A 57671-nucleotide genomic window follows, 5' to 3' on the forward strand; every position below is an offset into this window, starting at 1 on the left:
AAGCCTATGAGTTAGCCAAAGAAAGGTACCAAGAACTGGGAGTCGACACCGAGGAAGTATTAGCTAAGTTAGCTCAACTGTCCCTTTCCATCCATTGTTGGCAAGGTGATGACGTCCACGGCTTTATCAACCCCGAAACTGATCTAAAGGACGGGTTAACGGTTTCCGGCTCTTATCCTGGCCGGGCTAAAACGCCAGCTCAGTTAACCGCCGATTTAAAGCAAGCGCTAGCCCTAATTCCTGGGTCAAAGAAAAAAGTAGCCCTGCATACCATTTACGCCGTAACTGACCGCAAAAAGGACCTGGATGAAATTGGCCCCGAAGACTTCAAGTATTGGGTCGATTGGGCTAAAGAACAAGGGGTTGGTCTCGACATGAACGGGACCTTTTTCTCCCACCCAATGGTTAAGGATAACTTCACCTTAGCCTCGCCAGATAAAGCTGTGCGCGACTTTTGGATTAAGGTTGGTAAACAGTCGCGTCAGATTGCTAATTACTTTGGGAAGGAGTTAGGAGTTCAAGCCGTCAACAACTTCTGGATTCCCGATGGCTTTAAGGATAACCCTATTGACAAGCTCAGCCCAAGAAGAAGGTTAATGGAATCCTTGGATGAAATCTTAGCTGAAGAATTACCGGAAGCAAACACGATTGAAGCATACGAAGGCAAATTATTTGGGACGGGAATCGAGTCATATACCGTCGGCTCCCATGAATTTTATGCTAACTACGCCTTAACTAGAAACAAGCTATGGACGATTGACGCCGGGCACTTCCACCCAACGGAAGATGTCTCAGATAAGTTCTCCAGCTTCTTATTATTTGGCAAGGGCTTGCAGTTGCACGTATCCCGGCCGGTTCGCTGGGACTCAGACCACGTGGTGATTTTAGACGACGCCTTAGTCCGGATTGCCCGTTCCCTAGTAAGGGATGACTTGCTAGCTAAAACCAACGTTGGCTTAGACTTCTTTGATGCCACCATCAACCGGATAGCTGCGTGGGTGATTGGGGCCCGAGCAACGCAAAAAGCCTTCTTGCAAGCAATGCTAGCCCCAATTGCCGATTTAAAGCAAGCGGAACTAGCCTTTGACTTTACCAAGCGCCTGGCCTTAACCGAAGAATTGAAGACCTATCCAGTTGGCGCCGTTTGGGATGAATTCTGCCTTCGCAATGACGTTCCAGTTGGAAGCACCTGGTTAAAAGTTATCAAAAATTATGAAGATACTGTGTTAGCTAAAAGAAATTAGGAAAGAAGAGATTGATAATGACTAAATTTGCCGATTCAAAGTATGTAAAAGATTTATGTGACATCACCTTTAGGTCCTATGATCACGGGTGGGATGAAAGAAACGGTGGCAACGTCAGTTTACGCTTAACTGCCGCAGAGTTAGCCAAATTTGATGACTTAACTGAAGTTAAGCGGACTTATGACTTAGGGTTTGACGCTAGCGAATTAGCCGGCCAGTACTTCTTAGTAACAGGTTCCGGCCGCTACTTTAGAAATGTGATTAAGCGCCCTGAACTCGACAGTGGCTTAGTTAAGATTACGGCAGACGGGCTACATGCAGAATTATACTGGGGCTTTGAAGACGGGGCCAAACCAACCTCGGAATTTCCAACCCACTTGATGTCACACATTGCCCGCCTAAAAGTTGATTCTAACCAACGGGTGGTCATGCACTGCCATCCAACTAACTTCATTGCCTTATCCTTTACCCAAGCTTTAGACGAACGTAAGCTTAGCCGGCTCTTATGGCAAATGCAGGCCGAATCCTTAGTGGTCTTTCCAGAAGGGGTCGGCATTATCCCCTACATGACCCCTGGTACCAACGAGATTGGCGCAAAGACTGCGGCTAAAATGGCCGACTACCGGGTGGTAATGTGGCCCCACCACGGCATCTTTGCAGTCGGAGCTGACCTAGACGAAACCTTTGGTTTAATCGAAACCGTTGAAAAGGCCGCCTTAATCTACAGCCAAATTATGGCGCAAGGCGGGCAAATCAAGCAAAAAATTACGGATGACCAGCTAAAAGAATTGGCCCAGGCCTTCGGCGTTGAAGCTAACCCTAAATTCTTAGCCTAAAAAAATCAAATTAACACCATCCCCCTGCTTATTAATAAGGTGCGGGGGGATGGTGTTTGTATTCAAGCATGACTACAGTAGTTACTAACTTTACTAAGTTTTGGAGTCATTTCTAGCTACACAGGTTAGTAAGGTTAGGAAATCGTGTGCACACTGGTAGATACATTTTTCCTAAAGTGTTTAATTACATACTTTAGAGACTTTTATGGCATAATCTAAGTGGAGGTGCGAGTTTATGGTAACTAAAAAGCAAGATGAAACCGTAACTGATACACAGTCCGTTCAAGTAGATGATCAAGCCCAGCTACAAGCAAACTTTTTAAAAGCAGTCGCAAAACTACCTACCGTAGTAGTTGACACTGAGGAAAAAGCCCGGGCTTTCTTCGAAGATGACGGTGGCTACTGATAGAATGGAAAAAACGGCTCTGATTAAAACTTTGGGTGCATCATTTTCAAAGGATTCTAAGAAAGCAACGTGCCTTTTCTTAGAGTTCTTTTTTAGCTTTGCTTCAGAAGTCTGTTACCCCCATTTATTTTTTAGAAAATCTCTCATAAAAAATGAAAAGACTCCGGATGCAAAACCGTTCACACCCAGCGTTTTGCTATTAATTTTTGGGGATGGTTAACCTAAATAGCAGCGGGAAAATCAGTCCAACTAAGATTAAACTGAATAAGAAGACTGGCTCATAACTGTGGGTGGCGTCTAAAATTTTACCTCAGATAAAGCCTTAAAAATTTTCGCCCGTTCTTGGTCTGCTGGTAATAGTTTAATAGTCATAGAACTGTGATATTTAGGGTGGGATGATTTGTTAAATGGTGGGGAGGTTATTAGGTAATAGATACCCTGATAGGGATTTGCGTAATATAGAAAGTATAGAGTAAAATTATCTGTGTAAAGTTGATGATGAAAACCAAGCCAATTTTGAGTACTTAAAATTCTAAAATGCTTTTATTATAGGCGCTTTTTAGTCTATTCACTACAAGTTAGGATAATCTTGGGTTTTCAATTAGAATAAAAGATTAAACGCTATTCACCACATAGGTGGGGGTGTATTTAATTTCAGATAGTTCTTCGATTAGTAACATTGTTTCATATAAGGTGGAAAAGGAGGGTTATGATGAATTTATCTAATGCTGCAAAGGTCTTATGGGGTAAGAAAAAAACATATAATGGTCAACAGCTTTGGTTGCCGCTTGTAGCACATCTGATTGACACTAAAAATGTCATTAACTGGCTGTTTAACCATTGGATTTCCGACGGACAAAGAGGAATTATTTACGAAAATTTATCGGAAGAAAAAGCACAACAATTAGTAAACTTTCTCGGCTATAGCCATGACATTGGTAAGGCAACGCCAGCTTTTCAAACAAAGAAATCATACAATCAAGATGAATCGTTAGACAAAGAAGTAGTTGAAAAACTAATAAGAAATGGTTTTGACGGATTAGATTCACTTATTTTATCCAATGCTAAAGAATCACCACATAATAGGGCGGGAGAGGCATTATTAGAAGAGTTCGGTCTAAATAAGAATGTTGGGGCAATTATTGGAGGTCACCATGGTAAACCGGAAAACAAAGCGCCAAGAAATCAACTAGATGAGTATAAATCTAATTACTGGCAAACGTTTAATGAATTTGAAGCACAGAAACATTGGCAAAATGTTCAAAAAGAGTTATTGGACTATGGACTAGAGTTAGTAGGATTTACTGATGTAGAAGAGGTTCCAGAAATTAATCAGCAACAAGCGGTTTTATTAACCGGTTTATTGATTATGGCCGACTGGATAGCATCTAGTGAGTATTTAAATGATGATATGAGTAAGCCGATGTTTCCAACAATTGACATCAACCAGTCGTTTGATGATTTAGACATGAACGCTAGGTATCGGCGAGCAATTAAAACTTGGAAAGCCCACGAAGACACTTGGGAACCTGAACGGGTTACAGATATACCAGGTCACTATCAGAAGAGGTGGGGATTTTATCCAAGGCCTGTTCAAGAAAAAATATCAGAAGTTATTGGAGAAGCGACTGATCCAGGAATAGTTATTATCGAGGCGCCGATGGGAATTGGAAAAACAGAGATTGCTTTAACAGCTGCTGAACAATTGGCATTTTATAGCGGTCGAACAGGTCTTTATATGGGCTTACCAACACAGGCAACAAGCAACGCCATGTTTACACGTATCAAGAATTGGCTTGAAAGTGTAGGAAATGAAGAAGGTAAAAAATTATCCATCAAGTTAATGCATGGTAAAGCTCAGTTTAATAAAGAGTATACAAATCTGATTAAGGCAGAAAACATAGATTCAGATGGGGATGGTTCTGAATCAGTCGTTATAAATTCTTGGTTTTCGGGGAAAAAGTCTGTGTTAGATGAGTTTACAATTGGTACCGTTGATAACCTCTTATTAATGGGCTTGAAGCAAAAACACTTGTTTTTAAAACATCTTGGCTTTAGTAATAAAGTTGTTGTAATCGACGAAGTACACGCATATGATGCTTATATGTCTTCGTATTTGGATAAGGTATTAGAGTGGTTGGGAGCATATCACGTTCCAGTTGTGATTCTGTCAGCAACTTTGCCTAAAGACCGACGCAATAAGCTATTACAGGCATATTCGCAAGGTAAATTTGAAACAGAGAATTTTGAAGCTGCAAGTAATTGGCAGGAAAATCAAGCATATCCATTGATGAGTATGCTTGATAACAAGAATTTGGTGCAAGTTTCGGATTTTGAAAAACAGGAAGTCAAAGATATTGATGTTTTTAGGATGACTGACGACGAACAAGCAGTAATTAATTTTGCCGTGTCTAAAATTGAAGATGGTGGTATAGCAGGGATAATCGTTAATACAGTTAAAAGGGCCCAGGCTTTGGTGGAGCTTGTACCGGATGATATTCCAACGATGCTTTTACATTCTGCCTTCTTGGCACCTGATAGAGCTGCATTGGAAGATGAGTTGCAAGGAAAAATCGGTAAAAGGGGCAGCCGTCCAGAAAAGCTGATAGTCATAGGGACGCAGGTGTTAGAGCAATCATTGGACATTGACTTTGATGTAATGTTCACTGATATTGCACCTATGGATTTGATTTTACAAAGGGTTGGTCGTTTACATCGCCATAATATTGAGCGGCCTAAAAAGCTTGAAGTTCCGCAGCTTTATGTTATGGGAGCGACAGAGTATGGTTCGTACAGCAGTGCCAACGAAGCTATTTACGAAAGATACCTTTTGTTAAAAACTGACCATTTTCTAAGTGATAAAATCACACTGCCAGATGACATTTCACCGCTTGTTCAAAGTGTGTATGATACAAATACTGATTATCAAGATGATAAGCTTGCAGAAGCTAAAAACGTTTTTGATGCTGACGATAACAAAGCAAAAAAGAAAGCCAAAAGTTTTCAAATCAAGACCCCAAAACCTAAGAAAACTATCCACGGTTGGCTTGATAAGGCTCAACTTGGTATAGATAAAGATGAAGTAAGGGCTCAAGCAACAGTTCGTGATATTAAAGAAACCATTGAGGTGATTTTACTTCAGGAAAGAAAAGATGGGTACTATTTGTTAGATGGGCGCAAAGTAGCTGACTTGGGAAGTAATAAGGATAAGATTATCGCTCAACAAGTGATTAGACTGCCAGTAGCGGTCACCCAAAATATAGATGATGCTATTAATGATCTAGAAACCAGAACGATCGGTCGGTTTAGAGCTTGGCAGCAAAGTATTTGGCTAAAAGGTGCACTAGCCTTAGTATTAGATGAACAACAAAAGACAGATTTTAACGGTTGGAATCTGTCTTACTCACCTAAGTTAGGTTTGCGTTATGAAAAGCAAGATAATGGCTGCTAATTTTGTTAATTGTGTATGGGGCTGAAAGTGATTGCGTGATTTTGTCTGAAGGCTTATATATGTAGTTATACTAGCCATTTCTCCACACTGATGGGGGTAATCCTTCTTTAAATTGCTGTTGCAACGGATAAGTTCCCATTTCCCCACACTGGTGGGGGTAATCCAATTTATAGTGGCAATCAAGATTGGGATAAAAATTTTCCCCACATCGGTGGGGGACAAAAATATTTGCACGATTTAATTCAAAGAGTTAATATGTATTTGTGACCGTTTACAAAAAATATTTAAAGTGGAAATAACTTAACACAGACATAGTTAAGTTCTAACTTTCTCACATACTGAAGAAAGGGGATGAAAGTTGTGGTCAAACTAGACTTTAACCTGGTCACTAATCCTTGGATAAAAGTCGTGGATAGTCGAAGTAACAAAGAAAAGCTAGTATCTATGGCAGATTTGTTTAAAAATGCACAGAATTATCGAGATTCAGCTGGTGAAATGCATGTGCAAGACCTTGCTATTCTAAGAGCACCTTTACTGGCGATTTTAACCACCGTGTTTAGTCGTTTTGATGCAGAAGGTGAAGCTTATGATTGGTTAAACGTTGATGAAGAGACGTGGACGGCATCTTTAGCGGATGATGAAGTTGATATCGATGATGTACAAGAAGTCTTGCTAGAAACCTGGGAAAATATCTATCAAGATGGTAAATTTCCAGATAAAGTAGTTGAGTATCTTGATAAGTATAAAGACGGCTTTAATCTGTTTGGTGAAAATGCTTTTTATCAAGTCTCAAGTGATGTTTATGATCGGATGGTTCCAGCCAAAAACAAACTATCAACCGGAACGGGTAAGGTGGCTGTTAGACAGATTAATCGCTTGATTTCAGAAAGCGGTAATTCACCTGCTATTTTCTCACCCAAATCATCTTTAGGTAAGGATGAAATAACATTGCCCGAATTTGTTCGCTGGCTGATAACCTACCAAAACTTTGCAGAAGTTGGTGGTAACGTTCCTAAGATTAAAAAGGCCGGCTCCGGGGACAGCGGCTGGCTATATAACATTGATCCCGTGATAGTTAAAGGGAAAAACCTTTTTGAAACGTTGATGTTTAATCTGGTTCTAAGCCCTGAAGATAAGAAGGAAATTTTGCAGCACCCTTATTGGGAAGCAGATAAAATAACTTACTTTTCTAATAGAGCTAATAACACTCCACCAAATAATATCGCAGAATTATATACCAATGTGGCTAAGATGATGCATATTGATTGGAAAGATGGTAAGCCAACGATTTATGTCGCCAAACTAACCAAACCAGATACAACTAATGCCTTCATTGAACCAATGACCACCTGGGACTATAACTCCAAAAAGGCTAGTTATTATCCAAAGGTTAAGCAAAAAAAGCACTTAAGCGAGAGAATGTGGCGTAACTTCGGCTTTTATATAAAGAGTTCAAACGACGGTGACCATGAACCTGGAATAGTCAGATGGATAGATAAACTGAAAGAAGAAGACATCTTGCCAGAAGACATGTTGGTAAACTTAGAAACCATTAACTTTGTAAAGGCGGATACTAAAAATCAAGCTCCATACTTTGAAGTTTACGATAATATGAGCATCAATGCAGGCGTGCTGTTTGATAGAAATCAAGCAACGTTTTGGCCTAAAAGGATTGAAGATACAGTGACAATGACTAAAGATGTTGGCGATGCTTTTGAGGACTTTGCTAGTAAGTTGGGTAATTTAAGAGGATTGAGGGATGCACGAGAGTTTGAGAAAAAACTAAGCGCAGAATTTTATGATCAGCTCAATAAACCCTTTAATGATTGGTTAGCAAGTCTGCGTGCCGGACAGGAACCAGATAATGAGATTACAAGGTGGAAGAACACTCTAAAAAAAGAAGTTACAAAAGCCGGCAATCGTGTCTTGCAATCAGCGTCACCTAGGGATATTATCGGTCGGAAAGAAAGCAAAGAAGTAACAAACATTTTCACTCTATATAATCAAATGCAAAACAATGTTAGAAAACATCTTGAATAATGTAAGGAAGTGAATTAGGTGGAAAATGAAATCGCTGCAACAACAGCTCGAATTATTAACAAATTGTATGGCAATGGTGAACCGGACAAAGCAGTGTTGGCTAGTTTACGCGCCGCTGATACGATTGACAGCAAGCGTGCGCAAGCTGTTTGGCAGGTGCTATTTTCAGAAATGTCTGAAAAAGATATAAGCAATGACCCAACAGGCAGGCCGACTTACGCTGAAACAGCAATTTATACGGCACTACGGTGCTATGCAATTCATCAACAAGCGGTGGAAGATAGTGTCTATGCTCAATCATTTAGTAAAGATAAAACTAAAAATCCTGAAGGAGTAACATTCTTTAATGCATTAGCTGGATTAAGAACTAACGATGAAACTAGAGTGGCACTTGATAGAAGAATGCAAGCTCTTTTAGCAAGTAGAAATCTCGCCAACACAGTCAAGTCAATTACTCAGTTAACACGTATTTTAAAAGCGAATAATCGTACATTAAAAGTTGACTATGCTCAGTTAGCACAAGATTTATTCTTTTTTGAGACCAGTTTTAAAATGTCTAACAGGATATGTCTAAAGTGGGGCCAACAGTATTATAGGCAACCTTCTAAAAAAGTAAACAATAATGAAGATAAGGATTAGCGAGGTAGAAAAATGATTAATGATAATTTATATGTAGAAGCTCATGTTCTTCAACCTGTACCGTCGTCAAATATTAATCGGGATGACAGTGGCTCACCCAAGACAGCTATTTACGGTGGGGTACTTCGTTCACGTGTTTCATCTCAAAGTTGGAAACATGCTATGCGGATGGATTTCAGAGCAAACAGTGAAGGCGCTGATTGGCTTGAAAGCCACAGAACCAAGAGGATCGCCCATGTTTTGGCTACCAAGCTATCAGAAAAGGATCCTTCCTTAGATGAAGATATGGCATTATCCAAAGCTGTTGATGTTTTAAAAACAGCAGGGATTAAAGCTACTTCCAAGGACAAAAAGTCAGGTGAATACTTGACAGACGCTTTGTTTTTAATCAGTAATGGTGAATTGGAAAAATTAGCAGAATACGCTACTAATAATGAAAAGGATGATTGGGACAAGAAGGAACTTAAGGAAGTTATTAGTAGAAACCAATCATTGGATTTGGCTTTATTTGGTCGGATGATGGCAGGAAATTCAGAACTTAATGTAGATGCTTCGGCTCAAGTTGCACATGCTATTTCAACTCATGAAATTGTACCTGAATTTGATTTTTTCACAGGCCTTGATGATGACAAGCCAGAAAATCAAACAGGTTCATCTTTCTTGGAAGCTTTAGGATACAATTCATCAACGCTTTACCGCTACGCGAATGTTAATGTTAATGAGCTAGCTCACAATTTGGGCAGTGAATTAGCTGTTACGGGGGTTAAACAATTTATCAAAAGCTTTATCACTTCAATGCCTACGGGTAAACAAAACTCGTTTGCAAACAAGACCTTACCTCAATACGTTATGGTAACTGTTAGAAAGGATACACCTGTTAACTTAGTGTCTGCCTTCGAAGAACCGGTTAAGTCACGTAATGGATATGTAGAACCATCTATCGAGCATTTAGAAAATGAATTCAATGACTCGTTACAATTTGTTGAAGAACCATTGCTGACAGCAATTGTAACTAAGAAGCAAAATAAAATTGATAAAAAAGTCGCCAACTTAAACGAACTTCTTGAAAAGGTATCTGAGGTATTGAGAAAAGAGGTTGCGGATGAAAGTAATAACGATTAGATTAACCGCCCCATTTCAATCTTATGGTAATCAAGCGTCTTTTAATGTGCGTTCAACTAACTTGTTTCCAACTAAAAGTGCAATTGTGGGGATGGTTGCCGCTGCACTTGGTTATCGTAGGGAAGATACTAGGATTTCTAGTTTAAATGATTTGGCTTTTGCGGTGAGAATTGACCAAGTAGGGTCAACAACAACCGATTTTCAAATTGCGAAATACGATGCCAAGAAACCTGGAAAGCTTACTTACCGAGATAATTTACAGGATTATGTTTACGTAGTCGCCTTAGGCAGTGAAGATATAGATTTAATTGACAAAATCAATTTCACATTACATCATCCCAAATTCCAATTGTTTTTAGGCCGTCGTTCTAATCCGCCGGCAGGTGTTCTTAGGACTGAAACTTTTGAAGCAACCACACCAATAGAGGTTTTAAAAGACAAATTGCCTTGGCAAGCTTCCAAGTGGTATCAGAAGAAATATACTGAACCAAATTTTGAAGCGGAATTGTATGCAGATGCTAATCTTTTACCTGGAAATCCGAATTTTATGATGCAGGATATTGCGGAATCTTTTAATCCACGTAATCGACGCTTTAGCTATCGCAGTGTCGCAAAAGCTAGGGTGACTTTAGTTAATCCGCAATCACATGAGCATGATGTCTGGGAAGCTATGTAGAGGAGTGATAACATGTATTTATCTAGAGTAGAGATTGATACTCTTAATCGGCGAAAGATTAAAGATTTATATCATTTAGGTGCATATCATAATTGGGTTGAAACGAGCTTTCCCAGTGAGATTGAAAATGGTGAGAGATTACGGCACTTGTGGCGGATTGACCATTTGCGTGGCAAGGATTACCTGCTTGTTGTAAGTCCAGAAAAGCCAGATTTAGATATGCTAGGCAGATATGGGGTTGACGGTACGGCTCAAACCAAAGATTATAGCCCCTTCCTAGAAAAACTAAGAGAGGGACAGAAGTTAAGGTTTAGGTTGGTAGTAAATCCTGTATACCGGATGTTTATTTCTGAAAAAAATACGGTAGGTAAACTCCGTACAGTAGCACCAAGCAATCAAAAAGAATGGCTGTCAGAAAAGGCTAAGAAATTAGGATTTTTGCTTGAGAATAATAGTTTTGATGTTACAGGTCGCGAGTCATTAGCTTTGTACAAGAAAAATAATCGTCGTGTTAATTTAAGCAAGGCAACCTTTGAAGGTGTACTTACTGTTACAGATTTAGAAGAGTTCAAAAGGACGCTTACCCGAGGCATTGGTCGCGAAAAGGCATACGGTATGGGAATGTTAACGGTAATTCCTTTTGGTTAAAGATTAGTTTTCGTACGAAGGCGGTGATAAGATGCTGAAAAAAGCGGAACTACAAGAATTAGGGCGAGTAGGAGATAGAATCAGTTTCTTATACCTTGAACATGCAGTTATAAATCGGCAGGATAGCGCGATTAAAGTTATGGATAGTCGAGGAACTGTATTTATTCCTGCGGCCCTGGTAAACGTATTGTTACTGGGACCAGGAGTAGATGTGACACACAGAGCTATGGAGCTAATGGGTGATTGTGGATTATCGGTTGTATGGGTAGGAGAACACGGCGTTCGGCAATACGCTCATGGTAGAGCTTTGAATCACTCTTCATTACTGTTAGAGAAACAAGCAAAGCTAGTATCAAATAAGCGTTCACGGTTGGCGGTTGCTCGTAAGATGTATCAAATGAGATTTCCGGATGAGGATGTATCTAAGTTAACCATGGAATCTTTACGTGGCAAGGAAGGATCCAGGGTGCGCAAAGCGTATAGAGAGGAATCTAAAAGAACTGGCGTTGCCTGGAGTCACCGTGAATATAGAATTGATAATTTTGAGTCAGGAACTCCTATTAATAAAGCTTTAACTGCTGGTCACCAAGCTTTATATGGACTATGTTATAGTGTAATCTCTGCTTTGGGTGTTTCCCCAGGGTTAGGCTTTATTCATACAGGTAATGATTTATCATTTGTTTACGATTTTGCGGACCTTTATAAAGCACAATATTCAATTCCCATTGCCTTTGATATAGTTGCTAAATATGGCAATGATAAAGACATCTCAACATATACAAGACTCGCAATGAGAGACGTATTCAAGAAGAATAGGCTAGTTGTTAAGATGGTAGCTGATTTAAAGTATTTGTTAGACGCCGAAGATGATGTAGCGGATGGAAAGGTGATGAGCCTTTGGGATGATAAAGAAGGGCTAGTGGACTTTGGTGTACAGTATCATGAGTATAAAGATAAGGATGATGAAGAATGATTGTTATTACCTTATCTAAGGTGCCAAAAGCACTGCGTGGAGATTTAACTAAATGGTGTCAAGAAATCCAAACAGGTGTCTATGTTGGACGATTTAGCGCGCGTATTAGAGAACAACTGTGGATGCGTATTGAAAAAAATATAGGCAACGGTGAAGCTACCATGGTTTATAGCACTAATAATGAGTTGGGATATAATTTTAGGACAACTGTTTCTACCAAAAAAGTCGTTGACTTTGATGGGATTCCTTTATTAATGCAGGTGACACCTGAGAATGAAGAGATTAAGCATGGATTTAGCAACGCAGCTAAAATCCACCGTGCTAAGAAGGCACAAGAGAAATTGATTGTTAAAAAATCAGTAACAAGGGCGGTATATCCAGACATTGTAGCAATAGATATAGAAACAACTGGTTTAGATTGTACGCAGAATAGCATTATTTCAATCAGTGCCGTACGTAAAGTTAGTAAAGAGTATAAAACTTTTAATCGGTACATAAAAATCAGTACATCTATACCTGAAAATATTGTAAAATTAACGGGTATTACAGATACATTATTAGTCAACGAAGGTGTTGAACTGATAGATGGACTTAAGGATTTAATAAGTTTTTTAGGAAAATCAATTGTTGTGGGCTACAATGTTAGATTTGATTTTGATTTTTTACATGCTGCGTGCAAGCAAGCAGGCTTAGACTCACCCGCTAATCGAGTGGTTGACTTGGCAATGCTCGTAAAAAAGGATAATGAATTTTTAGATAATTATCGCTTTGCAACAGTTTTAAAAGAATATGAGATTGATAATGCTCATCCTCATAATTCTCTGTCCGATTCTATAGCGACTTACGAACTTGCAATCAAACTGATTGAAAATGGTTGCTTACGGATTTAAAAATACCGGTTTATCAACGTTTTTTTAGTCTTCTCCCCACACTGGTGGGGGTAATCCTATGTTTTTTCTTTTACGTCAGCCATATATAGACTTCTCCCCACACTGGTGGGGGTAATCCCTTTCTTAAAGCGAGAATCGGAGTCATCTTCCACTTCTCCCCACACTGGTGGGGGTAATCCTTGTTCTTCGATAGAGTCTACGATTTCGGGATATCTTCTCCCCACACTGGTGGGGGTAATCCCAAGCAAGCCCCCTTTTCTATATCCTTTTTATTCTTCTCCCCACACTGGTGGGGGTAATCCTTACCGATTGCAAGAGGGCAGTAACAATCACCACTTCTCCCCACACTGGTGGGGGTAATCCTAAGTTCCACAGACTCACCGCGCAAATATTTAACTTCTCCCCACACTGGTGGGGGTAATCCTGTCAGCTTCTAGCTTGGGACCAAACTTAGAGCCTTCTCCCCACACTGGTGGGGGTAATCCTTTGATTTCTTTGAAATGCTATTGCAATACCAACTTCTCCCCACACTGGTGGGGATAATCCCAACGTGCGGAATTGGGTCGGTGAAGCAGTCTTACTTCTCCCCACACTGGTGGGGGTAATCCTCAATTAGTTTGTTCATCTTGTTCACTCACTTTCTTCTCCCCACACTGGTGGGGGTAATTGTTGTCAATTCTTGGAAACGAACTTGGGGTGAAGCTTCTCACCACACTAGTGGGTAAGCACTCCATAATGAGACGTATGTAAATATTTTCCTAATCCCCCTATACTACTAACATGGACATAGTATAGGAGGATTTTTTATGGAGTGCTTACGTAGTATGTATGTTAATTTTTTAGATGTTTTCAGTAAGTATATACAAGTAAGAAGGAAATAAAGTAAAATAATAACGTAATAGGATGGTGAAAAATAATTTGTGATATATAGAATATTTTGAGGAGGAGTTCCATGGCGGAAAAGGCAACAAGAGGAACGTTAACACATGTTGTTCACTGGGAAGCAAAGTTAGGTTGGCAGCATATAGATGTAGAGGAAGCAGAAAAAATATATGATGGAAAAACAGTTAGAAGTAGTGAACAGGTTTTGATGTGTTCGCTTTGTCATGACTACGTAACTCTAACTAAGTCTAGTACTAAGCGTCCTGCATATTTTAAACACAAAAGAGCAGATCAAAAGTCCGTAGAAGAATGTCCAGATAGAAGAAATAAAGGGGCCAGTGGTCATACTAAGATTAGTCTTAGGGAGGCTAAATTACCATTACGTTTGGAAGAACACAATTCAAAGTACAGTCTAAAATTAGGGATTCTTCCTGAATATAGTAATATTGGTTTATCTGATGAAAGAATTATTATTACGACAGATAAGAGTTCAATTAAGCAGAAAATATCCTTAGAGAGTCTAGATTATGACAAGGTAACATATTTTGAATTAAGAGATGTGGCAGCTAAAGAGTATCATCTAAAATTTGAGAATGAAGACATTAATGATTATGGACTTCCACATAGTGCTTTAGGAGTAATTGATGGTGCCTTTTTTGATGAACAAACAAAAAGACGAATTCCGTTTAATGGCCAGGTTCAATTAGGAAAAGAATACTATTTTGCAATCTCAAAGAGTTCAAGCAAATACCAAGATTGGAAAAGGCTAAGGGGCGCAAAACATACCACTACTAAAGAGTTAGGAAATTTAAATAGAAATATACTTGTTTTTTCAATAAAAGCAAATAAATTAAATTTTGAAGTTGCAAGTTTCTTTTTCATCCTAGGTGTTAATCTGGTTAATAAATTAGACAAAGTTTATCCGATTTGGCCTGAGACTATTCGAAGTCAAGATAGATATTTTCCGAATTCAAATGAGTTAATCTTATATAATCCTAAAAAATATGGAATTGCACTTCAAGCAAGTCGCTCTGCAAATGCTGATATCGATGAAAATGTATTTGTGCCTGAACCATTGATTAGTAATGATAGAAGAAGAGCGCTAATTACGAGTAAAAATAGTTATATTACTGACTATGTTTTCTTATGGCAAGATGATACTAAGCTGACTAAAAGAAAGTCGGTTAAAAATGAAGTTACAGTTTATGATAGTGATCGTAACAGTGACAAGTATCAATTTGAAATCTATACATACAATGAGTTACCCAAAAAGAAATTAGTAATCGAATCAAAAAAACAGGAAATTTTAACTGTAATACTTTATGAGGCTAGTATACCTGTCGATATTAGAGAAGGTAGCAAGGTACGACTGCGGGATGATGAGATAAACCCGGGACAAGAAATTAGAATTTATGATGGTCTGGTATTATTAAAACGCTTGAAATTTGCAGATAATGACTCTGATCTAGACAATAAATTATATAAACAGCTACTAAGTGTACAAAATTCAGAAAAGATTAAGTTTAAAAGCAACATGGCTATTTGGGGGATAAAGCTTGTTGACTATCCCAAGTGTAGAAGGTGGTTACAGGAATGTAAAATAAAGAGAGAAATTCCTAGAGTAGCAGTTAAAATATTACAAAAAGAATTTAGGAGATAAATGTCCAATGATGATTTTAGGAAAAATAGTTCACCAAGATGGTGATGAAAGTCGTAAAAAAATAGAGTTTTTAGCTAAAGTATCAGAGGGAAGGTTAAAACCTACTTCAGGTTATCGAAACTTGAAAATGGGCTTTAAGAGCGAAGTTGGAGAAATACGGTTTGTGAGATTAAAAGGTGATGTATATTCTGCTAAGGATATACAAATTCCTACAATAATTATCGACACTAGGAATGATATTAAAAGAGTTTTAGCCGATTTGAGATATGAAAATACATTTTCATTGAAAAATGTAAGGTGGCTAATTGGTAGGTATCAAAATAGCATATTTAGCGGAGTCTTGCTTACCAATCAAGATATAAAGAAAACGCAAGCAGGTTTTACGCTTAATGAAGGGGTCGTTTCATTAGAGTCATATAGTATAACTCATGATGAAACGATAAGAATTTTAGTTGATGAAGATATGATGACTTTTGTTAGTCGGTTAGAATTACCGCCTAGCGAAGGTGTATACATGCCGTTTTCCTGGGAGGAAACTTTTACTAAGGCCCTAGCTAAGATTTTTTCTCGAAAAGAACTTATGAAGATTGGAGCAAAGACTAAAGAAAGTAGAAGAGTGATTCAAACTTTCATAAATAATTTAGATAGAACCTTGGTAGTTGACTATTTGGCAAATAAGCTTGAGGTAAGCACTTCTGAAATAATGCAAAAATTTGAGGAGTTTTTAAGAAATAAGCAAGATGAACTAGATTATAAAGATGCGGATAGTCAATTAATTATTGAGATTGCTAAGAATAGTGACTTACTAAGGAAAAGGATAACTTCAGAAATAGAAAAAGAGTGGGAACAAGAAAACAAAGAAAAAGTAGCTAAAAATTCAGAAGAGTTAGAAGCGCTGAGAAAAAAGAGGGATAATATTGAAAGTATAACTAAAATAAAACAAGAGCAGCTAGCAGAGATCAGAAAAGAAGTAGCGATAAAAACAAAGTTAAGTGAATCTTTAGAGCAAAGATTACAGACAGCCAAAGAAGACATAAGCGATTTTCGCGCACAGTATTTACTATTAAATGGAGATAGTAATAATCAGCCAACAAATTCAGAAGAAAAGTCCCTAGTAGGATATAGTGCTGGTGAAGAAATAAGTCTTAATAAGAAATCCGTGAAAGTAGCGAATGGTACTAAGTTAATTGAAAAACTTGCGGATGAATTTGTGGCTAATGGGATAGCGGATGATGATAATGCGTTAATATTAGCGGGGGCGTTATATGCAAGTTTACAGAGTAAAAAGCCGCTACTTTTAATTGGACCAATGGGGATAGAAGCTATAAATATATTATCTGCTTGTTTGTATAAACAAGTGGCAGATGAGCTTGACTGCAGCATTGATTACAACTCTACATTACTTGAATCCATTAAAAAAAGTAAGAACAAGATGCTAGTAGTAAAAGGATTCTTTGGAAGTGATTGGACTAGCAAAATAGGTGAAATATTAACTACGGATAAGGCGGCATTTTTTGTTCATCCCTATAAAGAAGAATTAATAATGGAAGCAAGGAGTATTTATTATTATTTAACTCCATTGTTGATGGACTTAGTTGTAGAAAATATAGTTAGTGTAAACTATGCGCAATTAACCAATTTGAAGCGTTCATCCACATATAAAGATATAAAAGTTGCAAGTAGTTTTATTGAAGATAACCTTGAACTCAGCTTACATCCGATTATGAAGAAAAATTTACAGCTACTAACAGAGATAGAATTTAGTGAAAATGAGGAGCTTTTACAAAAATTAGAGTTATCGTTGGCTTATTTAACAGAAAATAATGAATTCTTAGACGCTGTCGATGGCATGGATTTACTAAAAGGAATTTGGTATGAATGAAGTAGTAATTAGGAGAAAGATAAGATCTGATATCAGCAATAGACTGAAAATCGAAGAATTAGAAGATGAAAGTTTTGAACAATATGAATTTAGGTTAGTATATTCCTTTTTAGGAAAACTTCTTCTAGCTAATCTATGGAACCAAAGTGAAGAGGATTCAGAAGAGGGAATTTCGAAGGCTAGTTTAACAAGCATTTTGAGCGACACAATGGTAGGATATAGGGCATTATTTCCTACTATGAGTTCGGAGGGCTTTTTGCTAGATGAGAATGACCTTATAGATAAGATGCTAAATGATTATCTAGAAACTGGGTTTATAAAGAAAAAAAGCGGGAAATTTTGTCCGGTTCCATTTGAGCAAGCTACTAGTGAGAAGGTTACCTTTGTAAGAGGGGCTAGCGTAAAAGAGAAGGTAAACTTTTCGGGGTTAGGTACTTATTATGACGCTAACGAGAATGACAGCTCTATTTTTCCTAAAAGCGCGGAACAGCTTTTTATGTTACCTGAATATACATTAAAGCAACTTTATGATTACTTTAATAAACAGAATTTTTCGGAAAGCATTCCTAAAGAGATGTTGTTAAGTAACTCTGAATTTTTAGTAACGTGGCCTACTAAGGCTAACAAATGGTGGGATCATAATTTTTTAGGGAAAGATAAAAAATTAAATTTGATGAGAGTTGGTTCAGCTAAAGGAAAGCAATTATATTATTTGTTTAGAGGTACAAATTATGCGAAAGGTTTTCAACTTAGCTCTAAACTAAATCTAACAAATGAAAAAGGTTACTATATGATACGGCTAGCTTTATTGAATGAACGAGGGATGGTTCCAACAATAGAGTATGTAGATAAGGATAATTATGTAGAAATCAAATCAATATTTGAATTACCTAAGAGGGAGGCTGCTTTTCTTAGGGTTTATTCGTGGCCAATTTTGAATAGTGAAAGTTTGTTAATGGATAAAGGCGTTTTTAATGCTTGTAGAGTAATATTGGAAAGAATTGGATATATTATGAAGGAGGTATCTCAATGAAATATGGCGCTAGTAACATTCAACAAGAAATGAGGAATGATTTAAAAGGTTACATAAGGACACAGTATTTAGGAAAAACTCCTATTTTAGCTGAAAATTTAGAGAAGGAATTGTCACAAGAAGGCATTCTTTATAAAGAACCTTATATTGAATCTTCGCCTGCGTATAAAACAGTAGCGGGTGGTTTTAACCATGCTAAATTGCTTGATTGGGAGAAGGATTTTTTGTCTGAGCTAGCAGATAGAAATTTGGGAGTGTTTAAGCAACCCTTTGAGCATCAAGTTGAAGCCTTAGAAGCTTTTGAAGAGGGAAAAGATGTGTTCGTATCAACCGGTACAGGTTCTGGTAAAACGGAGTGCTTTTTATGGCCCTTATTAGTGAAGTTAGCAAAAGAGGCTAAGGATGGTAAAAGTTGGTCCAAAAGAGGGATTAGAACAATCGTAATGTATCCAATGAATGCCTTAGTGTCTGATCAGATTACACGATTAAGGAATATAATTGGAAAAGATGAGTTTGCTGAAATATTTTCGAAGTTAAATAACGACACTCGACGACCACAATTTGGAATGTATACAGGACGCACACCCTATCCAGGAGCTAAACCCAAAAAACAAGATGATATAGCTTTAGCGGAGAAACTTAAGGAATTAATTACAGGAGATAAGCAATACACTGAGAAGTTGCGAAAAGAAGGTAGAATTCCGGTTAAAGCCAATCTAGAAGAATTTATAAATAATTTGGAAAAGGGTAAACACATAACTGCTGCAGATGATGCTGAGTTAATAACTAGATTTGAAATGCAAGAAACAATTCCAGATATCCTAATTACAAACTATTCAATGCTAGAATATATGCTGTTCAGACCTAGAGAAGCAAAGTTTTGGAAAGAAACAACGGCTTGGCTTAATGAAGAAAAAGAAAATAAGTTACTTTTTGTTATTGACGAAGCTCATATGTATAAAGGTTCAGCCGGTGGTGAAGTTGCTTATTTAATTAGAAGATTTTTACATAAATTGCAAATCGACCGAGATAAAGTTCAATTTATCTTAACAACCGCAAGTATGCCTCAACATCACGAAGAAGAAATTTTGGATTTTGCTTGTAATTTAACTGCGGCTAATAATAGAGAATCTTTTAGTATGATTAGAGGTGTAAAAGAAGAATTACCTAAAGATAAATTAAATGATTTGCCAATAAATAAGTTACTAGAAATAAATCTTGAAGCATTTAACCAAGAAGATGATGTAGATATTTTGAAACAATTAAATAGTTTGTGGGGAGTGGATTTTGAGAATGTAGAGGCTGCACAAAATTGGCTGTATGAGAATTTATATAAATATCGACCTTTTAATCAATTATTTACACTTTGTCGCGGAAAAGCTGTATCTTTAGGTGATATTGCTAAAGAAATTTTTCCTGATGAGAATGAAGATAGAGCGATAACTGCAACTAACGTTCTTTTAGAAATAGCTACTTTAGCGAAAAATAACAAAGGGGATGTTTTATTTCCTGCTAGGATGCATATGCTTTTTAGAGGGATAAAAGGTGTATATGCTTGTTGTAACCCGCACTGTACTCGTGCTACTAAGGGAGGTGGAATAACTTTAGGAAGGTTGTTTGTTTCACAGGAGATAAAGCGGTGTCCCGATTGTAATAGTGTAGTCTACGAATTGTATTCGGATCGGCATTGTGGCGCGTTATTTTATCACGGGTATATAGCAACGGATGTACAGTCAGAGTTAGATAAAGAATATTTATGGCATAATCCCGGGAAGATTACCAGGGGAATGACTGGAACGGTAAAGGAAGTTAACTTATTTATTCCTTATGACGGATTTAACTCTAGGAAAATAAAAGGTGTAGCTCCGTGCTATCTTAATATAGAAAATGGGTATGTATATTTCAACGAAGACTATCCTGGAGAAAAATCATCTTACTTAAAATTATATTATGATACTAAAGCTACTAATAATATTAATAATGACTCAATTACATTTAGAAAATGTCCGCAATGTAGAAAAAATTTAGCTAGTGGAATAAATAATTTTGATACAAGGGGTAATCAAGCTTTTTATGAATTAGTCAAGTCGCAGTTTAACGCTGAACCTTTGGTAAAGAAAAGTGCGGAGCTCCCTAATCAAGGAAGAAAAGTACTGTTATTTTCCGATAGTCGGCAAAAAGCTGCTAAATTAGCTTTAGATATGTCAGAAACTTCTCAACGTGCTGCTACTCGACAACTGTTAGCTTTAGCGATAAAGTATTTGAATAATGAATCAACAGAGATAAGTTTAGATAATATTTACGGATACTATCTAAAGGCCGTTTATGAAAAGGGAACAAAAAACATTTTAGTAGATGATGATGATCGAAAGGAATATAGCAAAGTTACGAGAAAAATAGATAAAGGAAAAACACTTGATAAAAAATTCAAGTTAGATAAGGCCCCTGATTTTGTTAAAGAAAGTATTTTGCGCTTATACTGTAGTCCTTACAATAACTATTATGATACAGCTATTAGTTGGCTAGAACCGACTGGGGATAGTTTAGAGGATTTTATAGACAATCTAGAAGACGATGATATTGAAATTTCTTCAAATCATAAAAACTACTTGAAGGAAGTCCTAACTATTTGGATGATGCTAATATGTACTAATTACATGGCACTAGGTAGTTTTATCTCGGATACTTTGCGTTTAAAAATTAGCGAGTATGCAGATAAAGGATTGAAAGAAAGCGAGTTAGAAAATTTACCAGGGATTATTAGAGACGCATTGGAGAAAATAGAAATAGGAGAAGATAGTATAGAGGATTTCATAGATAATTTAAAAAATTGTTATCTTAGTAAGAGTTCCACTTGGGAGTGGTATTTGAGGTTAGACGTAATTAAACCTTGTCTAGATTTGGAGCACACTTGGTATTTCTGTAAGAAATGTCTTCAAGTTGTCCCTTTTAATATTGACAAAAAATGTCCATATTGCGAATTAGGAGAGTTACATGAATTATCGGATAAATTATTGGAGAATTTAGATTATTGGAGAAAACCAATAATAGCAGTTTTGACTAGCCAAAATGAAAAGGTAAGTTTGATTGATACCGAAGAGCATACAGCTCAGGTATCTAATAAAGATGTACGTGAAAAATATTGGTCTACCAGTGAAAACTATGAATTAAGGTTTCAAGATATCTTGAAGGATGGGGAAGATAGTGTTGATGTTTTAAGTAGCACTACAACAATGGAGGTTGGAATTGATATTGGTTCTTTAGTAGCAATTGGTTTGAGAAATGTTCCACCGACAAGGGAGAATTACCAGCAAAGGGCTGGACGAGCAGGAAGACGCGGAGCATCATTGTCTACAATTGTAACTTTCTGTGAGAATGGTCCACATGACTCACTTTACTTTAATGACCCTGTTCCAATGTTTGAAGGGGACCCTCGTGTACCATGGATTGATGTTCAAAGTGATAAGATTATTCAAAGACACCTCAATTTAGTTATATTATCTGAATATTTACTTGCAAAAGGAAGAAGTATCGATGCATTAAAAATTAATGATTTTATAGATGGCTATTATTCTGACTTTTTACACTATCTAGATTTATGGCAGGTAGAAAAATCGTCAATTTTGTTGAATGAAAAGTTTGATGAAGTTTCATTTAAATATAATCTGAAAAAGGATTTAAGAACTATTAAACAGCAGTTACAAAACCATCCAGAAATTTATAATATAGATAAACACAACAGCGGAAGAGATGTAAAAAAACTATTGGATGTAGTATATGAAGAAGGAACAATCCCATCCTATTCATTTCCCAAAAATGTGGTTAGCGCTTATTTAGGTGATAATGAAGTTGATAGAAGTTTAGATTTCGCTATTAGTGAGTATGCACCTGGTCGTACGGTTGTGGTTGATAAGAAAGTATATCAAATTGGAGGATTAAGAAGTTCCGCCAACGCCGATAGATCCTCTACAAGAAAATATTTAGCAGATAGTACACATGTAAAATCAGTTTACTCATGTGATAATTGCTCATGGTTTGGCTTAGAGGGTGATAGAGTAAAAGCAGGCGATAAGTGCTATTTTTGTGGCAAAGGTACGATTTCAAAAAGCGAGAAACCGATGATTAGACCATGGGGATTTGCTCCTAAAAATGGCACACAACTTTCTAGTAGTAATGTGAAAGAAGAGGTGACTTTTGCTCAAGAACCAATATACTCGACATTACCCAATAATGGTAAAGATATAAAAGTTGTGAATGACTATCAGCATTTAAAAATTGCTAACAGAAAAAATCAGCGCATCATTATGATGAATACCGGTGGTAATGGAAGAGGTTTTATGTTGTGTAAGGCTTGCGGAGCAAGTATGCCGGGAAATGATATCAAGGTCTTGCAGAATATTCAAGCTCCAGATAAAAAACGTTGTTCGCATCCGGAAATGATTAATGTCGACTTAGGATATGATTTTATTACAGATATGTTAGTTTTAGAATTTGAGTTTGACAGCAAAAAAATTAACACAAGCTACAATAACATATGGTACCATCGTGCCGGTGTTTCTCTAGCTGAAGCTATTAGGTTGGCTGCAGGTAAAATATTAGATATAGATTTTTCAGAATTAGTTACAGGGTGTCGTTATCGTAATGACAAACAGGGATGCTTTTTGGACGTATACCTATATGATGATTTACTGAGTGGCGCTGGGTACTCAAATAGCCTTTCAAAAATCATCGGACAGGTATTAGCTGAAGCTGAAAAGATATTGAAACAATGTAATTGTGATGATGCTTGCTATAATTGTTTAAAACATTATAGAAACCAATATGTTCACGGTGATTTAGATCGTAAAGCAGCTCTAGAATTGTTAGCATGGGGAAGAGATGGAGAAGTTGCAACAAGTATTCCTCAAAAACAACAATTAGAACTGTTAGAACCACTACGTGATATTTTGTTAGAACGCGGTTTGAAGTTAGACAACCTAAAAATCAATGATAAAGAAGTAGTAGTTTATCCAAGTATGAGATTGCCTGAAAAAGATGGGAAGCTTTATTTAAGTGAATATTTAATGAAATATGCTCTACCGTTAGCAGTTCAAGAAATAATTAGTAATTTTTAAAAAGTTGTGTCAAAGCTCTTATACAGATAGGCTTATTTCATAAATTCCATCTGCCTATTAAAGTGTTTTAGTAGGAAGGTGGTTTTTATTAAAATAAGATAGGGTTAGGGATGTTCCTAATGATTGTTGGTCGGTGGGGGATTTGCTAAAATAAAGATAAATAATTGTTCTTTTAAAAGCAGTTAGGAGGAAAAATAGATGGATAGTGTAAAGTATCAACCAAGCCGGCATATTATGGATTTTCATTTGGCAGGTTTTGCTTACTGTGATGGGTTAGATGTAATTGAGGAATTAAAGTTAGGGCAAACTGTCCAACTGGTCCGGGAAGAAGGTAATCCGCATGATCCTGACGCGGTGGCCATTCTTTACAAGGATACTAAGATTGGTTATGTTCCCGCTCAGTATAACGGTCTGTTTAGCACCTTGTTGTACTATGGCCACGGCGATATTTTAGAAGCTCGGATTCAGATGGTGAACTTAGAAAGCCACCCCGAACGCCAATTCCGGGTGGTGGTTAAGGTGACGGATGCTAGAAAGTAACGTGGCGGTTAATTGGAACAATCCAATATTTTTGCTAGAAATTTAGGAGAACCAGATGAAGAAGATAACAGGGTTGTATCATGAGTATTTGCCTAATATCAGTGGAATGGCAGGCTGGTATTATGATTACGACACTAACTTTTTAGATAGCAAGTCTAAAGCAGCACCATTCGCTAAGAAGTTGCTATTATTTCACGCAGAAACCCAAGAAATTTTTACAGTGTATGAAGCAAGTGAGCAGCAGGTAATTTCTAATTTTGCGGTCCCGGAGTACTATCAAGGTAACCTTTATTTTTTAGTCTTAGAAAAAGTAACTGAGCAAATCCTAATAATGAGTTATGAATTTGTTAGTCGGCAGGTAACAGAAGTAGCTCGGATTGCGACTGCGGGAATTAATTTTGCACGCCTAGCGTTTTATGTTGCTCCGGTTCTTTTAGCCGTTCAAGATGATTTAAATCACCGCGTAGAGATTTATTATCCGCAACGATTGAGTTTACCACTGGCAGAAGATGAGTCTTTTGAATGTCAAGAAGGCGAAAAATTTTACTTTTCCAAATGGTTAGCTGATGAGTCACTTGCACGCCGTAATGCTTACCTGGTGAGAGATGCGCAAGGAAAAACCATTGCTGAAGGAATCGGCCGGATTACTCGCTTTGAAAATGGAGAATTTATGATGATTTGATAGTTGCTGGCTGTACTGGAAACTATTTTTTCAGACTATCGTTTTATGTGGGGTGTTGAAATGGATAACCTAGCAAAGGTCCTTGAAGATGATGAAAAGTTTATGGCCCTGCTAAAGATAATTCAGTTTTTTGAGCTTAAGGATTGTTGGCTTTGTGCGGGAACTATTCGAAATTATATTTGGAATGTTCTTAGCGGAAAAGAGGGCTTTAGTGACGCTCACTTTTCAGATGTAGACGTTATTTTCTTTGATAAGAAGCTATCATATGAACAAACCCTTGCACTAGAGGCCCGGGTTAAGAGATTATACCCCGAGTACAGGTGGGAAATCAAAAATCAATATTATATGCATATCCATAGTCCTAATACAAAGAAGTACACCAGCTCTAGGGATGCTGTTTCGAAGTTTCCAGAAAAGTGTACTGCCATAGCGGTTAGACTGAATTCCAATCATAATTTGGAACTATACGCACCGTATGGAGTGGGGGATTTAGTCAATTTTAAAGTAACGCCTACTCCTTATTATGCTAGTGACGCAGAAAGAAGCCTAGTTTATAACAACAGGGTTAAAAAGAAAGCGTGGCGTAAGTTTTGGCCGCAACTGGTTGTAGAGCTTATCTAATAATTATCTTTAGAAAAGCTAAAACAGGGATGGTTTAAAGGCTATATAAAAAGTGCTACCATTATCTTAGGTGCTAGTTAGATAAATTAGCGTTTTAATGTAAACAACAACCTAGATTTTTAAACACTGGAGGAGTTATTTTGGAAGAACTACTATCAAATCCGTTAACATATACTATTGTGGGGATGGTTATTCAACATGCACTAACTCCCAAGATTAAATGGCGCTATGGAATTGCCGTATTACCGGTTATAGTAGCTATATTTGGTATGTATTCTGCTTTAAGTCAGAGAACTTCTTTCTTAGGGCTTTTAGGCTACTTTGCCATCGCTATTATTTTCTTTCTCATGGCGTATACATCTAAAGAAGAGTTACGGAAGAAAAATAAATCTAAGTAGTCGCTTACCTAATATAATTGTAAATACATATCTTTTCGGAAAGAATCCTAAGAAACGATTGTGGTTTGCTTAGGATTCTTTTTTTACCCCAAATGCTTTCGTCTCGATTTACTTTCTCAATGGCAAAATTACTTGTAAGTTAAATAGTTGAATGGTTTAATTTAATTGACCAATACAACAGAGGTGACTTGAGATGGATAAAGACAAGCAATTAGTCGCATTAAAACGCGGATTTGATGAGTTGGCGGACTTATTCGTAGCTCTAGGTGATGAGACTAGACAACACTTAATAATGACCCTATTTGACCTTCCTTGTAAGCAACAAGGCGGGGCGCGAGTAGGAGAGATTACTGCCAAGACGCACCTAAGCCGCCCGGCCGTTTCGCATCACTTGAAAATTTTGCGCTTAGCTGGGGTGGTCGGGATGCGTAAGGAAGGAACGAAGAACTATTACTACCTGGAAACAGGGGGAAGCCAGTGGCAACAATTAGCTAGTCTAAGTACCGATTTAGTTGAGTTACTCAAATACTTGAATGAAGGGAAAGTGAAATAAGATGAACAAGGTCTTAGTGATTTTAACAAACGTAGCTCAGTATGGGACCGATGCCGAGCAAACGGGCCTTTGGTTAGCCGAGGCCACCGATTTTGTAGCCAAGGTTCAAGCAGCCGGCTTTCAGGTTGACTATGCGAGTGCTAAGGGCGGCGCAGTCCCCCTTGATCCCCGCAGCTTGAAAAAAGTTTACCGCTCACAGGAAGTAGATGCCATTTACCAATCGAATGATTTTCAAACGCGCGCTTTACGGGCAAGTTTATCGATTGCCAAAGTCAATCCGAAAGACTACCAGGGAATCTATTTCACGGGCGGACACGGGGTTTTATGGGACTTTCCTAATAATGCCGACTTTGAAGCAGCGACTAGACAAATTTACCAACAGGGTGGGTATGTGATGTCAGTCTGCCACGGCTTAGCGGGATTAATCTTTCAACGGGACGCTACGGGCCAGCCGCTCATAGCGGGTAAGAAAGTAACTGGTTTTACAAGCGCAGAGGAAGTTTTAAGTGGTAAGTTATTTAAAGTTCCCTTTATGACAGAAAGGACAGCAAAAAAAGCGGGAGCTCATTTTAGCCAACGACTACCGTTTACAAGTTATGCAGTTCAAGACGGCCGGCTGATAACGGGCCAAAACCCAATGTCGGGTCACAAAGTGGCACAATTATTTTTAGAAAGTGTAGGTAAGTAATGAAAGCAGCATATATCACCCACTATGGTCAAGAACAATTAACCTTAGGCCAGTTACCTAAGCCTAGCATTACTCAGCCTAAGCAAGTGCTAGTTAGGGTATTAAAGGCTAGCGTCAACCCTGTTGATTTAAAAATCCAAGCCGGTAAGCTAAGGCCGTTGCTGAAATTACCCATGCCTTTGGTTCTAGGTAATGACTACGTAGGGATTGTTGAGGCAATAGGCCCGGCTGTTACTAACTTTAAGGTGGGCCAAAAGGTTTTGGGCCGGATTAGCAAACAAAGCATTGGGACCTTTTGCGACTACCTAGTTGATCAGGAAGCTAATTTGGCCTTACTTCCACCAAACTTAGATTTAAAACTGGCGGCAGCCCTACCGTTAGTCGGGTTGACAGCCTACCAAGCCCTGTTTGATAAAATGCAGGCCAAACGCGGCCAGTCAATCTTAATTCATGTTGGAGCAGGAGCTGTGGGCAGTATCTTAGTTCAACTGGCCAAAATGCAAGGGCTAACGGTTATCACTACGGCTAGCCAACGCAATCATGCTTGGTTAACTACTTTAGGGGCTGATCAAGTTATTGATTACCGCCACAGTGACTTTACCAAGGTGTGTCCGCCCGTTGACTATGTTTTTGATACCATTGGTAAAGAGACCTTGTTGCAATCCTTTGAGGTTGTCAAACCTGGCGGCAAAGTTGTTTCGGTTGCAGGCCTACCCGATGCTAAGTTTGCTAAGGCATACGGGTTAAACCTTATTTGGCAGGGCTTATTTAAGCTGGCTAGCCATAAGATTACGCGTGCTAGCCACAAAGCACATGCAGGGTATGAATTTTTCTTTATGCGTCCTGATGGCCTGCAGTTGCAATGCTTAGCTGAGCTTGTAGTTACTGGGCGGTTGCAGGTTAGGGTTGCCAAAGAATATCCCTTTGAAGAAATCCAGGCCGCCTGTGATTACGTAGCGACAGGGCATGCTGACGGCAAGGTAATTATTAAATTGATAGATTAAGAACAAATATTTGCAGATTATAACGAACAGGTGTACTATTAAGATATTGGTACACCTGTTCGTTTTATTTTATTAGGAGGAAGATTTATGGCTAAGGAAAAAATTTATACTAAGACAGCGCTAAAAAGAGAATTTGGCTTGACTGACAAATGTTTGGCTTACTTGCCCCCGGCAGACAAAATTTGGTACGGGCGCTACAAGAGCCAGCGCTACCCAGCCTGGAGTGAGTCCTTAATTCAAAATTTTTTAGCGCAAGATGAAGTGCAACTCTTGTTGGTGATGGCAACTAAGCGGCGGGCTAAGCGCCAGCAGGCGGCTCAAAAAGCAGTTGCTACCAAAACTAACGCCTTATTAGCCGAACTAGCTGACATTAAGGTTCGAGTTGAGCGTTTGCCTAAGAAAAAATTAAAGCGCTTAACTCAAGCGAGTCTAGATGACTGGTACATGTACCGGGAACTTAACTACCATAGTTACGATGAATTTGCCTATCACGAAGCCACTGACTGGGATATCGTTAACTACATCCGCCATAACTTAACTAACTACGATGTTGAACTAACTAGGCTAGCTAACCGAGTGGGCCGCCAAGAAGGGTTTAAGTTAATTAGTCGCAAAATCTATGCCGAGATTTTAAAAGTCTACCCAGAGTATCGGACGACGATTGAAAAGCAGTTGCAAGAGCATTTGTCACGGTAAAGAATGACTAGGTAATTTTAGTTACTTTCTTTAATTTACTTACTTTTCGTTCTTTCATCATTTTATCTATTTTAAGGAAAGTTAAATTGCGTAATACCGGAATATAAAATTTTACGATTTGATACTTTCCTAATTAAATGCTATTATTTAAATAATTAGGAAAGTACGTTTATGATCCTTCAGAAACGTTGAAAGGACGGGGTTTTCGTGGTTTATAACTCACAACCACTTCGAAGTGAAGATCAAATTAATGACGTTTTGTTTTACTTGCGGCGGACTCGCTATCCCGAACGCGATACCTTTTTATTCTTGTTAGGAATTAATACCGGGTTACGCTGTTCGGACTTGCTCAATTTAAAGGTTGGAACTTTGCGTCACAGCAAGCGTCCAGAGATTGTTGAAATTAAGACTGGTAAAAAGAAGACCTTATTTTTAGATGCGATTTATCCTAAGGTTGAGCAGTATATTAAGGATAAAGCTGATGAAGATTGGGTTTTTCCTTCAAGTCAAAATCACGGGGCCAAGCCGGAAAGCGTCAATAATGTTTACAAGCTCTTTAAGCGCATTGATGCTAACTTAGGCAATATCGGCTTTACAACTCACAGCATGCGCCGGACTTTTGGTTTGTGGTATTATCGGAAGACGCATGATATTTTATACTTAATGCGCTTATTTAACCATTCGAGTGAAGAAATTACCAAGAGGTACATTGGAATTACGGACGAAGAATTAGGTGATTCTTTGCGCGAATTTAAGATTGGTTTTTAGTGCTGAGAGGCGCGTTTTAAGGTCGAGTTCGAATTACAGCTGAATAGTTGATGGTCAAAATGCTTTAAAATCAAAATTCAAAAAAGGTCTCTAAGTTAGCTCAAAGTTTAGTTGCTAACTTGAGATCTTTTTATTTGGATTCAAATTAAAGTTGTAATTGGGTGGCTGGGACAACAGAAAGTATCAAGTGAGTTGCAAAACAAAAAGTTTAGTCACCAAAGTATTTACTGATGAAAGTTTGCAAAAAGGCATGGGGGCAAGCCGGGGCGCTTTTTTGCTTTTAATCCTACTTTCGATAATGTATATTATGTAAACTAGGAAGATTAAAAAATAAGGGCAAGCCCCCTCTCTTTTTTAGCATCTAAAAAACCACTAATTACTAAAACTTAGCTAGTAATTAGTGGTTGTTAGCATTAATTTAGATAATTAGCGTAAGGAATCAGCTGCATAAATTGGGTGTGCATCAGTGAGTGCTTGCACTTGGTTTTTAACCGAAGATAACACTTGGTCATCAGTTGGATTTTCAAGTACTTGGATGATTAACTCAGCAACTTTAGCACAGTCAGCTTGATCAAAGCCACGACTAGTAATTGCTGGTGTGCCTAAGCGGATTCCGCTAGTCTTAAATGGACTCAAAGTTTCAAATGGAATCGAGTTTTTATTAACGGTAATATTAACTTCATCCAGTAACTTTTCAGCATCTTTACCAGTCAAGCCAAAGCCGCGAACATCGACTAGTAATAAGTGGTTATCGGAACCACCAGAAACTAACCGGGCTTTCTGGCTAGCCGCAAAAACTTGCGCCATCGCCTGGGTATTGGCAATGATATTTTGACCATAGGTCTTGAAATCAGCAGCTAAAGCCTCGCCAAAAGCTGCGGCTTTCCCGGCGATTACGTGTTCTAGCGGACCACCTTGGGTGCCAGGAAAGACGTTGCTGTTAATTTTTTTAGCCAGTTGCTCGTCATTGGTTAAAATCATACCGCCCCGGGGGCCACGTAAGGTTTTATGGGTGGTAGTAGTCGTAATATCAGCGTATGGAATTGGGCTTGGATGCAAACCAACGGCGACTAAACCAGCAATGTGGGCCATATCAACCATTAATTTAGCCCCGACTTGATCAGCAATGGCCCTAAACTTAGCAAAATCGATGGTCCGGGAGTATGCACTAGCACCGGCCACAATTAACTTAGGTTGGTGTTTTTCAGCTAGAGTTAAGATGGCATCATAATCTAGCATTTCCGTTTTAGGATCCACTCCATAGCTAACAAAGTTATAGGTTTTACCACTGAAGTTAACAGGCGAACCATGGGTTAAGTGCCCCCCTGCCGCTAAATCCATTCCCATAATGGTATCCCCTGCTTCAACTAAACTGAGGTAGGCGGCTGCGTTAGCTTGAGAACCGGAGTGAGGTTGCACATTAACATACTTGGCCCCAAATAATTTTTTAGCCCGGTTGATGGCCAAATTTTCTATAATATCAATGTATTGGCAGCCACCGTAATAACGCCGGCCTGGGTAACCTTCCGCGTACTTGTTAGTTAACACACTACCTTGGGCAGCTAAAACGTTTTTAGAAACAATATTTTCAGAAGCGATTAACTCAATGTTTCTAGCCTGGCGCTCTTCCTCTAATTTAATCGCATCAAATAATTCAACATCTAGGTCTTTAAAATCCATGCTAATGCCCCCTTCTTGTCTTTAAGTTAATTTTAGCATATCGGCTTTTATCATGGTATAATTAAAAAAATTAATTGAAAAGCGATTACTATGAAAATTGTAGTTTCTAGTGATAATCACTTAGACGTTAACCGGATATCACCAGCTGAAGCCCTAGCTTTTCAAGCCCAGTATCTTAATCAAATTAAGGCGGATTATTACTTGTTTGCGGGGGATATGTTTAATGATTTTCTTAAAACTAAATCCTACCTGGAAAAATTAAATGATTTAATTACTGGCCAGGTCTTTTTTATTGCGGGTAATCACGACATGCTAAAAAATGTTACTTTTTTCCAGTTAGAAAGCCCCCTTTCGCCCTGCTATTTACATAATCAAGCTTATGATTTCCCCAATTCCGCTTGGCGGTTGATTGCTAACAATGGTTGGTATGACTATAGTTTCAGTCCCCAATTAGATGTTGAAGAAGTAGCGCGCTGGAAAAAGGCCTACTGGGTGGACGCCGGTGTAAATCAACCTCTGAGTGACTTAGAGCGGATAAACCTAGTAATTACCCAGGTGCAAGAACAACTGACGGCGGCTAAAACGGCGGGCAAACGGGTAATCTTTTTGACTCACTTTGTGCCCCACCGCGATTTACTTTGGGCGCGGCCGGCACACTTTAGTAAGCCCCGGTACGAGCGGGTTTATGAGATGGTTAACGCCTTTTTGGGTAGTCAAAGGCTAGCTGATTTACTCGAGGCTTATCCCAATGTTTATTACACTTTTTATGGACACGTTCACGGCCGCCACCCTGCCCTAACCCACGGCCAGCTAACCTATTTCAACCAAGCGGTCGGGGTTAGAAGAAGACATGAGTGGCAAGCAGCTGACTTTGAAAACCAATGGTTGGCTAGCTTACAGAAAATTAAAATCAACTAGGCAGTTAGCAAATCTTGCTAACTGCCTAGCTTTTTAGATAATAATACCCTGACAATGGTCGAGTTCATGTTGAATAATCTGAGCTGGAAAATCACTGAAGGTCTGCCTTTGTTGTTTAAAATGCTCGTCTAAGTAAGTCACCTCAATACTGTGATAGCGTTTAGTTTTCCTGGTTCCTACCAGTGATAAGCAGCCTTCCTCAGTTTCATAGGGTTTGAATTTCTTATTAATCTTAGGGTTAATCATAACTAGATTAAAGATCCCTAGTGAAATGATAATGATATTTTTGTGAAAGCCAATCATATTGGCAGCCATCCCCACACAGTGCTCCTTATGGGCAAGCAAGGTATCCTTTAAATCCTGGACAATTTGGAGGTCGCCTGGGCCTGCGGGCACGCTTTTTTGCCGTAAAACTACTTCGTCTTTAATAATTTCTCTAATCATAATAGTTCCTTTCCAAGTAAAAAGGATGCCCAAAGACATCCCTAAGTACTTAATTCGCAGGTACAAAGTAGTTAATCACTTGTGCCTTGTCATTCCAAAAGCCGGTCTTAACCGTACCTAAAATTTTGTTAGTCGGTACGAAGCCGTAATAGCGGCTGTCGTTTGAAGCGGCCCGGTTATCACCTAAAACAAAGTATTTACCCTTGGGTACGGTAAATATTTGCCCGCTACCAAGAGTTACGCCCTTAGCTTCGTTAGCTTGAAGGGTTAGGGTACCAGCAATTTGTTGCTTTTTTGTGATGTAACTTTGTGATTGCCGGACGCCGTTAACGTAAAGTTTGCCGTCATTTTTGTATTCAATTTTATCCCCCGGAAGCCCGATAACCCTCTTAACGTATTTATCCTTAGGTTGCGCGTTGGCATCGACCCCGTAAGCATCAAAAACGATGACCGTGCCCCGCTTGATATTGCCCTGTTTGAACAAGGCAACCAGCTCATTGTTTTGTAAGTTAGGGTACATTGAGGTCCCATCGACCCTAACTAAAGAAAAGAAGTAGGTTTTAATCACTAAGGCAATTAATAACCCGAGAATAATCGGCCATAACCAGCCCATAATCTCCTTAAATTTTGACATATAAATTCCTCCACTATAATAAGTTTAGTAAATACTCGTGACTTTTAACCTGTTCACTAGCATCCAGCTGATTCTTTAGGTTAATTTCATAAATGCTAGTGGCAGCTGGGTTAAGCCTTGGTAGCACCCGGCGCCAATCAATTAACCCCTGCCCTAAGGTTAGACTATCGTGAGTTTGACCATACGAGTCCACTAGGTGATAATGAACAATTTGGTCTTTTAGTCTCGTCAATGAGGCTAGTAGTTTTTCGTTATTAGCTTTAACCTTGATAAAACAGTGCGAAGTATCAAAGGCTAGGCGGTAATTTTTAGCCAGAATTTCTTCGTCACTGTCCTGTTCTCCATAATAAAAGATAGGTGAGATGGAATTTTCAAACATGATGTGTACTTGGCCCAACTGTTTGAAGTAATCCAGGCGTTTAAAGGCCGCCGCTTGTGCTGCCTTTAGGTTAGGGTACATGGAGATAAAGGTCTGAGTCTGGCGTGAGTAAGACCCATGAACTAAGACTTGTAAATTATAATCAAAGGCTAACTGCAAGAGGTCGTTAGTTGACTTATCTATAAAATAATAAAGCTCACGACATTGTTCTTGTGGAGCAATCAGTTCGGTAAAGGTATCACGGTAGCGCATGGGATGGTGTAAAACAATCTGCTTGATACCCGCCGCCTTAACTTCTTCAATTGCTACTTGTAGCCGCTTTAAGCCGTCGTTAGTAAAATCACTTTCGGCGGTGAAAAATTCAAAGACCTCCGGTTTGTATTGCAGTCGATCTTTAACCTGGCGCAAGTCCGCACTAGCTTTAAGCCCCAAGGGAATTTGCATAACATAACCTCTTTTCAAAAAATAAAGGGTGCAACCGTAAGGTCCACCCTCTAAACTTATTAAGCTTTGTCAATATCGCGCATCCATGCTAAGGCAAGGGCTTTTTCACCAAGATGGGTACCGATAACAGGACCGAAGTAACTGATGTCAATTCGACAGTCAGGGTACTGGGCCTTTAACTTTGCTTGCCATTTTTCGGCCGCCGGTAAATCGTTAGCGTGAATGATAATAATTCTAACCGGGTAGTTGATGTGCGCCATTTCTTCGGCAAATAAATCTTCTACTCGCTTTAAGGCCCGTTTGGTAGAACGAACCTTTTCAAAGGCGACGATCTTATGACTATCATCGTCAAAGGTTAGAATGGGTTTGATTTTCAAGACGTTACCGATAAAGGCAGAAGCATTAGAAAGCCGGCCCCCTCTAACGAGGTTTTGTAAGTCATCCACGATGAAATACTCGTTAGTAGTAGCTCGTAAAGCGTCCAAACGACCTAAAATTTCATCTAAACTAGCACCTGCTTGGGCTAAGCGGGCAGCCTCGATGACTAGGTTTCCCATCAACATTACTGTGATTTGGGAATCGTAAGGAACTAACTTAATGTCTGTTAGTTCATCCGCAAGATTTACTAAAGTTTGGTGTAGTCCCGAAATTGTACTTGCTAAGTGAATACTAATTACGGTATCGTAACCTTCTTTACCTAAAGATTGATATAATTCAATTAATTCCCCAACGGCTGGCTGTGAAGTGCTAGGAAAAGTTTCAGAAGTACGTAATTTTTCATAGAACTCTGCGGTTGAAATATCTTCCCCCTCATTATATACCTGTCCATCAATAATAAAGGGAATAGGTACCACTTTGATGTTATATTTTTCTACGGTTTCCTGTGGAAGGTAGGCCGTACTGTCTGTAACAACAGCAATTTTCATTGTGCTTGCACCTACTTTATAAATTTTTCGCAAATTAATCATACCATACAAAACTAGCTGCTACTAGCTTTCATGGTAAAATTACCCAATTAGTTATAATTATGGACGAAAATAACCAAAAGTGCAAATTAAATTAAGGTTAAGGTCTGTCAATAATTTTTTGCGGTACTAAATTACCTACGCCAAACCTCAAAATGTTAAATGGCTAGTCAATATGATAAAATTGAAGCTGAACTTATTTTTAGATAGAAAGAATGTGAATGACCATGTCTTATGATGGCCTTTTTACACACGCAATGGTCCAAGAATTGCAAGCTAAGTTAGTTGAGGGCCGGGTGATGAAAATCTCCCAGCCCTATCCTAACGAAGTAATTTTAACAATTAGGTCGCAGCGGAAAAACTATCCCCTGCTCCTATCTGCTAACCCCAGTTATGCGCGGGCGCAAATAACTGCCATCCCCTATACGAACCCACCAGTACCAACGAACTTTACGATGATGTTGCGTAAATACCTAGAAGGGGCGCGGTTGGTGGCAATTGAACAACTAGAGTGCGACCGGGTGATTAATTTTGCCTTTAGCAACCGTAATGAGCTTGGTGACAAGCTCCCCCTCCTACTAAGTATTGAAATTATGGGCCGGCATAGTAACGTAATTTTGATCAACCAAGCCGAAAATAAGATTATTGATACGATTAAGCACGTCGGTTTAGATCAAAATCGCTACCGGACCTTACTACCAGGTTCAACTTACCGCCTGCCCCCTAAACAGGCTAAGCAAAACCCCCTAACGGCTAGTCCGGCTGACTTTGAGCAATTAGTAGCAGCTTACCCTAACCGTGAGGTTTTAGCCAAGGAATTACAGGCAAATTTCCAAGGCTTAGCCCTTGATTCAGCTCTTTATTTAGCCGATTATTTCCACCAAGCTGGGGTTAGTGCGGCTAGTTTGGCTGCTTTATGGGCCAAATTAGCTCAGCCTACTCCTAGTTTGCTAACGGAACCCAAACTAAACTTCAGTGCCTTTGATTACCCGTCAGCTACGGCTAGCACCCGCTTTGAAAGCCTAAGTGAATTATTAGATGAATTCTATGGGACTAAGGCAACGAGAGATCGGGTTAAGCAACAAGGTGCCCGGCTAATCCTAGTGGTCAAGAATAATTACAAGAAAAACAAGAAGAAACTAGGTAAGCTAAAGCGGGAATTAGCTGCTACCGAAAATGCGGACGACTACCGTCTAAAAGGAGAACTATTGACCACCTACTTGTATCAGGTTGAACCTAAGCAAAAAACGGTGACCTTACCTAATTATTATGCTAATGAACAGCCGGTAACTATTAGTTTAAAACCCCAACTTAGCCCCGCACAAAATGCCCAAAGTTATTTTAAACGCTATACCAAGCTAAAAAATGCGGTCGGCTACATTAACGAACAAATTAGTTTAACCGAGCAGGAGTTGGCCTACCTCGATAGTATCCAGGCCCAAATCGAATTAGCGGAACCTAAGGACTTGCCAGATATCGCCCTGGAATTGGAAAGCGGTGGTTACCTTAAAAAGCCTAAGCAAAAGGTCAAGCGTAAGCCAAAGTTAAGTCAGCCAGCTAAGTTTAAGGCTAGCGACGGCAGCGAAATTTTGGTAGGTAAAAATAACCTGCAAAATGACCGCCTCAGTCTAAAAACGGCTGCCAAAAATTATTGGTGGTTACATGTCAAAGATATTCCGGGCTCCCACGTAATCATCGCTAACCCTCATCCTAGTGAGGAAACCCTCTTAGAGGCGGCTAACCTAGCGGCCTACTATTCTAAGGCCCAAGGTTCCGCAAACGTAGCGGTTGACTACGTACAGGTAAAACACCTGCGTAAACCCAACGGAGCTAAGCCTGGGTTTGTGATTTACGAAGGCCAACAAACCTTGTTTGTCACTCCAGACAAGGAGTTAGTAACCCGCCTAAAAGCTGAATAAAAAAAGTCATGTACTCACACTAACGTGAATACATGACTTTTTTCTTACTCTTCCTTGGCTTCACTCAATGGTTGCCAAGTTAACGGTAGACCTTGACTATCGATATCTAGGATATATGCACCGTTTGAATAACGATCACCAAAGGAGTGTGCAGCGTAAGAAATGGTGATTTCTTCTTGATGGTCAGTGATGAGCTGCACCTTGTCTTCAGTAATTATTCGCGCTAACACAATCCGGTGAGGGTTGCGCTTTAATTCCCGCATGATTTGGACACCGCGCCGGGCCCGGGTAGTCTTAGCTACCTCAGAAACTTTCATCTTCTTAAAGGCCCCGCGATTCGTTACCAAAGCAACTGCTTGCTTCTCGTCTGTAAGCATAACGCTAGTTAAGTAATCATCCCTAAGATCCATGCACTTAACCCCGGCGGCCTTAGCACCATTGACAGGAACCTCGCTTAAATCATAACGTAGGCCATATGCCCCGTAGGTAACACAAAAGACCTCTTTATTAGCTAATTCAGCTTGGCTTCCATAAGCAATGAGGATTAATTCATCATCGGCTTGCTTTAGCTTCATGAAACTAGCAGCCCGTGATTTGTAGGTCCGGCCCGGTTTTAAGTCACTTAGTGGCGTTTGCTTGATAAAGCCATTCTTGGTTGCAAATACGAATAAGCCCTCAGTCTCTAACGTGTTAAAGATGTAAGCCTTCAAGACAATTTCATCAGGACCTAACCCGACTGTTTGTGACAGGTGTTCCCCGGTATCCTTCCACCGTTCTTCGCTGATTTCATGGACTGGTCGGTAAATTAAATGGCCCTTATTGGTGAAGATTAAAAGGTGGTCTAAGGTATTGGCTGTTTGTTGTAAAACAGGGTAGTCTTCGTCTTTCAAGCCATTTTCGCCATCCCCAGAAGCGTTAAACGACCGCAAGGAAGAACGCTTTACGTAGCCATCATGAGAAACAAGGACCATGACTTCTTCTTGGGCAACAGTCACCTCTGTATCGACTTGAATGGTTTCAATCTCAGCTTGAATCTCGGTCAAACGGGGACTAGCGTATTTCTTAGCCAGGGCGGTGAGTTCTTTTTTAATCACCTTATCTAGTTCCTTTTGACTAGCCAAGATTTTTTCGTAGCGCGCAATTTTTTGGGCTAAGTCTGCCGCTTCCTTTTCTAGCGCGGTTACATCGGTATTAGTTAAACGGTAGAGTTGCAGGGACACAATTGCTTCAGCTTGTGCTTCGCTAAAAGCAAAGTTAGCGATTAAGTTAGCCTTAGCATCCCCTTTATTCTTTGAAGCCCGGATGGTTTTAATAACTTGATCTAGGATGGATAAAGCCTTGATTAACCCAGCCACGATGTGTTGGCGTTTTTTGGCTTTGGCTAAATCGTATTGCGTCCGCTTGCTGGTTACCTCACGTTGGTGTTTAATATAAGCCTCTAAAATCGTCTTCAAACCGACGTGCTCAGGCCGCTTGTTATTGATAGCAACCATGTTAAAGTTATAGGAAATTTGTAAATCCGTATTCTTAAAGAGGTAGTTTAAAATCCCTTGGGCGTTAGCATTTTTCTTTAGCTCGACTACAATCCGTAAACCTTCTCGGTCACTTTCATCCCGAACTTCAGCCAGGCCCTCGACCTTTTTAAGTAGGCGTAATTCGTCAATACGCTTGACCAGTAAGGACTTGTTAACTTCGTAAGGAATCTCTGTGATAACAATTTGTTCCTTACCACCCCGGATGGCTTCAATCTCGGTTTTGGCCCGTAAAATAGAGCGCCCCCGGCCTGTTTGGTAAGCTTGCTTAATGCCGTCTAGCCCCTGTAAAATTCCCCCGGTTGGGAAGTCGGGCCCTTTAACAAACTGCATCAAGTCATCAAGGCTGGCTTGGGGATGTTCTAGGAGGTGGATGGTAGCTGCCACCGTCTCGCCTAGATTATGGGTTGGGATTTCGGTAGCGTACCCCGCCGAAATCCCGGTGGCACCGTTAACTAATAAGTTAGGAAAGCGGGCCGGTAAAACGGTCGGTTCGTACTCGGTATCATCGAAGTTTAAAACCATTTCAACGGTGTCTTTTTCAATATCCTTTAGCATCTCCCCGGCAATCTCGGCCAAGCGCGCTTCGGTATAACGCATCGCTGCCGGAGGATCGCCATCCATGGACCCATTATTTCCGTGCATTTCAATTAAGGGGTCACGCAATTTCCAGTTTTGACTAAGGCGGACCATCGCCTCGTAAATAGAACTATCACCGTGAGGGTGAAAATTCCCCATGACATTTCCGACCGCTTTAGCCGACTTGCGAAATGGTTTGTCAAAGGTATTTCCATCCTCATTCATGGCAAAGAGGATTCTTCTTTGCACGGGCTTTAAGCCATCGCGAATATCAGGTAAGGCCCGTTCCTGGATGATGTACTTAGAATAACGACCGAAACGTTCACCCATTACTGCTTCAAGCGAGAGTTCTTGAATATTATTGTGTGCCAAAAAATCACTTCCTTAATCATCTAGTCATCAAGTAAGCTAGCCTGCTTTAAATCCGCGGAACTGACACTACCATTTTCTTGGTGTGCTCCTTCTGCCGCGGCTGTATCTAAAAGGCTGCCGTCTTCTTCCAAGGTAAACTGAACATTTTTTTCAATCCACTTACGTCTAGGTTCAACCTTATCGCCCATCAAAGTCGTTACCCGTTTTTCCGCTAGGGCTTCATCGTCAATCTTAACCCTAACCAGGGTCCGGGTTTCAGGGTTCATAGTTGTTTCCCACAGTTGGTCGGCGTTCATTTCCCCTAGCCCCTTAAATCTTTGCAGGGTAGCGCCTTTGCCCAATTCTTTTTGAGCTAACTCTAACTCAGAGTCGGTCCAAGCATAACGAATCTGCGCCTTCTTTTTAACCTGTTTTTGTAATTTATACAAAGGTGGTAAGGCAATATAAATCCGGCCCGCATTAATCATTGGCCGCATATATTTATAAAAGAAAGTTAATAGTAACGTCTGAATGTGGGCCCCGTCGGTATCAGCATCCGTCATGATAATGACCTTATCGTAGTTAGCATCCTCCAACTTAAACTCGGGTCCAACCCCAGCCCCAATGGTATAAATCATTGTATTAATTTCTTCATTTTTGATAATGTCTTGTAACTTAGCCTTTTGGGTATTTAGCACTTTTCCCCGCAATGGTAAGATGGCTTGGAACTTGCGGTCACGCCCTTGTTTAGCAGAACCGCCGGCAGAATCACCTTCGACTAAGAAGAGCTCATTTTTCTTGGCATTCTTAGATTGTGCCGGGGTTAGCTTTCCTGATAAGTTCCGTTCGATTTTTCTTTTTTTCTTGCCAGAACGACTTTCATCCCGGGCTTTACGGGCCGCTTCCCGCGCTTCCCTTGCCTTTAGGGCCTTTCTAACTAACTCTTGTGCAAACTCACCGTTTTCCATTAAATAGTAGGTTAGTTGTTCGCTGACAATGCTATCTACAATCGTCCGCGCCTCAGGGCTACCGAGTTTTCCTTTGGTTTGGCCTTCAAATTGAAGTAACTCCTCAGGTACCCGGACGGAAACAACGGCTGCCAACCCTTCCCTAACGTCGCTACCTTCAAGGTTTTTATCCTTATCTTTTAGGAGGTTAACTTTACGGGCGTACTCATTAAAGGCCTTGGTCCAGGCTGACTTCATCCCCGCTTCATGAGTTCCCCCGTCTTTAGTCCGGACGTTATTAACAAAGGACATAATTGTTTCGGAGTAACCATCATTGTATTGACCAGCCACTTCGACTTCAATTCCATCCTTGCTACCTTCAAAGTACATTACCGCTCCAAGCGTATCCTTATCTTCGTTAAGGTAGCTAACAAATTCTTTAATTCCCTCTGCAAATAAGAAGGTATCACTTGTGTCAGTGCGTTCATCTGTTAGGGTAATCTTAACTCCTTTTAGGAGGAAGGCCGCTTCCCTCAAGCGTTCGGCTAGGGTCTCATAGTTAAACTTAGTTGTTGAAAAAATAGTAGCATCGGGAGTAAAGGTAACGGTGGTCCCACTTTGGCGCTTAGTCTTGCCTAACTTACGCAAAGTTCCGACCGGTTTACCCCCGTCAACAAAGTCTTCTTCGTATTCAATCCCATCACGGACAGTGTTAACTGTCAATTTAGACGACAAGGCGTTAACAACGGAAGCACCGACACCGTGAAGCCCACCGGATGTCTTGTAGTCGCCTTGACCGAATTTTCCCCCGGCGTGAAGGACCGTGAAGATGACTTCAACGGTTGGGATTCCTAATGAGTGCATTCCAACTGGCATCCCCCGGCCGTAATCAACAACGGTAATTGAATTATCTTTGTGAATAGTTACATCAATTTGTTTACCATAGCCAGATAAGGCTTCATCGACTGCATTATCTACAATTTCATAAACCAGGTGATGAAGGCCACGTGCATCCGTTGAACCAATATACATTCCCGGCCGCTTTCTAACGGCTTCAAGTCCTTTCAAAACCTGAATGGAATCGTCATCGTAGTTTGGTTTTTTTGCCATTAAATTTCCTCCTTTTTAGGATTCGTGCGCCTAAAAATGAGCGCAGTATCGTTTCTATGATAACTTAAATAAGTTCACTAAGTAAAGTTTTCTTTGATTCCAAATACTTATCTTAGCAAAATTCGAATATACGTTCAAGAATTATTATAATTTAATTTGTGGAGCCCCTATTAGCGTGCTACAATTAGTTGGTAAGTTTTTTTAAGGGGGACCTTTTTTGGATTCAAAAATTATCTTAATGTTGGTCATTGGCTACCTCTTGGGGTCAATTCCTTCTGGAGTTTGGATTGGCAAAATCTTTTATGGTAAAGATGTCCGTCAATTCGGAAGTGGTAATATGGGAACCACCAATACTTTTAGGGTTTTAGGTAAAAAGGCCGGGATTATTGTCTTATTGATGGACATGTTTAAGGGCACCTTAGCAGCCTGCCTGCCCGCCTTATTTCACTCAAACGCCAACGTCTTGTTAATTGGACTAGCCGCCATTATCGGCCATGTTTTCCCAATCTTTGCCGGCTTCAAAGGTGGTAAGGCTGTTGCTACTAGCGTGGGGGTCTTATTGATTTATAACCCTCTTTTCTTTGGAATTTCATGGGCAATCTTTTTGATTACCCTTTACCTGACCAGCATGGTCAGTGTTGCCAGCATGCTAGGTTTTACTTTAACTGCAATTATTTCACTCTTTTTTGGAGATTGGATTTTAATTATCGTTGCCTTTGCCCTCACCATCTTTGTATTTATTAGACACTGGGGCAACATCGAGCGGATTAAGAATGGAACGGAAAGTATGGTTCCCTTTGGACTTGGCTATAGCCGCCGGCAAAAACAAGTAAAATAATGACTAAAAAACAGTCCCTAAATTTAGGGACTGTTTTTTTAGCTCTATTACGCATTAAAAGACCGTAATTTCGTATTGATGATTAAAGCTAGCTGCTTTATCTAGGCGATTAATCGCATACTTTTGGGTAAAGTCGCCGTTACTGTCAGTAGTATCGGCCAACCCCCACCAAGGTTCTAGGCACACAAATTGACCTTCCTTAGGATAAGTGGACCAAATTCCCATGAACTTGGCGTCAGTGACACTCAAGCTCACACCATGACCGCTTGTCTTAGAAGTTAGGCTAACCTTGGCTGGCTTTTGTTCCAAATCATAGATTAACGCGTCATCCTTGAATAACTCCCGGCTAATTGTTGCTGTCGGTGCACTTAACCGGGCACTGTCAATATCAGTTAGGCCGTTAGTCAAAGGAATCTTAGGTAAGCGGTAGTCGGCACTAAAGGTTAGTTCATAGTCGCTAAAACTTTCCTTAGGTGTTAACGGGGTCTTAAAAGCAGGGTGGCCACCAATGCCAAAGTAAATTGGCTCTTGGCTTGGATTATCTACCCGGTAACCAACAACTAACCCACTAGCAGTTAATTCATAGCTTAGTTGTAAGCAAAAATCAAAGGGGTAAAGTTCTTTACTAGCTTCATCCGCTTTTAACTCTAAGACAACTTTGGTGGCCGTTTGTTCTCTGATTGCAAAATCCCGGTCCCGGGCAAAGCCGTGTTGGCCTAAATGGTAGGTTTTACCTGCAACTTGATACTGATCATCCTTAAGGCGGCCAACAATTGGAAACAAGACGGGGGCTTGCCGACCCCAATACTTGGCGTCACCGGCCCAAATATATTCCAAGCCGGTTTCCTTACTTCTTAAAGAAGCTAGTTCGGCCCCGTGTTCTTTGATAGTTGCAACTAAGTAATCATTTTCTAAAAAGACTGCCATATTATTACCCCTTTTCTTAAAGAATATAGCGACTTAAATCTTTGTCACCAGCAATTGAACCAATCTTATCAGTTACGTAAGCTTCCGTAATGGTAATTTCGCCCATTTGCATATCAGGCCCTTCGTAAAGCAGGTCTTCTAGTAATTTTTCTAGGATGGTGTGTAACCGCCGGGCCCCAATGTTTTCGGTTTCATGATTAACCTTGTAGGCAATTTCAGCAATCTTTTGAATAGCTTCCTTAGTAAAGGTTACTTGAATATTGTCTGTCCCAATTAAGGCCATATATTGCTTGATTAAAGCGTTGGTTGGTTCGGTTAAAATCCGGTAGAAATCTTCGGCCTTGAGTTCCTCTAATTCAACTCGAATTGGGAAGCGGCCTTGCAATTCGGCAATCAAGTCACTAGGTTTACTTTCGTGGAAAGCACCTGAGGCGATAAATAAGATGTGGTCGGTCTTTAATAACCCGTACTTAGTCTTAACTTGAGAGCCTTCAACGATTGGTAAAATGTCGCGTTGAACCCCTTCACGTGAAACTTCACCACTAGCTTGCTTTGACTTAGAGGTAATCTTGTCGATTTCGTCGATAAAGATAATCCCAGTATTTTCTGCCCGTTTAATGGCCCCATCGGCTAAGTCAGCGCTATTGACCAGTTTAGCTGACTCTTCTTTGATAAAGACTTCCCGGGCTTCCTTAACGGTCATGGTCCGCTTCACCATTTTCTTTGGCCTTAAGGCACCTAGGGTCTCATTTAAGTCAATCCCCATTGAGCCTAGCATATCATTTTGAGGACTGAAGGTTTGGTTAGCTTCTTCAACTTGGATGGTAACCTCGGTATTTTCCAGCAACCCACGTTTAAGTTGTTCACTGACGCTTAGGCGTTCATTTCTAATTGCATCCGTTACTTCTTCTTGTTCTTCAGGCGCTTGTGTCAAATAATCAGGTAACTTACCACTTTGTAAGTCCCGCATCATTTGCATTAAGTTAGGTTGTTGTTCTTTTTGTTCCTTCTTTTTAGCTGGAACTAAAACTTTGATTAGGCGCTTATCGGCCCGTTGAGCGGCTTGGCTCCTAACTTCTTTATAGAGTCTATCTTCTTCTTGTTTATAGGCAACTTCCACTAAATCACGGACCATTGATTCAACGTCTCTGCCGACATAACCAACTTCGGTAAACTTAGTGGCTTCAACCTTAATGAAGGGGGCGCCCACAATTTTAGCCAACCGGCGCGCAATTTCGGTTTTACCTACCCCAGTAGGACCAATCATTAAGACATTTTTGGGGGTAACTTCTTCTTGCATTGCAGGGTCTAACTGCATCCGGCGGTAACGATTTCGTAAGGCGACTGCAATCGCCTTTTTAGCCTTAGCTTGACCAACCACATATTGATCAAGTTCAGCTACAATTTGTTTAGGTGTTTTATCAGTTGCTTTCACAAAAAGGCCTCCTTTATAATTCTTCGGCAATAACATTGTGGTTGGTGAAGATGTCAATATCACCGGCAATGTTGATGGCGGCTTTGGCAATTTCAATGGCGGACATGTTGCTAGCGTGCTTGGTTAACGCCTTGGCAGCGGCTAAGGCGTAGTTACCACCGGAACCAATGGCTAAGACATTATCGTCTGGTTCAATGACTTCTCCGGAACCGGATACCAATAAAATGGTGTCCTTATCCATCACAATCAAAAGGGCCTCTAATTTTTGCAAAGCTTGGTCACTGCGCCATTCTTGCGCAAGTTCAACGGCGGCCCGTTGTAAGTTACCACTGTATTCATTTAATTTCTTTTCAAACCGTTCTTCCAGGTTAAAGGCATCAGCCACACTACCTGCAAATCCTACTACCACTTGGTCGTTATAGATTCGTCTAACCTTGTGGGCCGTATTTTTCATAATTACCTTTTCGCCCATTGTCACCTGACCATCACCGGCCATGGCACAGTGCCCGTTATGTCTAACGGCACAAATGGTTGTTGCGTGAAATGAAACTGTCATAAATTTCCTCCTCTAAGCTCGTGGGAAAAACTTGCGGTAGTCCCGTTGCAAGTGCTCCGGGGTCACGTGTGTGTAAATTTGAGTCGTAGATAAACTACTATGCCCCAATAACTCTTGCACCGCCCGTAAGTCGGCACCATTGCTCATTAAATGGGTAGCAAAGGTATGCCTTAATTCGTGGGGGTGAATCGTCGTTTCAAGCGAGCTTTTTTTAATAATGCTATTTAAAATATAGGTTATTCCGGCTGGTGTTAGCGGATCACCATAGTGATTTACAAAGACATAGGGATGGTCCTTATGATACTTGGCCATTATTGGGGTACGAGCGAGCTCAAAATAGCGCTCTAATGCCTGCTTACAGTAACGGCCAAAGGGAACGTAACGATCCTTTGACCCCTTACCGTGTAAAAGCATTGCCTCCATGGAAAAATCAATCGCATCCATGGTTAAACCGGTACATTCGCTCACCCGCATCCCGGTGGCATACAAGGTTTCAAGTAAGGCGTTGTCCCTGACTGTTAGTGGCTCATCTCCCTGGGTGGCTGCAAATAAGGCATTCATTTCCTGTTCGTAAAAGAAATGGGGCAGGCTTCTGGGTCGACGCTTAAGCTGAACGTAGGCAAAGGGGTTATTGCTAGCGTAATCATTTTTCATCAAAAAGCGGTAAAAGGTTCTCAAACTTGAAATTCGTCGTGAAATTGAGCTGGTTTTATAATTTTGTTCGTATAAATAGCTCATATAGGCATGGACGTCTAAGTTAGAGATAGTCGCAAATGATGCCGCCCCCCCACTTTCTTCTAAAAAGGTCACAAAATTTTGTAAATCCTTTTCGTAAGCTAGCGCCGTCTTAGCCGAATACTGGCGCTCGACTAAGAGATACTTCTTAAATTCTGCTAACCACTCTTTTTCCAAGTAAATCACCCCTTAAAACATATTTTCTTACATTGGTCAAAGATAGTCAAGCACCCACGCAAGACTTAAGTAAATGCTTACTAAATTAATCTACCTGCCAACGATAATAAGGACAGTGCATGGTTTGCGGTACAGCTTGCCAATTAACAGTATGCCCAGCTCCATGTGAACAAAAGACAGATTGCGGGGTGTTGTCCGCATCACTTTCTGGTTGGTAGTCACTTGCCGCTAATACTTCTGCTTGATTATGGCAAGGGTAATAGCCGACAAAACTCAGTTCAATCAGGCCTTCCCCGTGGCTAAGAGAACGTAAGCTGGTAGGATAGGAGCGCATAGTCGCTACCGGTGCCTTCCCAACTAAAATATTACCCTTACTCTTAGTCGAATCTAGCTTCCCAGCTAAGCGGCTAATATCGGTCATCACCTTTCCTATTAAATCCTGGTTGACCTCAATTACAAAATCATACCAAGGCTCAAGCAACTGGCAGTTACCGCGCCGTCTTAACTCCATTAGTCCCTGCCTTACTGCCCTACTAGTGGCTTCGCGAAAATCACCGCCCTCAGTATGCTTTAAGTGGGCCTTACCGCCGACTAGGGTTAGCTTAACATCGGTTAAAGCAGCCCCGATTAAAACGCCCTTGTGTTCTTTTTGCTTTAGAGCCGTCATAATCTGACTTTGATAATTACTTGCGAGTAGCTCTAAACTACAATCACTAGCAAAGCTAAGCCCTGCGTTAGGGTTTGGTTCTAAGTAAATGTGGGCCTCAGCATAGTGACGAAGGGGTTCGAAGTGCCCTACCCCTTCAACTGGGGCGGTAATTGTCTCTTGATAGAGGATGGAACCTTGATCAAAGCCCACTTCTAGGTTGAAACGCTCTTTTAGTAAGGCCTGTAAAACCTCAAGTTGGATTTCGCCCATCACTTGCACAGCCAGTCGTTGCAACTGGCTAGACCAGCTGACTTGAATTTGGGGATGCTCGTCTTCTAGCAGCTTAAGAGCTGGCAATACCTCGTGAATATCATGCCCCTTTAAGTCAACTTGGTAGCTCAAAACCGGCTTCATTACGGGCTGGGTGTTCTCAATTCTTAATGCCTGACCAGGATAGGTCTTAGTTAACCCGGTTAACGCAGCGACTTGCCCGGTGGTTAATTTGGGGCGCAGTTCAAACTTGGCCCCATCATAGACCCGAATTTGATTGAGCTTTTCGCCAAATAAAACATCTTTGGGTTGAAGGCTGCCGCCATACATGCGGACCCAAGTCAAACGTTGGCCTTGGGTATCATGGCTTATCTTAAAAACCCGTAAACTTAGGTCGCTTTGGGCTTGGTTGACCTTTGTCCACTGGTCTAGGCCGGCTAAGAAGTCTTTGATACCTCTTAGTTTGAGGGCGGCTCCAAAGTAAACTGGGAAAACCTGCCGCTTGGCAATTAAATCAAGAATTTGGCTGTCTGATACAGTTCCCGTTTCTAAAAACTGGCTCAAAGTTGCCTCATCTTGAAGGGCAATTTCTTCTAAATCTGGCTGCGAAAAAGCAAGGCATCCTTCCGCTAACTCCGCTTTGAGCCTAGCCAAAATGCTAGCCTGGCTCTCAGTGCTTGCATCAATCTTATTGACGAAAATAAAGGTGGGGACCTGGTAGTGGGCTAATAATTTCCACAGGGTCTTCGTTTGTTGCGAAAGTTTGTCCGGAGCAGCAATAACCATAATGGCGTAGTCTAAAACGGCTAGCACAGCTTCTGTTTCCTCGATAAAATCAAGGTGACCAGGAGTATCTAATAAGTTTAAGCTGGTATTGCCAGTCGTAAGTTTAGTCTGGTGCGAAAAAATCGTAATCCCCCGCTGTTTTTCCAAACTAGCTGTGTCAAGGTGGGCGTCCCCCTTATCAACTCGGCCTAAATTTCTAAGTGCCCCGGTTTCATAAAGTAGCGCTTCTGATAAGGTCGTTTTACCCGCATCAACGTTGGCGATAATGCCGGTGACAATTTCTTTCACGTTTTTCACCTCATTTTAAAATTAAAACCGAGTACTAGGCAAACTCCCTCAATACTCGGTTAGTAATAAATCTATAGTGTCTTTTCTGCCTTAAAAGCATCTAAGACTGTCAAAGCTCTTTGCGAGAGCTGTAAATTCCGTTCGCGCTTGTCCCTAATCTTTTGCTTGAGCCGGGGTACAATCCCAAAGTTAGCATTAATTGGTTGGAAGTTCTTCTTGCTTGCATGGGTAATATAGTGAGCCATAGCCCCCATCATGGTTTCCGTTGGGAAAACGACTGGCTCTTGGCCTAAAGCAAGCCTTGCCGCATTAATTCCGGCATAAAGCCCACTAGCAGCACTTTCTACGTAACCTTCCACCCCGGTCATCTGCCCAGCAAAGAAGAGGTCGGACCGTGCCTTGGTTTGGTAGGTTGCCGTCATCATTTCAGGCGACCGTAAGTAAGTATTACGGTGCATTACCCCGTAGCGCACAAAGCGGGCATTTTCTAAACCAGGAATCATCGAGAAGACCCGTTTTTGTTCTCCCCACTTGAGGTGGGTTTGGAACCCAACGATGTTATACAAGTCCCCTACGGCGTTATCTTGACGTAGTTGGACTACCGCAAATGGTTCTTTGCCTGTCTTAGGATCTTCCAAGCCGACTGGTTTTAGTGGCCCAAAGAGCATGGTCTTTGCCCCCCGACTAGCCATTTCTTCAATCGGCATGCAACCTTCGAAGAATTTTTCGTCTTCAAAATCGTGTAACTCGGCCATTTCAGCGTTAACTAACTCCTTATGAAAGGCATTGAATTCTGCTTCTGTCATCGGGCAGTTAAGGTAAGCAGCTTCACCCTTATCATAACGTGACTTAAGGTAAACTTTATCCATGTCTAACGAGTCCTTAGCAACAATAGGGGCAGCCGCATCATAGAAATACAAGCCGTCATCACCAGTAAACTTAACGATTTCCTTTGCTAAAAGGTCGGATGTCAACGGACCTGTCGCAACTACAGTTAAGCCACTAGGGATGCTAGTCACTTCTTCAGTAATTACTTCAACGTTGGAGTGGTTCTTAACTGCCGCGGTAATTGCCTTGGAAAAGGAATCACGATCAACGGCCAACGCTCCCCCAGCGGGGACGTTATGCTTGTCAGCAGCTTGCATTACAACCGAATTTAACTGCCGCATCTCTTCTTTTAATAAACCGACCCCATTGGTTAATTGATTTGCCCGTAAGGAGTTGGTACACACTAACTCCGCAAAATTCTCAGTATGGTGGGCTGGCGTTTGCTTAACTGGGCGCATTTCGTAAAGACGAACCTTTACACCCCGATTTGCAATTTGCCACGCGGCCTCACTACCGGCTAACCCGGCTCCGATAACATTAACAGTCGCTACCATAAAAATTTCTCCATTCTATTTTTGAATTGCTTCTTCGTAGTCACAGTTACTACATTTAACTTGCATCCCCTGCTTAGTTTTCTTACTAATTAGGTAATGTTGACACTTAGGACAGTCGCGGCCAACCGGCTTATCCCAGGAAACAAAGTCACAGTCTGGGTAACGGGAACAGCCATAAAAAGTCCGGTTTTTCTTTGATTTTCGTTCGACCACCTGTCCTTCTTTACATTGCGGACAAGTCACCCCAATTTCCTTGATGATGGCTTTAGTATTCCGGCAATCAGGGAAACGACTGCAGGCATAGAATTTACCAAAGCGGCCTAACTTAATAACCATTGGGGCCCCACAGATTTCACAGTCAATTCCGGCGGGTTCGTCTTTAATTTTAACCTTAGCCAACTTTTCGTCAGCAGCACTGACTTCCTTAGCGAACGGCTGGTAGAATTCATCAATGACTTTGACCCACTGCCGCTTTCCTTCTTCAACGCTATCTAGGTCGTTTTCTAGCTCCGCCGTAAACCCAACGTTTAAAATATCTGGGAAGCACTCTTCCATAATATGGTTGACAATTTCCCCTAGTTCCGTTGGTTCAAACTTACGGGCCACCAATTTAACGTAATAGCGCTTTTGAATGACGCTTAAAGTTGGGGCGTAAGTTGAAGGCCGGCCCACCCCATTTTCTTCCAAGGTCCGGATTAAACTAGCTTCCGTATACTGGGCAGGTGGGAGGGTAAAGTGTTGGTTAGGTTGGTTAGCAACTAGTGTGACCTGATCACCCTCTGCTAAAGCGGGTAAGAGGTTATCCTTGCGTTTAGACTCTTGGTAAACCTTGGTAAAACCAGGAAACTTCATCTGCGAACCATTAGCCCGGTAAGTCCGGCCATTTTGTTCAATATCGACGCGGACAGTATCGATTACTGCCGGAGTCATTAGGGAAGCCACAAACCGTGACCAAATCAAACTGTAAAGTTTTAACTGGTCCTTAGTTAAATAAGGTTCTAATTCTGCCGGCGTTCTTAGTACAGATGTTGGCCGAATCGCTTCGTGGGCATCCTGGGCTCCTTCGCTGAGTTTAACCGCTTGGGGTTTTAAGGCTGCGTACTCCTCACCATAAGTATCGTGAATGAAGCTAGCCGCTTGGTGCTTAGCTTGGTCGGAAATACGGGTTGAGTCCGTCCGCATATAAGTGATTAACCCAACGGCGCCCCCCTTGCCTAGACTAATTCCTTCGTAGAGTTGTTGAGCTAACATCATAGTCTTAGAGGTCTTAAATTTCAAGACGTTATTGGCAGTTTGTTGCATCGTTGACGTCGTAAAGGGCTGGTTGGGTTTACGTAGCCGTTCGCTCTTTTTAACCGCCGTTACGGTAAATGGTTGGTTTTTATCAAGTGGTGCGAGGATTTCTTTTACGTCGTCGTTATTTCCTAACTCTTTTTTCTTCCCCGCTAACCCATAAAAACTAGCCGCAAATTGCTTCTTATCCTTACTAAATTCGGCGTCAATCGTCCAATACTCTTCCGGTTTAAAGTTCTTGATTTCTTCTTGGCGTTTAATAATCAAATTAAGCGCAATTGACTGAACCCGGCCAGCGGATAAGCCCTTTTTAACCTTAGACCATAGCAAAGGGCTGATTGAATAACCGACTAACCGGTCTAAGACCCGCCGTGCTTGTTGGGCATCAACCTTATCCATATCGATTGCCCGCGGAGTTTTAAAGGCATTTTTGACCGTCTCCTTCGTAATTTCATTAAAGGCAACCCGATTCTTGTCCTGAGGATCTAGGTCCAGTAAGTGGGATAAATGCCAAGCAATCGCTTCTCCTTCCCGGTCCGGGTCAGATGCTAAGTAGACATGAGCTGCTTTTTTAGCTTCCTTGCGTAATTCCTTGATAACCGGGCCCTTACCCCGAATGGAAATATAATGGGGTTCGTAGTTATTTTCAATGTCAATCCCCATCGTACTCTTAGGTAAATCCCGAATATGACCGACACTGGCCATCACCTTATAACGTGAACCAAGGTACTTGCCAATCGTTTTAGCTTTAGATGGTGATTCCACAATCACTAAATTTTTCTTTACTTTACGTTTACTTGTTTTCTTCTTTGTTTTTGTCGCTTTAGTAGCACTTTGAGTAGGCATTCAGCCAACCCCTCCTTCGTAAGTAAGACTTCTTACTCAAAAATCCATTTTATCGTATTGCATAAGAATGCTCTTTGTCAAGTCAGACTACTTTTCGTTTGGGGAAATTTAATACTTTCAACTATCTGAAAATCAAAATGAAAGCTTTTCAAGACTGGTTTTTTTACTCAAGCTTAGCTAACTAAAAATTTTTTCTACTATTATATTAATTGATTAGCAAATTCGGCAAGAATATCGTCAGGCTGACTGACTAACTTAGCTCCCGCCGCAATTAGTTCGTTACACCCACAGCTAATGTCGCTTGTAATCTTTCCCGGCACGGCGAGGACATTGCGGTTATTTTGTAAGGCTAGGTTGGCCGTAATTAAACTCCCACTATGATGCCGGGCCTCTACGACCAAGATGCTGTCACATAACCCCGCAATGATCCGGTTGCGTTCAGGAAAATGATGGCGCAGTGGTGGGGCGCCAAGGGGGTATTCACTTAATAAGAGCCCCGTTTTGGCAACCTTAGTTTGCAAATTACGATTTTGCCTAGGGTAAGCACTATCTAGCCCCGTACCAATTACACCAATGGTAGCTTGATTAGCAGCTAAGGTTAGTTGGTGACACAAGGCATCCACCCCCTTAGCCAGGCCACTGATAGTAACAATTCCCTTATCCAAGACAGGTTTTAAGAGCTTCGTTAATGCTTCTAGTGCGTATGCATCTGCTTGCCTAGCACCAACAATTGCCAAGCAAGGTTTTTTTAATAAGGCGAGCTTACCTTGATAAAATAAGACGGTTGGGGGGCGAAAACTCTCCCTTAACTTAAGGGGATAGTCTTCGTCGAGGATGGTTACAACCTGACAGACCTGTAAGTTAGCCCGTAATTGCTCAACTAACTCTGCGCACTCTAGCTGTGCTATCAGCTTGTGACTTTTTGCGGGTGTAAGCTTCAAGACTTGAGTTAACTCATTTTTAGTCGGCAGCCGCTGATAGATACGTAAGAAGGCGGCAACCCGCAACTCGTTGGCATTGCCAATCCCTTCACACAGATGGAGTAGCATTAAAAATGTTCGTAAGTCCATAAAAAAACCTCCTAATTTTTGCTGTCCCTATATTAAGATACGCAAAAATAGGAGGAATTAATTTATTTTTGTAAGGCTTTTTTTACTGGTTCAAAACTATGGCGGTGAATGGGGCTAGGACCTAACTTGGCCAGGCCAGCTAAATGCTGTTTTGTTCCGTAACCATCGTTTTGGACAAAACCATAGCCAGGATAAACCCGCTCATAAAATTGCATTAGGTGGTCACGGTAAACCTTAGCTACGATACTAGCAGCGGCCACCGAAGCGGATTTAGCATCAGCCTTGATTAACTTTAACTGGGGGATGGTACTATCAATCGTCATTGCGTCAATAATTAGCTGTTGGGGTTGAATTTGTAAGTTAGCCACCGCTTCCTTCATAGCCAAACGACTGGCTTGGTAAATGTTAACTTCATCAATTACCTTATTAGAAGCCACCCCTATTCCCACTGCTAGGGCTTGCTCAAGAATTTTACCATAAAGTTCTTCCCGCTTTTTAGGACTCAGTTGCTTAGAATCGTTAACTTCGCTTAAGGCAAAATCAGTTGGTAAGATTACGGCCGCTGAGACTACCGGACCTGCTAATGGGCCCCGGCCAACTTCATCAATCCCAGCAATGTAAGCGATACCTTGTCTCCAAAAAGAGCGTTCGATTTCCAACCGTTTTTCAAATTCAAGTTGCTTTTGCGCTAGGCGGGCTTGCTTCTTATCGTAGCTGTTGACCGCACTAATAACCCCTTTACGCTCATCTTGACGAAAGCTAGCTAGCTCAGCTGCGGTTAAATCCGCACTTGCTAGGCGGTCCTTAATTGCTTTAATGGTTAGTTTTTCAGTCATTTTTAACCTCCGCGGCACTAACCGGAACAAAATCAAGCGTATATCTTCCCAGCTTGCCCCGCCTAATTTCAAAAATCAACCGTTCGCTAGCACGGTCGTAGTCATCCTTAAAGCCCATCTTCCGTGTCAGCTCCAAAAGCAATTCAACTGTGGTATCGTCTAAGTTAGCTTGCGTTAACTTGTAACGCTCCATCAAGGCTTGGGGGTTAGTATCATTAAAATGTTCCAAAGCATATAAGGCCACGTCATCTTTATTATAAAGGGTGTCCTTAATTGCCCCCGTTAAAGCTAATTTTTTACCAACCAGTGGGTCTTCAAATTTAGGCCATAAAATCCCTGGGGTGTCCAGTAATTGCAGGCTGCTTCCGGCCTTTAGCCACTGTTGCGACTTGGTTACCCCTGGTTTATTACCAACTTGAGCCACGTTTTTCTTTACTAAGTGGTTTAACAGGGTTGATTTACCAACATTAGGGATGCCAATGCACATTACCCGGATTCGTTGGTTCATAATCCCCTTAGCTTCCTTGGCCGCTAATTTATCCGCTAAAACCTCCTTAATCTTTTTTTCAATAACTTTCAAGCTACCCTGGGTGCTATTTACAGCAACCGCGGGCTGCCCCATTTCTTCGTAATACTTAAGCCAGCCAGTAGTTTGCTTAGGGTCGGCTAAATCCATTTTAGTTAACACTAAAATACTAGGTTTATTAGCCAACAATTCCTTTAATTGGGGGTTACGCGAGGATTCCGGTAAACGTGCATCCACCAACTCAAGGACGATATCAACTAATTTCAAATTTTCTTTAACTTGTCTGAGGGCCTTAGCCATGTGCCCTGGGAACCATTGGATTGTTGTCATGAAAAAACAGTCCTTTCTGAAATAAAATTTCCAATCTCTTTCATTTTAGACCATTTTTAACGTGAGGTAAATGTAAACAAGCCCCAGTTAAAGTATTTCGGCTTTAACTGGGGCCCGCGGAGGGTCAGATTTAATTTTTGGTCTAAGCTACAGTCATGGTACGTTCGTAAGCTTCAAGTGCTTCTTGTTTGTCCAAATAAAAACATCACCGTCAATTACGCCATAAAACGTAACCAACGATGATGTTACTTTAGTTGTTTTTTTATTCACCCAGTGCCTTAAGGCCGGCTTCATAGGCATTATCATGTTCAGTAACTTTCGTAGCAACTTGGGTTTCAAGCTTGACTACCGTTTGCTTATCAGCTTGACCACTAGTAGCCAACCCATTAGCACTTTGGAAGTTAGTAACTGCTTCCTTGGTATCTGCTCCGTAGTAACCATTAGCTTGGCCCTTGAAGTAACCTAGATAAGCCAGCATTTTTTGCAGGCTCTTAATTTGGTTAGAAACCTGGCCTTCTTGGTAGGTTTTCTTAGTATTGATGGCGGCTAGACTTGCAACTGCCGGGTAATCAGCCTTAATCGTTGGCTTAATGCCAGTCTTATTGATCCACTTACCATTGGCAGTAAGCCACTTATCAATCGTTAATTTAAGTTCCGTTCCATCCTTAAATTCTTGGGTGGTTTGCACAGTTCCCTTACCGTAAGTGGTTGTTCCCACTAATTTAATATTAGCTGATTCATTCAAAGCGGAAGCGAAGATTTCTGAAGCGGAAGCAGACCCGCCGTTAACTAAGACCACAGTCGGTTCAGTAATCTTAAAGCCCTTGCTATAGTCTTTGCTGGACTTATAAACTTCAACCTGACCATCGCGCCCTTGAACCTGCATAATATTTTTCCCGTTTTTAACAAACATAGATGCCATTTGTAAGGCCGTTGTCATTAACCCACCTGGGTTATCGCGCACATCGATGATAAATGACTTGGCCCCTTTTTGGCGCAACCGCTTGACTTCTTGCTTAAATTCTTTAGCAGTGTTGGTTGAGAAAGTTGTCACCCGTAGATACCCCACGGTCTTATCCTTAGCATCAAGGTTACCATAAACTGTTGCAACAGGGATGCTTGCCCGCTTAACCGTCTTAGTAAAACTAGTTTGGCCGCGTTTAACGGTTAGGGTAACACTTGTCCCCTTCTTTCCCCGAATCTTGGCAATAACCTTTTCTAGTGCTAAGCCCTTGATGGATTTACCATCGATTGCGGTAATAACGTCTTTAGCCTTTAAACCTGCCTTAGCTGCCGGGGTCTTACTGATTGGCGCGATAACCTTGATATAGTCACCATCCTTTTGTACCTCGATTCCAATTCCAACAAAACTACCAGAAATGGTGTTATTCAAACTATTAGCTTCGGATTTGGTCATGTACTCAGAGAACGGATCATTTAAGGCTTTAAGCATCCCGTCAATCGCTCCCTTTTCTAACTTAGTAGCATCAACTTTACGATAGTAGTTGTAATACAGGGTTTGATAAACAGCTTGGATTTTCGCCATCGAGGTGTTGACCGTTTGCGCATCCCTAACGGTTCTATACATGAAGGCATAGGTTCCCCCAGCCCCGATTAACAAACTAATAACGCCCGTTAAAATTAAAGTCCACAGACTAACTTTTTTTGCTTGCTTTTTAGGTTTACTTTCTTTTGCCACCTAAAATTCCTTCTTTCTTAGGCCATTTTTTCTAAATAAGCTTCCCAAGCCTGATCAAAAATTGTCATACTAGGAAGGTAAGAGCCATTTAATTCTAAGTATTGTGAGACCTCGTCATAATCGCTAGCTTGCTTAGGAAAAGCTTGGTCATAAAAGGCATTATTGGCAAACTGAGCGAGCTCGTCTTGACTATTGGGATTTCTTAAGGTCATCAAATAGCGGTAAAAGCTTTGGCGCACAAACATCATCCTCTCTTATTTTAATGGCAAGGCAACGTTAAACAAGAATTCGTTTTGCTTCAAGTCAAATTTTTGCCCGTTAACCTTGATTCCCTGCTTGGCCGAAACCTGGGCAAGATTTAAGATAATTCTACTCTTTTTATAATCAATCGTCGCAAATTTACCTAAATCATAATTATTTTTTACATACCGTAAGACAAAGTTAGCAGGGACATTCAAAGAACCCACACTGACGGACTTAGCATCTAAAACAATGTTGCCCTTCGCATCTAAACTAGGTTTAGCGTACAAGGTGAAGGACACGTTGCTGCCTAAGACCTTAGTCGTTCCCATCAAAATCGCTGACTTATCTAAAATAAAGCGATATTTAATCTTGCTTTTCTTTTGACTTTTACGCAAGTAGTAATTAATCATTGCGCTTAGCTGTTGTTTATTCATAGACACATCTAAGTCAACGTTCTTATCTACTTTCTTAGTTTGTTGGCTAATCCGGGTTTGGTCAACGCTCGGAGTAGTCAGCTTGTGTCCGATAAATAGAACCGTCGCAATTACTAGGGCTAGTAAAATTGCAAAGGCCCACTTCCAGTAGTTGATTTGCTTAGCCTGCGCTCTTTTTTCAGCCACCTTATTTGTCCTCCTTTAACCACTTATCTTTATGTGCCATCATTACTTGGTATAACTCTTTAGTCATATAGCGATACCCCTTATCATTAGGATGGAAATGGTCGGCATCAGACAGGTAGTTATTTTTTTCTTTTTGGTCACTTAAAATATCCTCTAACTTAGTAGACGAAACCGAACTTAAGTTAAGCTTGCTTTCTTTAATCAGCTGCTTTTTATTTTGACCTAAGTATTGTCCCTCTGATAACTGCTGGTTTACATCCACAAAGTAAGTATTCCCATCTCGCTTAGCCACTTGCTTTGCCAAGCCATTCCACTGGTTTGTGTATTTTTGCAAGTCGGTTAAGGTTGGAAAGTAAACGTAAAACGGATTATAGATACTAATCAAAAAGATAGGCGCATCTTCATTATAGTGTCTAATCGTTTTAAATAAGGAGGTGAGTTTTAAGCGGTAGTCCTCCTTAGCCTTAGGCATCGCTCCCGCTAACTTATTGTTAGCCAGTAATAGGAAGTTGTCCTGTAAAACTTTCATCATATCGTTACCGCCAACGGTTAGGGTGATGACATCCGCCTGCTTCAATTCAGCTTGCATCTGCTTTGACTTTTCTAGGCGCGCTTGAATTTGGTCACTCCTGTCGCCGGTTTTACCGTAGTTATGGCTAGTCACCTTGACTTGGTTTTGGTGTTCAAGCTTTTGCTTAACCAAGTAAACATAGCCACCACGGTTACTCGTATCGCCAACGCCATGGGTTAAAGAATCCCCCAGCGCATACAGTGAAATGTTAGAAACTTTCTTAGCTTTAACCTGGGCTTGCTTCTT

General features: G+C 40.6%; 49 protein-coding genes and 1 CRISPR repeat array (2 of these 50 only partly in view). Of the genes, 28 read left to right on the forward strand and 21 right to left on the reverse strand.

Annotated features, from left to right (window positions below):
- The 25 genes from N4597_RS05205 to N4597_RS05325 all read left to right on the forward strand — a co-directional run.
- Positions 1-1244, forward strand: partial view of an L-rhamnose isomerase gene (locus tag N4597_RS05205; protein ID WP_260905120.1) — the 3' portion only. It extends 25 nt beyond the left edge of the window; only the last 1244 of its 1269 coding nucleotides appear in the window; the start codon falls outside the window, past its left edge; its stop codon occupies positions 1242-1244.
- A 17-nt stretch (positions 1245-1261) separates the two neighbouring features.
- Positions 1262-2080: a rhamnulose-1-phosphate aldolase gene (rhaD, locus tag N4597_RS05210; protein WP_260905122.1), complete on the forward strand. Its 819-nt coding sequence runs from the start codon at positions 1262-1264 to the stop codon at positions 2078-2080.
- A 235-nt stretch (positions 2081-2315) separates the two neighbouring features.
- Positions 2316-2486 (forward strand): hypothetical protein, encoded by a 171-nt coding sequence (locus N4597_RS05215; RefSeq protein WP_167588783.1) that lies wholly within the window; start codon positions 2316-2318, stop codon positions 2484-2486.
- A complete protein-coding gene (locus N4597_RS05220) occupies positions 2476-2706 on the forward strand; it encodes a hypothetical protein (RefSeq protein ID WP_260905124.1) in 231 nt (76 codons plus the stop codon). The genes N4597_RS05215 and N4597_RS05220 overlap by 11 nt, the downstream gene beginning before the upstream one ends.
- 489 nt (positions 2707-3195) lie before the next feature.
- The gene (gene cas3, locus N4597_RS05225; protein WP_390892658.1) at positions 3196-5937 is read left to right on the forward strand and encodes a CRISPR-associated helicase Cas3'; all 2742 of its coding nucleotides are present in this window, start codon (positions 3196-3198) and stop codon (positions 5935-5937) included.
- 351 nt (positions 5938-6288) lie between these two features.
- On the forward strand, positions 6289-7977 hold the full coding sequence (locus N4597_RS05230) for a type I-E CRISPR-associated protein Cse1/CasA (protein ID WP_260905129.1): 1689 nt from the start codon (positions 6289-6291) through the stop codon (positions 7975-7977).
- Between the two features lie 18 nt (positions 7978-7995).
- On the forward strand, positions 7996-8616 hold the full coding sequence (gene casB, locus N4597_RS05235) for a type I-E CRISPR-associated protein Cse2/CasB (RefSeq protein ID WP_260905131.1): 621 nt from the start codon (positions 7996-7998) through the stop codon (positions 8614-8616).
- Positions 8617-8628: 12 nt separating this feature from the next.
- The gene (gene cas7e / locus N4597_RS05240) at positions 8629-9738 is read left to right on the forward strand and encodes a type I-E CRISPR-associated protein Cas7/Cse4/CasC (protein ID WP_260905133.1); all 1110 of its coding nucleotides are present in this window, start codon (positions 8629-8631) and stop codon (positions 9736-9738) included.
- Complete coding sequence (gene cas5e / locus N4597_RS05245) at positions 9719-10414, forward strand: type I-E CRISPR-associated protein Cas5/CasD (protein WP_260905135.1); 696 nt, start codon at positions 9719-9721, stop codon at positions 10412-10414. The genes cas7e and cas5e overlap by 20 nt, the downstream gene beginning before the upstream one ends.
- Before the next feature lie 12 nt (positions 10415-10426).
- A complete protein-coding gene (gene cas6e, locus N4597_RS05250) occupies positions 10427-11062 on the forward strand; it encodes a type I-E CRISPR-associated protein Cas6/Cse3/CasE (RefSeq protein WP_260905137.1) in 636 nt (211 codons plus the stop codon).
- A gap of 31 nt (positions 11063-11093) precedes the next feature.
- Positions 11094-12035 carry a type I-E CRISPR-associated endonuclease Cas1e gene (cas1e, locus tag N4597_RS05255; protein WP_204773968.1) on the forward strand — a complete coding sequence of 314 codons (942 nt, stop codon included), beginning with the start codon at positions 11094-11096 and terminating at the stop codon, positions 12033-12035.
- Entirely contained in the window at positions 12032-12925 is an 894-nt protein-coding gene (gene cas2e / locus N4597_RS05260; RefSeq protein WP_260905141.1) for a type I-E CRISPR-associated endoribonuclease Cas2e, read from the forward strand. The genes cas1e and cas2e overlap by 4 nt, the downstream gene beginning before the upstream one ends.
- 29 nt (positions 12926-12954) lie before the next feature.
- Positions 12955-13594: a CRISPR direct-repeat array (repeat unit 28 nt; unit sequence CTTCTCCCCACACTGGTGGGGGTAATCC).
- Between the two features lie 283 nt (positions 13595-13877).
- Positions 13878-15467 (forward strand): hypothetical protein, encoded by a 1590-nt coding sequence (locus N4597_RS05265; protein ID WP_260905143.1) that lies wholly within the window; start codon positions 13878-13880, stop codon positions 15465-15467.
- Between the two features lie 7 nt (positions 15468-15474).
- On the forward strand, positions 15475-17349 hold the full coding sequence (locus tag N4597_RS05270; protein ID WP_260905145.1) for a hypothetical protein: 1875 nt from the start codon (positions 15475-15477) through the stop codon (positions 17347-17349).
- The gene (locus N4597_RS05275; protein WP_260905147.1) at positions 17342-18382 is read left to right on the forward strand and encodes a hypothetical protein; all 1041 of its coding nucleotides are present in this window, start codon (positions 17342-17344) and stop codon (positions 18380-18382) included. The genes N4597_RS05270 and N4597_RS05275 overlap by 8 nt, the downstream gene beginning before the upstream one ends.
- A complete protein-coding gene (locus N4597_RS05280) occupies positions 18379-23496 on the forward strand; it encodes a DEAD/DEAH box helicase (protein ID WP_260905149.1) in 5118 nt (1705 codons plus the stop codon). The genes N4597_RS05275 and N4597_RS05280 overlap by 4 nt, the downstream gene beginning before the upstream one ends.
- Before the next feature lie 198 nt (positions 23497-23694).
- The gene (locus tag N4597_RS05285) at positions 23695-24036 is read left to right on the forward strand and encodes an HIRAN domain-containing protein (protein WP_089143739.1); all 342 of its coding nucleotides are present in this window, start codon (positions 23695-23697) and stop codon (positions 24034-24036) included.
- A 55-nt stretch (positions 24037-24091) separates the two neighbouring features.
- Positions 24092-24718: a hypothetical protein gene (locus tag N4597_RS05290; protein WP_260905152.1), complete on the forward strand. Its 627-nt coding sequence runs from the start codon at positions 24092-24094 to the stop codon at positions 24716-24718.
- Between the two features lie 60 nt (positions 24719-24778).
- Complete coding sequence (locus N4597_RS05295; RefSeq protein ID WP_260905154.1) at positions 24779-25339, forward strand: nucleotidyltransferase family protein; 561 nt, start codon at positions 24779-24781, stop codon at positions 25337-25339.
- A 140-nt stretch (positions 25340-25479) separates the two neighbouring features.
- Positions 25480-25737, forward strand: coding sequence for a hypothetical protein (locus tag N4597_RS05300; protein WP_204773965.1), 258 nt, complete (start codon positions 25480-25482; stop codon positions 25735-25737).
- Positions 25738-25930: 193 nt separating this feature from the next.
- Positions 25931-26290 carry an ArsR/SmtB family transcription factor gene (locus tag N4597_RS05305; RefSeq protein ID WP_260905157.1) on the forward strand — a complete coding sequence of 120 codons (360 nt, stop codon included), beginning with the start codon at positions 25931-25933 and terminating at the stop codon, positions 26288-26290.
- A gap of 1 nt (position 26291) precedes the next feature.
- Complete coding sequence (locus N4597_RS05310) at positions 26292-26978, forward strand: type 1 glutamine amidotransferase domain-containing protein (RefSeq protein WP_260905159.1); 687 nt, start codon at positions 26292-26294, stop codon at positions 26976-26978.
- Positions 26978-27982 (forward strand): NADP-dependent oxidoreductase, encoded by a 1005-nt coding sequence (locus N4597_RS05315; RefSeq protein ID WP_260905161.1) that lies wholly within the window; start codon positions 26978-26980, stop codon positions 27980-27982. Before N4597_RS05310 ends, N4597_RS05315 begins: the two co-directional genes overlap by 1 nt.
- An 87-nt stretch (positions 27983-28069) precedes the next feature.
- Positions 28070-28678, forward strand: a complete 609-nt coding sequence (locus N4597_RS05320; protein WP_260905162.1) for a hypothetical protein — start codon at positions 28070-28072, stop codon at positions 28676-28678.
- A gap of 207 nt (positions 28679-28885) precedes the next feature.
- Complete coding sequence (locus N4597_RS05325; protein WP_056977982.1) at positions 28886-29446, forward strand: tyrosine-type recombinase/integrase; 561 nt, start codon at positions 28886-28888, stop codon at positions 29444-29446.
- 426 nt (positions 29447-29872) lie between these two features.
- Here the strand turns inward: N4597_RS05325 and glyA are convergent, their stop codons facing one another.
- Entirely contained in the window at positions 29873-31126 is a 1254-nt protein-coding gene (gene glyA / locus N4597_RS05330; RefSeq protein ID WP_260905165.1) for a serine hydroxymethyltransferase, read from the reverse strand.
- A 90-nt stretch (positions 31127-31216) separates the two neighbouring features.
- Between glyA and N4597_RS05335 the strand changes: the two genes are divergently transcribed.
- On the forward strand, positions 31217-32044 hold the full coding sequence (locus N4597_RS05335; protein WP_260905167.1) for a metallophosphoesterase: 828 nt from the start codon (positions 31217-31219) through the stop codon (positions 32042-32044).
- Between the two features lie 33 nt (positions 32045-32077).
- Here the strand turns inward: N4597_RS05335 and N4597_RS05340 are convergent, their stop codons facing one another.
- The 4 genes from N4597_RS05340 to N4597_RS05355 are packed head-to-tail and all read right to left on the reverse strand — an operon-like array spanning position 32078 to position 34871.
- Positions 32078-32488 (reverse strand): peptide deformylase, encoded by a 411-nt coding sequence (locus N4597_RS05340; protein WP_260905169.1) that lies wholly within the window; start codon positions 32486-32488, stop codon positions 32078-32080.
- A 49-nt stretch (positions 32489-32537) separates the two neighbouring features.
- Positions 32538-33122, reverse strand: a complete 585-nt coding sequence (lepB, locus tag N4597_RS05345; RefSeq protein ID WP_260905171.1) for a signal peptidase I — start codon at positions 33120-33122, stop codon at positions 32538-32540.
- 13 nt (positions 33123-33135) lie between these two features.
- On the reverse strand, positions 33136-33945 hold the full coding sequence (locus N4597_RS05350; protein ID WP_172575975.1) for a sugar phosphate isomerase/epimerase family protein: 810 nt from the start codon (positions 33943-33945) through the stop codon (positions 33136-33138).
- A 59-nt stretch (positions 33946-34004) separates the two neighbouring features.
- The gene (locus N4597_RS05355) at positions 34005-34871 is read right to left on the reverse strand and encodes a DegV family protein (RefSeq protein WP_260905174.1); all 867 of its coding nucleotides are present in this window, start codon (positions 34869-34871) and stop codon (positions 34005-34007) included.
- Positions 34872-35137: 266 nt separating this feature from the next.
- Between N4597_RS05355 and N4597_RS05360 the strand changes: the two genes are divergently transcribed.
- Positions 35138-36829 (forward strand): NFACT family protein, encoded by a 1692-nt coding sequence (locus tag N4597_RS05360; RefSeq protein WP_260905222.1) that lies wholly within the window; start codon positions 35138-35140, stop codon positions 36827-36829.
- A 44-nt stretch (positions 36830-36873) separates the two neighbouring features.
- Here N4597_RS05360 and parC read toward each other — a convergent pair whose 3' ends face one another.
- Both parC and parE read right to left on the reverse strand, forming a co-directional pair.
- Complete coding sequence (gene parC, locus N4597_RS05365) at positions 36874-39270, reverse strand: DNA topoisomerase IV subunit A (RefSeq protein WP_390892659.1); 2397 nt, start codon at positions 39268-39270, stop codon at positions 36874-36876.
- Positions 39271-39332: 62 nt separating this feature from the next.
- Complete coding sequence (gene parE / locus N4597_RS05370) at positions 39333-41348, reverse strand: DNA topoisomerase IV subunit B (RefSeq protein ID WP_260905178.1); 2016 nt, start codon at positions 41346-41348, stop codon at positions 39333-39335.
- Between the two features lie 217 nt (positions 41349-41565).
- Here parE and plsY point away from each other — a divergent pair, with 217 nt between their 5' ends.
- A complete protein-coding gene (gene plsY / locus N4597_RS05375) occupies positions 41566-42186 on the forward strand; it encodes a glycerol-3-phosphate 1-O-acyltransferase PlsY (RefSeq protein ID WP_089145007.1) in 621 nt (206 codons plus the stop codon).
- A gap of 54 nt (positions 42187-42240) precedes the next feature.
- Here plsY and N4597_RS05380 read toward each other — a convergent pair whose 3' ends face one another.
- The 14 genes from N4597_RS05380 to N4597_RS05445 all read right to left on the reverse strand — a co-directional run.
- The gene (locus N4597_RS05380; protein WP_260902736.1) at positions 42241-43113 is read right to left on the reverse strand and encodes an aldose 1-epimerase family protein; all 873 of its coding nucleotides are present in this window, start codon (positions 43111-43113) and stop codon (positions 42241-42243) included.
- A gap of 16 nt (positions 43114-43129) precedes the next feature.
- A complete protein-coding gene (hslU, locus tag N4597_RS05385) occupies positions 43130-44548 on the reverse strand; it encodes an ATP-dependent protease ATPase subunit HslU (protein WP_167588760.1) in 1419 nt (472 codons plus the stop codon).
- Between the two features lie 13 nt (positions 44549-44561).
- Positions 44562-45104: an ATP-dependent protease subunit HslV gene (hslV, locus tag N4597_RS05390; protein ID WP_192944074.1), complete on the reverse strand. Its 543-nt coding sequence runs from the start codon at positions 45102-45104 to the stop codon at positions 44562-44564.
- A 12-nt stretch (positions 45105-45116) separates the two neighbouring features.
- Positions 45117-46016 (reverse strand): tyrosine recombinase XerC, encoded by a 900-nt coding sequence (gene xerC, locus N4597_RS05395; RefSeq protein WP_089145005.1) that lies wholly within the window; start codon positions 46014-46016, stop codon positions 45117-45119.
- Positions 46017-46101: 85 nt separating this feature from the next.
- Complete coding sequence (locus N4597_RS05400; RefSeq protein ID WP_202022386.1) at positions 46102-48009, reverse strand: elongation factor G; 1908 nt, start codon at positions 48007-48009, stop codon at positions 46102-46104.
- A gap of 71 nt (positions 48010-48080) precedes the next feature.
- Complete coding sequence (gene trmFO / locus N4597_RS05405) at positions 48081-49391, reverse strand: FADH(2)-oxidizing methylenetetrahydrofolate--tRNA-(uracil(54)-C(5))-methyltransferase TrmFO (protein ID WP_260902746.1); 1311 nt, start codon at positions 49389-49391, stop codon at positions 48081-48083.
- 15 nt (positions 49392-49406) lie between these two features.
- Positions 49407-51530, reverse strand: coding sequence for a type I DNA topoisomerase (gene topA / locus N4597_RS05410; RefSeq protein ID WP_167588756.1), 2124 nt, complete (start codon positions 51528-51530; stop codon positions 49407-49409).
- A gap of 200 nt (positions 51531-51730) precedes the next feature.
- Complete coding sequence (dprA, locus tag N4597_RS05415) at positions 51731-52600, reverse strand: DNA-processing protein DprA (RefSeq protein ID WP_202022390.1); 870 nt, start codon at positions 52598-52600, stop codon at positions 51731-51733.
- 62 nt (positions 52601-52662) lie between these two features.
- Positions 52663-53436 (reverse strand): ribonuclease HII, encoded by a 774-nt coding sequence (locus N4597_RS05420; protein ID WP_089145001.1) that lies wholly within the window; start codon positions 53434-53436, stop codon positions 52663-52665.
- Entirely contained in the window at positions 53429-54292 is an 864-nt protein-coding gene (gene ylqF / locus N4597_RS05425) for a ribosome biogenesis GTPase YlqF (protein ID WP_050612211.1), read from the reverse strand. The genes N4597_RS05420 and ylqF overlap by 8 nt, the downstream gene beginning before the upstream one ends.
- Before the next feature lie 262 nt (positions 54293-54554).
- Positions 54555-55991 carry a S41 family peptidase gene (locus tag N4597_RS05430; protein WP_260902758.1) on the reverse strand — a complete coding sequence of 479 codons (1437 nt, stop codon included), beginning with the start codon at positions 55989-55991 and terminating at the stop codon, positions 54555-54557.
- 17 nt (positions 55992-56008) lie between these two features.
- Complete coding sequence (locus N4597_RS05435; protein ID WP_050612213.1) at positions 56009-56236, reverse strand: YozE family protein; 228 nt, start codon at positions 56234-56236, stop codon at positions 56009-56011.
- A 9-nt stretch (positions 56237-56245) separates the two neighbouring features.
- A complete protein-coding gene (locus N4597_RS05440) occupies positions 56246-56854 on the reverse strand; it encodes a YpmS family protein (RefSeq protein ID WP_050612214.1) in 609 nt (202 codons plus the stop codon).
- Between the two features lies 1 nt (position 56855).
- Positions 56856-57671: the 3' portion of an SGNH/GDSL hydrolase family protein gene (locus tag N4597_RS05445; RefSeq protein WP_260902761.1), read on the reverse strand. Its footprint extends 123 nt past the window's final position; only the last 816 of its 939 coding nucleotides appear in the window; its start codon lies beyond the right edge, outside the window; the stop codon is at positions 56856-56858.

The sequence above is a fragment of the Ligilactobacillus agilis genome, from assembly GCF_025311475.1.
GTDB lineage: Bacteria > Bacillota > Bacilli > Lactobacillales > Lactobacillaceae > Ligilactobacillus > Ligilactobacillus agilis.

What these genes read in the sequence shown, in the direction of transcription:
- rhaD (WP_260905122.1), top strand. Translation starts at nt 1,262, where the DNA reads ATGACTAAATTTGCCGATTCAAAGTATGTAAAAGATTTATGTGACATC.
- N4597_RS05320 (WP_260905162.1), top strand. Translation starts at nt 28,070, where the DNA reads ATGGCTAAGGAAAAAATTTATACTAAGACAGCGCTAAAAAGAGAATTT.
- N4597_RS05270 (WP_260905145.1), top strand. Translation starts at nt 15,475, where the DNA reads ATGATGATTTTAGGAAAAATAGTTCACCAAGATGGTGATGAAAGTCGT.
- N4597_RS05275 (WP_260905147.1), top strand. Translation starts at nt 17,342, where the DNA reads ATGAATGAAGTAGTAATTAGGAGAAAGATAAGATCTGATATCAGCAAT.
- N4597_RS05265 (WP_260905143.1), top strand. Translation starts at nt 13,878, where the DNA reads ATGGCGGAAAAGGCAACAAGAGGAACGTTAACACATGTTGTTCACTGG.
- parE (WP_260905178.1), bottom strand. Translation starts at nt 41,348, where the DNA reads ATGGCAAAAAAACCAAACTACGATGACGATTCCATTCAGGTTTTGAAA.
- N4597_RS05280 (WP_260905149.1), top strand. Translation starts at nt 18,379, where the DNA reads ATGAAATATGGCGCTAGTAACATTCAACAAGAAATGAGGAATGATTTA.
- parC (WP_390892659.1), bottom strand. Translation starts at nt 39,270, where the DNA reads ATGGGTGAACGTTTCGGTCGTTATTCTAAGTACATCATCCAGGAACGG.
- cas3 (WP_390892658.1), top strand. Translation starts at nt 3,196, where the DNA reads ATGATGAATTTATCTAATGCTGCAAAGGTCTTATGGGGTAAGAAAAAA.
- trmFO (WP_260902746.1), bottom strand. Translation starts at nt 49,391, where the DNA reads ATGGTAGCGACTGTTAATGTTATCGGAGCCGGGTTAGCCGGTAGTGAG.
- topA (WP_167588756.1), bottom strand. Translation starts at nt 51,530, where the DNA reads ATGCCTACTCAAAGTGCTACTAAAGCGACAAAAACAAAGAAGAAAACA.
- N4597_RS05290 (WP_260905152.1), top strand. Translation starts at nt 24,092, where the DNA reads ATGAAGAAGATAACAGGGTTGTATCATGAGTATTTGCCTAATATCAGT.
- N4597_RS05350 (WP_172575975.1), bottom strand. Translation starts at nt 33,945, where the DNA reads ATGCAAATTCCCTTGGGGCTTAAAGCTAGTGCGGACTTGCGCCAGGTT.
- N4597_RS05360 (WP_260905222.1), top strand. Translation starts at nt 35,138, where the DNA reads ATGTCTTATGATGGCCTTTTTACACACGCAATGGTCCAAGAATTGCAA.
- N4597_RS05435 (WP_050612213.1), bottom strand. Translation starts at nt 56,236, where the DNA reads ATGTTTGTGCGCCAAAGCTTTTACCGCTATTTGATGACCTTAAGAAAT.
- N4597_RS05315 (WP_260905161.1), top strand. Translation starts at nt 26,978, where the DNA reads ATGAAAGCAGCATATATCACCCACTATGGTCAAGAACAATTAACCTTA.
- cas6e (WP_260905137.1), top strand. Translation starts at nt 10,427, where the DNA reads ATGTATTTATCTAGAGTAGAGATTGATACTCTTAATCGGCGAAAGATT.
- N4597_RS05420 (WP_089145001.1), bottom strand. Translation starts at nt 53,436, where the DNA reads ATGACTGAAAAACTAACCATTAAAGCAATTAAGGACCGCCTAGCAAGT.
- N4597_RS05215 (WP_167588783.1), top strand. Translation starts at nt 2,316, where the DNA reads ATGGTAACTAAAAAGCAAGATGAAACCGTAACTGATACACAGTCCGTT.
- cas1e (WP_204773968.1), top strand. Translation starts at nt 11,094, where the DNA reads ATGCTGAAAAAAGCGGAACTACAAGAATTAGGGCGAGTAGGAGATAGA.
- dprA (WP_202022390.1), bottom strand. Translation starts at nt 52,600, where the DNA reads ATGGACTTACGAACATTTTTAATGCTACTCCATCTGTGTGAAGGGATT.
- N4597_RS05230 (WP_260905129.1), top strand. Translation starts at nt 6,289, where the DNA reads ATGAAAGTTGTGGTCAAACTAGACTTTAACCTGGTCACTAATCCTTGG.
- N4597_RS05355 (WP_260905174.1), bottom strand. Translation starts at nt 34,871, where the DNA reads ATGAAAATTGCTGTTGTTACAGACAGTACGGCCTACCTTCCACAGGAA.
- N4597_RS05310 (WP_260905159.1), top strand. Translation starts at nt 26,292, where the DNA reads ATGAACAAGGTCTTAGTGATTTTAACAAACGTAGCTCAGTATGGGACC.
- hslV (WP_192944074.1), bottom strand. Translation starts at nt 45,104, where the DNA reads ATGACAGTTTCATTTCACGCAACAACCATTTGTGCCGTTAGACATAAC.
- N4597_RS05380 (WP_260902736.1), bottom strand. Translation starts at nt 43,113, where the DNA reads ATGGCAGTCTTTTTAGAAAATGATTACTTAGTTGCAACTATCAAAGAA.
- N4597_RS05305 (WP_260905157.1), top strand. Translation starts at nt 25,931, where the DNA reads ATGGATAAAGACAAGCAATTAGTCGCATTAAAACGCGGATTTGATGAG.
- N4597_RS05335 (WP_260905167.1), top strand. Translation starts at nt 31,217, where the DNA reads ATGAAAATTGTAGTTTCTAGTGATAATCACTTAGACGTTAACCGGATA.
- glyA (WP_260905165.1), bottom strand. Translation starts at nt 31,126, where the DNA reads ATGGATTTTAAAGACCTAGATGTTGAATTATTTGATGCGATTAAATTA.
- lepB (WP_260905171.1), bottom strand. Translation starts at nt 33,122, where the DNA reads ATGTCAAAATTTAAGGAGATTATGGGCTGGTTATGGCCGATTATTCTC.
- cas7e (WP_260905133.1), top strand. Translation starts at nt 8,629, where the DNA reads ATGATTAATGATAATTTATATGTAGAAGCTCATGTTCTTCAACCTGTA.
- N4597_RS05285 (WP_089143739.1), top strand. Translation starts at nt 23,695, where the DNA reads ATGGATAGTGTAAAGTATCAACCAAGCCGGCATATTATGGATTTTCAT.
- N4597_RS05340 (WP_260905169.1), bottom strand. Translation starts at nt 32,488, where the DNA reads ATGATTAGAGAAATTATTAAAGACGAAGTAGTTTTACGGCAAAAAAGC.
- ylqF (WP_050612211.1), bottom strand. Translation starts at nt 54,292, where the DNA reads ATGACAACAATCCAATGGTTCCCAGGGCACATGGCTAAGGCCCTCAGA.
- cas2e (WP_260905141.1), top strand. Translation starts at nt 12,032, where the DNA reads ATGATTGTTATTACCTTATCTAAGGTGCCAAAAGCACTGCGTGGAGAT.
- cas5e (WP_260905135.1), top strand. Translation starts at nt 9,719, where the DNA reads ATGAAAGTAATAACGATTAGATTAACCGCCCCATTTCAATCTTATGGT.
- N4597_RS05295 (WP_260905154.1), top strand. Translation starts at nt 24,779, where the DNA reads ATGGATAACCTAGCAAAGGTCCTTGAAGATGATGAAAAGTTTATGGCC.